Origin of the sequence: Pseudomonas putida (assembly GCF_028682395.1) — a bacterium.
In the GTDB taxonomy this organism is placed as follows: domain Bacteria; phylum Pseudomonadota; class Gammaproteobacteria; order Pseudomonadales; family Pseudomonadaceae; genus Aquipseudomonas; species Aquipseudomonas putida_AB.
The window spans coordinates 223,599-276,082 of the sequence record NZ_JANHLC010000008.1 but is presented as its reverse complement, the minus strand read 5'-3'; the positions used below and the strand labels follow the sequence as shown (position 1 = coordinate 276,082).

At 61.7% G+C, this 52,484-nt stretch carries 45 protein-coding genes, 2 tRNA genes and 1 pseudogene (1 of these 48 only partly in view); 26 read left to right on the top strand and 22 right to left on the bottom strand.

Going from position 1 to position 52,484, the window contains the following annotated elements; genetic code table 11:
• The first annotated feature begins 113 nt into the window (after positions 1-113).
• Genes NPS46_RS19500 through NPS46_RS19490 form a run of 3 tightly spaced genes read left to right on the top strand, consistent with a single transcriptional unit; the run spans position 114 to position 3,679 of the window.
• Entirely contained in the window at positions 114-773 is a 660-nt protein-coding gene (locus tag NPS46_RS19500; RefSeq protein WP_274110020.1) for a paraquat-inducible protein A, read from the top strand.
• Positions 760-1,383 (top strand): paraquat-inducible protein A, encoded by a 624-nt coding sequence (locus NPS46_RS19495; protein ID WP_274110018.1) that lies wholly within the window; start codon positions 760-762, stop codon positions 1,381-1,383. Before NPS46_RS19500 ends, NPS46_RS19495 begins: the two co-directional genes overlap by 14 nt.
• A complete protein-coding gene (locus NPS46_RS19490; RefSeq protein ID WP_274110017.1) occupies positions 1,376-3,679 on the top strand; it encodes a PqiB family protein in 2,304 nt (767 codons plus the stop codon). The genes NPS46_RS19495 and NPS46_RS19490 overlap by 8 nt, the downstream gene beginning before the upstream one ends.
• Positions 3,680-3,749: 70 nt before the next feature.
• Here NPS46_RS19490 and mksF read toward each other — a convergent pair whose 3' ends face one another.
• The 3 genes from mksF to mksB are packed head-to-tail and all read right to left on the bottom strand — an operon-like array spanning position 3,750 to position 8,567.
• The gene (gene mksF / locus NPS46_RS19485; protein WP_274110015.1) at positions 3,750-6,590 is read right to left on the bottom strand and encodes an Mks condensin complex protein MksF; all 2,841 of its coding nucleotides are present in this window, start codon (positions 6,588-6,590) and stop codon (positions 3,750-3,752) included.
• Positions 6,587-7,300 (bottom strand): Mks condensin complex protein MksE, encoded by a 714-nt coding sequence (gene mksE, locus NPS46_RS19480; RefSeq protein WP_274110013.1) that lies wholly within the window; start codon positions 7,298-7,300, stop codon positions 6,587-6,589. The genes mksF and mksE overlap by 4 nt, the downstream gene beginning before the upstream one ends.
• Positions 7,290-8,567 carry an Mks condensin complex protein MksB gene (mksB, locus tag NPS46_RS19475; RefSeq protein WP_274110011.1) on the bottom strand — a complete coding sequence of 426 codons (1,278 nt, stop codon included), beginning with the start codon at positions 8,565-8,567 and terminating at the stop codon, positions 7,290-7,292. The genes mksE and mksB overlap by 11 nt, the downstream gene beginning before the upstream one ends.
• A 166-nt stretch (positions 8,568-8,733) precedes the next feature.
• Between mksB and NPS46_RS19470 the strand changes: the two genes are divergently transcribed.
• Positions 8,734-9,519 carry an energy transducer TonB gene (locus tag NPS46_RS19470; protein ID WP_274110010.1) on the top strand — a complete coding sequence of 262 codons (786 nt, stop codon included), beginning with the start codon at positions 8,734-8,736 and terminating at the stop codon, positions 9,517-9,519.
• The gene (rimI, locus tag NPS46_RS19465) at positions 9,512-9,961 is read left to right on the top strand and encodes a ribosomal protein S18-alanine N-acetyltransferase (protein ID WP_274110009.1); all 450 of its coding nucleotides are present in this window, start codon (positions 9,512-9,514) and stop codon (positions 9,959-9,961) included. The genes NPS46_RS19470 and rimI overlap by 8 nt, the downstream gene beginning before the upstream one ends.
• A 35-nt stretch (positions 9,962-9,996) precedes the next feature.
• Here the strand turns inward: rimI and NPS46_RS19460 are convergent, their stop codons facing one another.
• Positions 9,997-10,356: a serine kinase/phosphatase gene (locus tag NPS46_RS19460; RefSeq protein WP_274110008.1), complete on the bottom strand. Its 360-nt coding sequence runs from the start codon at positions 10,354-10,356 to the stop codon at positions 9,997-9,999.
• Between the two features lie 135 nt (positions 10,357-10,491).
• Between NPS46_RS19460 and can the strand changes: the two genes are divergently transcribed.
• On the top strand, positions 10,492-11,136 hold the full coding sequence (can, locus tag NPS46_RS19455; RefSeq protein ID WP_274110006.1) for a carbonate dehydratase: 645 nt from the start codon (positions 10,492-10,494) through the stop codon (positions 11,134-11,136).
• A 78-nt stretch (positions 11,137-11,214) separates the two neighbouring features.
• On the opposite strand, the gene NPS46_RS19450 is transcribed toward can, so the two are convergent.
• Positions 11,215-12,387: a hypothetical protein gene (locus NPS46_RS19450; protein ID WP_274110004.1), complete on the bottom strand. Its 1,173-nt coding sequence runs from the start codon at positions 12,385-12,387 to the stop codon at positions 11,215-11,217.
• 146 nt (positions 12,388-12,533) lie between these two features.
• Here NPS46_RS19450 and NPS46_RS19445 point away from each other — a divergent pair, with 146 nt between their 5' ends.
• Together NPS46_RS19445 and NPS46_RS19440 are read left to right on the top strand one after the other, a co-directional pair.
• Positions 12,534-12,767, top strand: a complete 234-nt coding sequence (locus NPS46_RS19445) for a helix-hairpin-helix domain-containing protein (RefSeq protein WP_274110002.1) — start codon at positions 12,534-12,536, stop codon at positions 12,765-12,767.
• 13 nt (positions 12,768-12,780) lie between these two features.
• A complete protein-coding gene (locus NPS46_RS19440) occupies positions 12,781-14,175 on the top strand; it encodes a PLP-dependent aminotransferase family protein (protein WP_274110000.1) in 1,395 nt (464 codons plus the stop codon).
• Here NPS46_RS19440 and panB read toward each other — a convergent pair.
• Positions 14,160-14,978 carry a 3-methyl-2-oxobutanoate hydroxymethyltransferase gene (gene panB / locus NPS46_RS19435; RefSeq protein ID WP_274109998.1) on the bottom strand — a complete coding sequence of 273 codons (819 nt, stop codon included), beginning with the start codon at positions 14,976-14,978 and terminating at the stop codon, positions 14,160-14,162. The genes NPS46_RS19440 and panB overlap by 16 nt on opposite strands.
• 247 nt (positions 14,979-15,225) lie before the next feature.
• On the opposite strand from panB, the pseudogene NPS46_RS25445 reads away from it, so the two are divergent.
• The 5 genes and pseudogenes from NPS46_RS25445 to NPS46_RS19415 all read left to right on the top strand — a co-directional run.
• Positions 15,226-15,948: pseudogene (locus tag NPS46_RS25445) on the top strand (PAS domain-containing protein); the annotation flags it as partial.
• A gap of 60 nt (positions 15,949-16,008) precedes the next feature.
• A complete protein-coding gene (locus tag NPS46_RS25440; RefSeq protein WP_425312765.1) occupies positions 16,009-16,542 on the top strand; it encodes a methyl-accepting chemotaxis protein in 534 nt (177 codons plus the stop codon).
• A 119-nt stretch (positions 16,543-16,661) separates the two neighbouring features.
• A complete protein-coding gene (locus tag NPS46_RS19425; protein ID WP_274109994.1) occupies positions 16,662-17,546 on the top strand; it encodes a Dyp-type peroxidase in 885 nt (294 codons plus the stop codon).
• Positions 17,547-17,639: 93 nt separating this feature from the next.
• Positions 17,640-18,152, top strand: coding sequence for a GNAT family N-acetyltransferase (locus NPS46_RS19420; protein WP_274109992.1), 513 nt, complete (start codon positions 17,640-17,642; stop codon positions 18,150-18,152).
• A 390-nt stretch (positions 18,153-18,542) separates the two neighbouring features.
• Positions 18,543-19,160, top strand: a complete 618-nt coding sequence (locus tag NPS46_RS19415) for a cell wall hydrolase (protein ID WP_274109990.1) — start codon at positions 18,543-18,545, stop codon at positions 19,158-19,160.
• A gap of 140 nt (positions 19,161-19,300) precedes the next feature.
• Here the strand turns inward: NPS46_RS19415 and NPS46_RS19410 are convergent, their stop codons facing one another.
• Positions 19,301-20,797, bottom strand: a complete 1,497-nt coding sequence (locus NPS46_RS19410; RefSeq protein ID WP_274109988.1) for a methyl-accepting chemotaxis protein — start codon at positions 20,795-20,797, stop codon at positions 19,301-19,303.
• Positions 20,798-21,320: 523 nt separating this feature from the next.
• Between NPS46_RS19410 and NPS46_RS19405 the strand changes: the two genes are divergently transcribed.
• Positions 21,321-22,577, top strand: coding sequence for an OprD family porin (locus NPS46_RS19405; RefSeq protein WP_274109986.1), 1,257 nt, complete (start codon positions 21,321-21,323; stop codon positions 22,575-22,577).
• A 3-nt stretch (positions 22,578-22,580) separates the two neighbouring features.
• On the opposite strand, the gene NPS46_RS19400 is transcribed toward NPS46_RS19405, so the two are convergent.
• Entirely contained in the window at positions 22,581-23,609 is a 1,029-nt protein-coding gene (locus tag NPS46_RS19400; protein ID WP_274109984.1) for a helix-turn-helix transcriptional regulator, read from the bottom strand.
• Positions 23,610-23,680: 71 nt separating this feature from the next.
• Positions 23,681-25,987: a tetratricopeptide repeat protein gene (locus tag NPS46_RS19395; RefSeq protein WP_274109982.1), complete on the bottom strand. Its 2,307-nt coding sequence runs from the start codon at positions 25,985-25,987 to the stop codon at positions 23,681-23,683.
• Positions 25,988-26,191: 204 nt separating this feature from the next.
• On the opposite strand from NPS46_RS19395, the gene NPS46_RS19390 reads away from it, so the two are divergent.
• Both NPS46_RS19390 and NPS46_RS19385 read left to right on the top strand, forming a co-directional pair.
• The gene (locus NPS46_RS19390; RefSeq protein ID WP_274109980.1) at positions 26,192-27,871 is read left to right on the top strand and encodes an arylsulfatase; all 1,680 of its coding nucleotides are present in this window, start codon (positions 26,192-26,194) and stop codon (positions 27,869-27,871) included.
• A gap of 195 nt (positions 27,872-28,066) precedes the next feature.
• The gene (locus NPS46_RS19385) at positions 28,067-28,585 is read left to right on the top strand and encodes a hypothetical protein (protein ID WP_274109978.1); all 519 of its coding nucleotides are present in this window, start codon (positions 28,067-28,069) and stop codon (positions 28,583-28,585) included.
• 79 nt (positions 28,586-28,664) lie between these two features.
• On the opposite strand, the gene NPS46_RS19380 is transcribed toward NPS46_RS19385, so the two are convergent.
• From NPS46_RS19380 to NPS46_RS19370, 3 genes are all read right to left on the bottom strand, one after another.
• Positions 28,665-31,115, bottom strand: coding sequence for a TonB-dependent siderophore receptor (locus tag NPS46_RS19380; RefSeq protein WP_274109976.1), 2,451 nt, complete (start codon positions 31,113-31,115; stop codon positions 28,665-28,667).
• Between the two features lie 107 nt (positions 31,116-31,222).
• Entirely contained in the window at positions 31,223-32,188 is a 966-nt protein-coding gene (locus NPS46_RS19375; protein WP_274109974.1) for a FecR family protein, read from the bottom strand.
• A complete protein-coding gene (locus NPS46_RS19370) occupies positions 32,185-32,703 on the bottom strand; it encodes an RNA polymerase sigma factor (protein WP_274109972.1) in 519 nt (172 codons plus the stop codon). Before NPS46_RS19370 ends, NPS46_RS19375 begins: the two co-directional genes overlap by 4 nt.
• A 247-nt stretch (positions 32,704-32,950) precedes the next feature.
• Between NPS46_RS19370 and NPS46_RS19365 the strand changes: the two genes are divergently transcribed.
• Positions 32,951-33,538 (top strand): TetR/AcrR family transcriptional regulator, encoded by a 588-nt coding sequence (locus NPS46_RS19365; RefSeq protein ID WP_274109970.1) that lies wholly within the window; start codon positions 32,951-32,953, stop codon positions 33,536-33,538.
• Positions 33,539-33,604: 66 nt separating this feature from the next.
• On the opposite strand, the gene NPS46_RS19360 is transcribed toward NPS46_RS19365, so the two are convergent.
• Entirely contained in the window at positions 33,605-34,618 is a 1,014-nt protein-coding gene (locus NPS46_RS19360) for an AraC family transcriptional regulator (protein WP_274109968.1), read from the bottom strand.
• Positions 34,619-34,936: 318 nt separating this feature from the next.
• On the opposite strand from NPS46_RS19360, the gene NPS46_RS19355 reads away from it, so the two are divergent.
• From NPS46_RS19355 to NPS46_RS19335, 5 genes are all read left to right on the top strand, one after another.
• Positions 34,937-36,184, top strand: coding sequence for a dienelactone hydrolase family protein (locus NPS46_RS19355; RefSeq protein ID WP_274109966.1), 1,248 nt, complete (start codon positions 34,937-34,939; stop codon positions 36,182-36,184).
• Between the two features lie 11 nt (positions 36,185-36,195).
• Positions 36,196-36,999 carry an SDR family oxidoreductase gene (locus tag NPS46_RS19350; RefSeq protein ID WP_274109964.1) on the top strand — a complete coding sequence of 268 codons (804 nt, stop codon included), beginning with the start codon at positions 36,196-36,198 and terminating at the stop codon, positions 36,997-36,999.
• Between the two features lie 85 nt (positions 37,000-37,084).
• Positions 37,085-38,350, top strand: coding sequence for a styrene monooxygenase/indole monooxygenase family protein (locus NPS46_RS19345; RefSeq protein ID WP_274109962.1), 1,266 nt, complete (start codon positions 37,085-37,087; stop codon positions 38,348-38,350).
• A gap of 13 nt (positions 38,351-38,363) precedes the next feature.
• Positions 38,364-38,900 (top strand): flavin reductase family protein, encoded by a 537-nt coding sequence (locus tag NPS46_RS19340; RefSeq protein WP_274109960.1) that lies wholly within the window; start codon positions 38,364-38,366, stop codon positions 38,898-38,900.
• Between the two features lie 38 nt (positions 38,901-38,938).
• Positions 38,939-39,874: a SphA family protein gene (locus NPS46_RS19335; RefSeq protein ID WP_274109958.1), complete on the top strand. Its 936-nt coding sequence runs from the start codon at positions 38,939-38,941 to the stop codon at positions 39,872-39,874.
• Positions 39,875-40,018: 144 nt separating this feature from the next.
• Here the strand turns inward: NPS46_RS19335 and NPS46_RS19330 are convergent, their stop codons facing one another.
• Together NPS46_RS19330 and NPS46_RS19325 are read right to left on the bottom strand one after the other, a co-directional pair.
• On the bottom strand, positions 40,019-41,173 hold the full coding sequence (locus NPS46_RS19330; RefSeq protein WP_274109956.1) for a Fic family protein: 1,155 nt from the start codon (positions 41,171-41,173) through the stop codon (positions 40,019-40,021).
• 615 nt (positions 41,174-41,788) lie between these two features.
• Positions 41,789-41,865: transfer RNA gene (locus NPS46_RS19325), tRNA-Met, on the bottom strand.
• Positions 41,866-42,115: 250 nt separating this feature from the next.
• Here NPS46_RS19325 and NPS46_RS19320 point away from each other — a divergent pair.
• The 4 genes from NPS46_RS19320 to NPS46_RS19305 all read left to right on the top strand — a co-directional run bounded on the left by NPS46_RS19320 (position 42,116) and on the right by NPS46_RS19305 (position 47,458).
• Positions 42,116-43,336: an MFS transporter gene (locus NPS46_RS19320; protein WP_274109954.1), complete on the top strand. Its 1,221-nt coding sequence runs from the start codon at positions 42,116-42,118 to the stop codon at positions 43,334-43,336.
• A 120-nt stretch (positions 43,337-43,456) separates the two neighbouring features.
• Positions 43,457-43,963, top strand: coding sequence for an RNA polymerase sigma factor (locus NPS46_RS19315; RefSeq protein WP_274109952.1), 507 nt, complete (start codon positions 43,457-43,459; stop codon positions 43,961-43,963).
• Positions 43,964-43,968: 5 nt separating this feature from the next.
• Positions 43,969-44,901 carry a FecR family protein gene (locus tag NPS46_RS19310; RefSeq protein ID WP_274109950.1) on the top strand — a complete coding sequence of 311 codons (933 nt, stop codon included), beginning with the start codon at positions 43,969-43,971 and terminating at the stop codon, positions 44,899-44,901.
• 106 nt (positions 44,902-45,007) lie between these two features.
• Positions 45,008-47,458 carry a TonB-dependent siderophore receptor gene (locus NPS46_RS19305; RefSeq protein WP_425312762.1) on the top strand — a complete coding sequence of 817 codons (2,451 nt, stop codon included), beginning with the start codon at positions 45,008-45,010 and terminating at the stop codon, positions 47,456-47,458.
• 277 nt (positions 47,459-47,735) lie between these two features.
• On the opposite strand, the gene ychF is transcribed toward NPS46_RS19305, so the two are convergent.
• From ychF to lolB, 7 genes are all read right to left on the bottom strand, one after another.
• The gene (ychF, locus tag NPS46_RS19300; protein WP_274109948.1) at positions 47,736-48,836 is read right to left on the bottom strand and encodes a redox-regulated ATPase YchF; all 1,101 of its coding nucleotides are present in this window, start codon (positions 48,834-48,836) and stop codon (positions 47,736-47,738) included.
• Between the two features lie 22 nt (positions 48,837-48,858).
• Complete coding sequence (gene pth, locus NPS46_RS19295) at positions 48,859-49,443, bottom strand: aminoacyl-tRNA hydrolase (protein WP_274109946.1); 585 nt, start codon at positions 49,441-49,443, stop codon at positions 48,859-48,861.
• Between the two features lie 173 nt (positions 49,444-49,616).
• The gene (locus tag NPS46_RS19290) at positions 49,617-50,216 is read right to left on the bottom strand and encodes a 50S ribosomal protein L25/general stress protein Ctc (RefSeq protein ID WP_274110033.1); all 600 of its coding nucleotides are present in this window, start codon (positions 50,214-50,216) and stop codon (positions 49,617-49,619) included.
• Between the two features lie 139 nt (positions 50,217-50,355).
• On the bottom strand, positions 50,356-51,297 hold the full coding sequence (locus NPS46_RS19285) for a ribose-phosphate pyrophosphokinase (protein ID WP_003171603.1): 942 nt from the start codon (positions 51,295-51,297) through the stop codon (positions 50,356-50,358).
• Between the two features lie 47 nt (positions 51,298-51,344).
• Positions 51,345-51,419, bottom strand: a tRNA-Gln gene (locus NPS46_RS19280).
• A gap of 37 nt (positions 51,420-51,456) precedes the next feature.
• A complete protein-coding gene (gene ispE / locus NPS46_RS19275; RefSeq protein ID WP_274109944.1) occupies positions 51,457-52,308 on the bottom strand; it encodes a 4-(cytidine 5'-diphospho)-2-C-methyl-D-erythritol kinase in 852 nt (283 codons plus the stop codon).
• Position 52,309: 1 nt separating this feature from the next.
• On the bottom strand, positions 52,310-52,484 hold the 3' end of the coding sequence (lolB, locus tag NPS46_RS19270) for a lipoprotein insertase outer membrane protein LolB (protein ID WP_274109942.1). Its footprint extends 443 nt past the window's final position; only the last 175 of its 618 coding nucleotides appear in the window; its start codon lies off the right edge, out of view; it ends in the stop codon at positions 52,310-52,312.

Sequence of the window (52,484 nt, the reverse complement as noted above, 5' to 3'; positions counted from 1 at the left end):
TATCCGGAAAAATAACCAGGCATAAACGCCAGCGACGAGACAATTTTGCACAGTTATTTTTGAGCCAGAACACTAGAATGGCCCCTGTCCTTTTTGAGTCAGAGCTTCCATTTATGCCGGATTCGGTTAATACCTCCGTGCTGTCGGAGTTACCGCTGGAGGAGTTGGTGGCCTGCCATGAGTGCGATCTGTTGATGCGCAAGCCACAGCTCAGCGTCGGTGAGAAAGCTCAGTGCCCGCGTTGTGGTTACGAGCTCTACGCCCACCGGCATAATGTCGTCGAGCGCAGCCTGGCGTTGGTAGTCGCCGCGCTCCTGCTGTATGTCCCTGCGAACTTTCTCCCCATCATGCAGCTCAATCTATTGGGCCGTACTTCTGACGACACCGTTTGGAGTGGCGTGCTGGGGTTGTTCAATACCGGCATGCCGTGGATCGCAGTGGTGGTCTTCCTGTGCAGCATGGGTATTCCCTTGCTCAAGTTGCTTTGCCAGCTCGCGGTCCTGCTGAGCATTCGTTGGAATATCGGGCGAAGTTACGGCCTGCTGCTCTATCGCATTTATCACCACATGCGCGACTGGGGCATGCTTGAGGTCTATCTGATGGGGGTGCTGGTGGCGATTGTTAAGTTGGCAGACTTGGCCGAGCTCAGCCTTGGTCTCGGATTGGCCTGTTTTGTCAGCCTGCTGCTGGTCCAGATATGGCTGGAGGTGGTCATGTCACCGCACCAGATCTGGCAGGCGCTGTCAGGGGAGGATTGTCATGCGGGCGATTGATGCCGGGATCCTGATCTGTACGGAATGCCATGAGCTGAACCGACAGGAGGCCGATAGCGATGAGCAGGTATGCACCCGTTGCGGAGCGTTGGTGCATGCGCGGCGTCCCAACAGCCTTATGCGCACCTGGGCTCTGCTGGTCACTGCGGCGATTCTCTATATCCCGGCGAATATGCTGCCCATCATGACGGTCAGTTCGTTGGGGCAGGGTGAGCCTGACACCATCATGTCTGGTGTGATCACGCTGATGCAGCACGGGATGTACCCGATTGCCGCCGTGGTGTTTATCGCCAGTATCCTGGTTCCGACTTTCAAGTTGGTAGGCATTGGCCTGCTGTTGTTTTCGGTGCAGCGCCATCAACCGCTTTCTGCTCGTCAGCGGATTGTCATGTACCGCTTTATCGAATTTATCGGCCGCTGGTCGATGCTGGATATTTTCGTAATCGCCATCCTGGTGGCGATTGTCAATTTCGGCAGGATCGCCAGCGTCGAGGCCAACTTAGGCGCCGTCGCTTTTGCCAGTGTGGTGATTCTGACGATGCTTGCTGCAATCACTTTCGATCCCCGACTGATTTGGGATAACACGGAGTCGGACGACGACCATGACTGATTTGCCAACTGCTAGAACCCGCCCGGCCTCCAATTGGTCGGCTATATGGGTATTGCCGCTGATTGCCCTGATTATCGGTGGCTGGCTGGGGTGGCGTGCCTACAACCAGGCCGGCATCGAAGTGCAGATTCGTTTCGAAAGCGGCGAAGGCATCCAGGCCAACAAGACCGAGGTGTTCTACAAGGGCATGCCGATCGGCAAGGTCAAGACACTGACGTTGGATGATAAAGGTGATAACATGGGCGTCATCGCTAGCGTTGAGATCAACAAGGATGTCGAGTCCACGTTGCGCACCAATACTCGCTTCTGGCTGGTCAAGCCGAGCATCTCGCTCGTGGGGATTACCGGTCTGGAGACCCTGGTATCCGGCAACTACATTGCGGTCAGTCCTGGTGATGGCGAACCGACTCGCAAGTTCAAGGCCTTGTCCGAAGAGCCCCCGCTGTCCGACAGCAAGCCGGGGCTGCACCTGACGGTCAAGGCTGACCGTCTCGGTTCGCTGAACCGTGGTAGCCCGGTGTTCTACAAGCAGATCCAGGTGGGGGAGGTCAAAAGCTACCTGCTGTCCGAAGATCAGAACACCGTTGAGATCAAAGTCTTTATCGAGCCGGCCTATGCCAAGCTGGTGCGCAAGTACACCCGTTTCTGGAACGCCAGCGGTATCAGCATCGATGCGAACCTGTCGGGCGTGAAGGTGCGCAGCGAATCGCTGGCCAGCATCGTCGCCGGTGGTATCGCGTTCGCGACGCCGGAGAACCGCAAGGACAGCCCGCCCACCGACCCAAGCCTGCCTTTTCGCCTGTACGAAGACTTCGATGCCGCCCAGGCCGGGATTCGCATCAAGGTCAAACTCAGTGATTTCGAAGGCCTGCAGGCTGGCCGTACACCCGTCATGTACAAGGGCATTCAGGTCGGTAGCCTCAAGGCCCTCAAGGTTGACTCCGATCTTTCCAGTGCCAGCGCCGAGCTGACCCTCGATCCCCTGGCCGAAGACTATCTGGTCGAAGGCACCCAGTTCTGGGTGGTCAAGCCGTCGATTTCCCTGGCAGGCATCACCGGCCTGGAAGCTCTGGTCAAGGGTAACTACATCGCGATTCGCCCAGGCGACAAGGGCGCAGCGCCCAAGCGCGAGTTCGAGGCACGGGCCAAGGCGCCGCCGTTGGACCTGCGCGCCCCCGGCCTGCACCTGGTGCTGTTCACCGATAACCTGGGCTCCCTGGAAGTCGGTAGTCCAATCCTCTACAAGCAGGTCAAGGTGGGGTCGGTGCAGAGCTACCAGTTCTCGCGCACGCGCAAGCAACTGGTGATCGGTGTCCATATCGAGAAAGAGTACGAGGGCCTCGTCAATGGCTCGAGCCGTTTCTGGAACGCCAGCGGGATTACCCTGACGGGTGGCCTGACCGGTGGCATCCAGGTCAAGAGTGAGTCCCTGCAGAGCCTGATGGCTGGGGGGATTGCCTTCGAAACGCCGGAAGAAAAGGCCCCGCTGAAAAAACGCATCCCACGTTTCCGCTTGTACGCCAATCATGATGAAGCCAATCAACAGGGCGTACCGATCACCATCAAGGTCGATCGCGCCGATGGCTTGCGCAGCGGCACGCCGATCCGCTTCAAGGGCCTGGATGTCGGCAAGGTGGAAAGCGTCGACCTGAGCGATGACCTGCAATCGGTATTGCTCAGCGCGCGTATTACTGAAGTGCCGGAACGAATCGCCCGGGTAGGCAGCCAGTTCTGGGTGGTCAAGCCTGAACTGGGCTTGATGAAGACCTCGAACCTGGAAACCCTGGTGACCGGCCAGTACCTGGAGGTCCAGCCAGCCCTGAAGAACCAGGGCCCGCAGAAAAGCTTCGTGGCCCTCAAAGAGGCGCCGGATGCGGCGATCCCCGAAAGCGGCCTGAGCCTGACCCTCAGCGCTGCCCGTCGCGGTTCCTTGAAGGAGGGCGTGCCGGTCACCTACCGTGAAGTGACGGTCGGCAAGGTGACGGGCTACGAGCTGGGCGCCACGGCGGATCGGGTACTGATTCATATCCTGATCGAACCCCGTTATGCCCCGCTTGTGCGCACTGGCAGTCGGTTCTGGAACACCAGCGGTTTCGGGTTCGACTTTGGCTTGTTCAAGGGCGCGACGGTACGCACCGAATCGCTTGAAACCCTGGTCCAGGGCGGAATCGCCTTTGCCACGCCGGAGGGTGAGCGGATGGGCAACCAGGCCCGTGCGCAGCAGACCTTTGCGCTGTTCGACAAGTTTGAAGACGAGTGGCTGACCTGGGCGCCGAAGATCCCGCTCGGTAAATAGCGCCACTGCTGCAGAAAACCAAAAGGCCGCGATCGTGAGATCGCGGCCTTTTGGTTTTAGCCGGTGGGCATCAGACTTCGTCCAGCTCCGGCTCGTTTGCTTCGTGCAACAAGGGCTTCTTCAGCTCATCGTGTCGGCGGATGTATTTCCAGTCCGCTTCGTCGATATAGATGCCGTTCGGCCCGCTGCCGCCTTCCAGGTCGATGGCCACATGGGCCGAGACCTGGGGCTTGACGCTGGCCAGGATCGGCACAAAGCCCAGTTGCAGGCTGGTTTCCAGCAGGGCCGCCTGGTTCTTCTCATCGATATCGGCGGCTTCGTCGAGGTAGTAAGGCAACCGCACGCGTCCGGCCTGGTCGCGGTCCATCAGGTGCAGCAACAGGTACATGTTGGTCAGTGCCTTGATGGTCATGGTCGTGCCATTGGACGCCGCGCCATCGATATCCGTATGGATCACCGGTTGGCCGTTGACCTTGGTGATCTCGAATGCCAACTCGAACAGATCCTTGAGGCCCAACTGGTTGTGATTCGCCGCTACGAGGCGGGCCAGGTACTCCTTGGCTTCCTCGTTGCGGTTGTCCTGCTCGGCACTCTGGCTCAGATCGAACACCGACAGGGTCTCGCCTTCTTCGTATTGCCCGGCGCTGTGGATAATCTGGTCGATGTGCTTGAGGGCCTCCTTGTTCGGCGCCAGCACAATGCGAAAGCTTTGCAGGTTGGAGACCTGGCGCTTGTTGATTTCGCGGTTGAACAGGGCCAACTGGTGCTCAAGGCTGTCGTAGTCGCTGCGGATATTGCGCAGGGTCCGCGCGATGTCGGTGACCGCCGCACGACGTGCCTTGCCCAGCGTCAGGGCTTCATCGGTACGGTGTGCATAAGCGTTGATCAGCAGTTGCAGGCGTCGCTCGACATCGTCTTCGCTGTCGAACTTGGCCACGCCCTTGAGGCGGACCTGGGCATACAGCGCTTCGATCTGGCCGTCGTTGCGTTGCAGTGCCTGCCAGCTGTCCTGGTAGTCGTTGAGCAGCGGCAGCAGGTTATCCATGGAGTCGTCGACCGACTCCATAAAGGGCGTGCCGAATGGCAGGTCGGCCGGCAGCAGTTGGCGGCGGCGCAGGGCGTCGTCGAGGGTACGCTGCTTGGCTTCCATATCGCCCAGCTGGCGCGCGACCAGTTGCAGCTTCGCCGACAGTTGCTGGACGCGTTCGGTAAAGGCATCGCTGGAGCGCTTGAGTTCGTCCTGGGCCGCTTCCATCTGGGCGAGCTGTTCGAGCTTGTCGCCTTCCTCGGCCGCCAGGGTCTGGCTGCGACGGAAATCTTCCAGGGCCTTCTGGGCATCCAGCACCTGCTGGTAAAGCGCCTCGGTCTGGGTTTTGCTCGCCGCCCGGTCCGCCGCCACGGCTTGCTGGGTCTTGAGCTGCTTGAGTTCCTTTTCCAGGCGTTCCTTCTGGTCGCGCAGGGCGGCACGGTCGGCCAGGGCCTGCAACGCCGGTGGCTCGATATGTGACAGGTCGATGGACAGCCCGGGCACTTCAAAGCGCTCGCCCTTGAAGCCGTCGAGGATCAGTTCCATGGATTTTACCCACTCGCCTTCCTCGTCCAGGGCAATCCCGTGCTCGCCCAACGGCAGGCTGAACAGGGCGCTGTTGAACAGGCGCATCAGGCGTTCGACATCCTGCTGGGAAAACTCTTCGCGCAGGCGTGCATAGCTATTGTTGTCGGCGTGATCGAGCTGCTGTTTCACCGACTTCAGGCGCTTCTCCAGATCGCGCAGGCGCTCTTCCAGGTCTTCAGCGCTGAACTGGCGGGATTGGGCCAGGGCACCGGCCAGTTCGTCATGCGCGTCCTTGGCGGCCAGCAGTTGCTGCTCCAGGACCTTGACGTCCTCGACCAGGGCAAAGCGATGCTTGAGCACCGACAGCTCGCCGAGCCAACGCTGCAGCCCGCTGATTTCGCGCTCCAGGCGCATCAGCTCCTGGGTGCCGCCGCGCTGGTCGTTCTGCAGAGCATCCTGTTCATTGCGGTAGTGCTCGGACTGGATCAGCAACTCCTCTTTGCGGGCACCGGCGTAGTCCGACCAGGTGCCGAGCAGGGAATCCAGCAGGGGCGAAATACGGTGCAGCTTGCCACGCAGGATGTCGCGTTGCTGTACACCCGAGGCCAGGGCCTCGACCAGTGGGCCGGCGGCGACCAGCGAGTTGTAGTCTTGCTCCATGCGTCGTACATCGCGGAAGGCTTCTTCGCAGGCGGCGATATAGTCGACGCTGCCCGAGCGCAGGCTGTGTTCGAAAGCATCGAGGAACAGCTGCTTGAGTTTGGCTGCGGTGATCTCGCGCATGTGCAGCAGGTTGATAAACAGCGCGCGGAAGGTCTTCAGGCTTTGCTCGCTGGTGGAGCGCAGCGGGATCAGCGTCAGGTCCAGGGGGATCGAGGTGTGGCCGCCGACCAGCAAGCGTCGCAGCTCGTCAGGTTTGAGCTCGTAGGCCTTCAACCCTTGGCGCTCGAGGTTATTGAACAGCTCTTTTTGACGCAGGCAGGTGTCATCTTTCTGGTAGTGCGCCAGGTCGAGCTCGCCGGCATAGGCGAAGAACTGGTGGCCGAAACCGCCGCCCGGGCCGCGTCCGACCACGCCAATCACATGGGGGCCGTGGGGCAGGGCGACTTCGACGAGGATGTAGCTGGTGTCACTGGCGAAGTAGAAACGCCGCGACTGCTCGAGGCTGTACTTGCCGAAGCTCATGTCTGACATACGTGCCAGAATCGGGAATTGCAGCGCGTTGATCGAGGCCGATTTACCGAGGTTGTTCGCCCCGTACACCGACAGTGGATGCTCCAGCGGAAACAGGCCCAGGCTGTAGCCGGCCGTGTTCAGTAGGGCGAAGCGGCGAATACCGTAGCGTTCCTGGCTCATGCGTCGATCTCCTGTTGCTCGGCGGCAATCGCCCGGGCCAGGGCGTCTTCTTCACTTTCTTCGCTGGCGGATTCGAACTCGCTCAGGTCCAGCGGATCGTCGGTTTGCAGCAGTTTCTCGTCGCTGTCGTCGTCGATCAGCACGGGTGTCGGCAACGGCAGCACGCTGTGCAGGCTGGCGGCCAGATCGCGGTCCTGTTGGACCGACAGGCAGACATCGAGGAAGCGGTGCATCGGCGGCAGGAAGCGGTACACGCCATTGTCTTCGCCGGCGAACCCGAGCTGGGTCATGCGGCGCATGATTTTTTCTTCCAGTTCGTCCTGGGTGGTGACTTCGGCCTGGACGAACAGGTCGCGGTACTTGTCCAGCAGGGAGGGCAACTCATCGCGGCCCAGGCTGCCGCCGTCGAGTACGGCAATCGGGTCGCGGCCCTGGTCGGCCAGGTGCTCGACCAGGATAAAGGTGAACAGGGCCAGGCGCTGGGCGGTCTTGTTCACCTGGGCGGCGGCGTTGTCCGGGACAAAGTAGTAAAAGCCGCGGGTATCGCAGACCAGTTCAAACCCCAGGGCCTTGAACAGCGTGCGGTACTGGTCCTGGAAGTTCGACAGCTGGGCATAGAGCTCGGGATCGCGACGGCTGACGTGGTAACCCTTGAACAGCTCGCGAAAGATCGGCGCCAGCTGGGTCAGTTCGGAAAGATCAAGATGCATGGGCAGTGCTCGCGGAATTCTCGGGCGCAGGTTCTGTGCGCGAGAGCAGGGCGAAGGAGCACAGGCTGACCTGGTGCTCATGGGTGTGATAGTCGCGGCGTTCGAGACGCTCGCGCTGGAAACGTTTTTCCCGCGACAGGCGCGAGAACCAGTAGAGCAATTCGTCGGTGGCGCCATCCGGCTCCTGTTCCAGCAGCCAGCTCATCAGGTCCGGCATCGGCAGGGCGTCGGTGCAGCGTTCGAGCATTTCCTTGACCGTGCGCGGCGCCCGTGGGGTTTCGCCCCTGTGGGTCTTGTGCGCTTTGGGGAAGCGCGACGGCTTGGCCTCGAACCGCGCCAAGGCATAGACATAAGCCTCGACCTGGCCGGAGCTGCCGAGAAAGGTGCTTTGCGGGCGGGTGAACATCGGCATCGCCGCCTGTGGCACGGCATCGATGCCCTTGCGGCGGATCACCGACAGGGCCAGCGCGGCGCCGCGGGTCACGGCATTGTGCCGGCGGGCTTCTTCGCGCAGGGGCAGCAGCAATTCGCGGGCATGGCGCAGGGTCAATTGGGCGCTGGTCTGCATTTCGAGGATGCGCGCGTGGGTGCGCAGCAGCATGTCATCGTCCACCAGATGGCCCAGGCGCTGCTGCTCGCTGAGCATGCGCAGCAGGACATTCTCGACCTTGCGCACGCCCTGTTCGAAGGCGCCGTCGGCGTTGACCAGTTGGATCATCGGCTCGACGTATTCGTCCCAAGTCGCCAGGACCTCGGCGTAGCGCTGGCGCAGTGGAATCTGCCGGTCGCTGGTCTTGGCCCGTTCGGCCACGGCGACCAGGGCCTGCTCGTCGTTGGCGAGCTTTTTCAGCACATCGCGCACGCGCATATCGAGCAGGCGCAACTGGCGGGCCAGATCATTGCCATCACGAATGTCGAAGGCGTCCTGGATATACCCGGCCAGGCGTTCGAGGTGGCGCAGGTAGGCTTCGATTTCCAGGCAGAGGCCGAGGCGGTGCTCGCGACGCAGGTAGGCCAGGAAGTCGTGGATCTGTGCATTGAGCTCGAAGCGATTCGGGCTTTTCGCCACCGGTACGAGAATATCCAGGCGGATCCACACGTCGAGCAGGCTGGTGATGTCCTGGGGCGTGCTGTCCAGTTGCTGGGCCGCCAGCTGTTGGCGCAGCTCGCTGAGGCTCAGGGTGCCCTGGTCGAAGTGTTCGCACAGTGGTTCGAGTAATGCCCAGTGTTCGGCGAGGGCGCGCAAGACGCGCTTGGGTTCGATCATGGAGAAGGCCGGCTGGTTGGCGATTAAAAGCAGCGATTGTACTGCATGAAACGTAGGATTGAGCGGCATGGGTCAGTGCGAAAGGTTTCAGCCGATCAACTGCGGGCGCGAATCGGCGAAGGACGGTAGAATCGCTACCTTCAACTTATCCACAGATGGCCGCCCCTTGCTGATCGAGTCCCGCCGCCGTGCTTATCTGACCGCCATGCAGGTGGTTACCTGGCTTCCGCGTACCGAGTTGCCGTTCGCCGCGCCTTCGCGTCCGGAGTTGCTGGCCGCGCCCGAGCCATGGGTCGAGGTCCCGGTGGAGGCCACGCCGGCCCCTGCGTCGCCGCAAGCCCAGCCCGTGACCAAGCCGGTCGAGCGGGCGAAGATCGAGATCCCGCGGCCGTCAGTTCAACCCAAGGCGGCCGTAAAATCGGCGCCGCAGACTCCGGCCGAACCTGCGCCGGCCAAGGTGGTGCAGGCGCCACCGCCGCGTTTCGCTCTGCAACTGCTGCGGGCCGGGCGCTGCCTGGTGCTGGTGGAGTTACCCACAGGCGAAGGCTTTCAGACCCGCGACCCGGCCTATCTGTTGCTCAAGGACATGCTGCGCGCCGCCGGCCTGCCCGACAGCCCGCAGCTGGTCGGCGAGCCCGTGCGTTGGCCACTGCTGGTGCGCGGCACGCTTGACCAGGGCCCAGAGGCGGCCCGCGAGTTTGTCCAGGGCTTTGTCCAGGCGCGCCTGGAAGAAGGCGAGTGCGCCTGTCTGTGGTTGATCGGCCTACCGGCGGTGCGTTTTGCCGGCGAGGCCAATGCCGAATCCTACAACCGAGAGCTGCAGGTCGAAGGCCTGGGCTCGGCCTGGGCATTGCCGGGCCTGGAACTATTAATGGAAGAGCCACAGCGTAAGGCTGATGTCTGGCAAGCCATGCGTCGGCTGATGGCGCGCTGGAAAAGTATTGATGAGTGATGCAATAACCTTTCGCCTGATGACCGAGGCGGACCTGGATGCGGTACTGAAAATCGAATACGCAGCCTTCAGCCATCCCTGGACCCGGGGCATCTTTCTCGATGCCTTGAAGTCCTACAAGGTCTGGCTGATGTTCGACGGTGGCCAGCAGGTCGGCCACGGCGTGATCCAGGTGATCCTCGATGAGGCGCATCTGCTCAATATCACCGTCAAGCCGGAGAACCAGGGGCGTGGCCTGGGCATGCGGTTGCTGGAAGAGTTAATGGCGCGGGCCTATGAAATGGGCGGGCGCGAATGTTTTCTCGAAGTGCGGGCGAGCAATCCGGCGTATCGCCTGTATGAGCGCTACGGCTTCAATGAAGTGGGCCGCCGCCGCGACTATTACCCGGCAGTCGGCGGGCGCGAAGATGCGCTGGTCATGGCCTGTACCCTGGTCGACTAGTTTTCCGCGGCGGGCGCCTGTTCTGGCAACAGCCTCTAGCGTTTGCCATCGAGAGGATCGCGACGGGCCAGTTCGGCCTCATCCAGACCGTCGCCACCGCCAATGGCGTCAGCCTCGACTATGCTCAGGTCCCAGTCGGCCGGTTCGTTTTCTCCCGCTTCCCAGGCATCGCGCGCGCCGTCTTCGGGGATCAGCATTTCAGGATCGAGGTCGTCGCTGTTGGCTTCTTCCTCATCGCCGAGCGCACGTTTGTGTACCGGGGCCGCAGGTGGCTGCTGCCGGGCGCCGGGTTCCTGGGCATCGAAGTCCAGCTCGCGCAGGGAGCCCATGCGGTCTTCATTGTCATCGATCGGCTCGGGTTGGCGGGCCGAATAGGGGCGTCGTGATTCAGTCATGGCGATACCTCATCATCCAGGGAGGGGCTAATAGGGTGGACTGCGATCACCGCCGAAGATTCAGCGCATTTAAAGGCGTGACCCCGACCGGTGGTCGGTTGTCAAAGCTGCGCATCATTGACGAGGCTTCACAGCATGAGCGAACTACAAGAGCTGATTGATAACAACGAGCGTTGGGCTGATGCGATCAAGCAGGAAGATCCGGAGTTCTTTGCCAAGCTGGCGCGCCAGCAGACACCGGAATACCTGTGGATCGGTTGTTCCGATGCCCGGGTCCCGGCCAATGAGATCGTCGGCATGCTGCCGGGCGATCTGTTCGTCCACCGTAATGTGGCCAATGTGGTGCTGCACACCGACCTCAATTGCCTGTCGGTGATTCAGTACGCGGTCGATGTACTCAAGGTCAAACATATCCTGGTCACCGGCCACTATGGCTGTGGCGGCGTGCGTGCTTCGATGCAGGATCGCCAACTGGGGCTGATCGACGGCTGGCTGCGTTCGATCCGCGACCTTTACTACGAGCACCGCGAAGCACTGGGCCTGTTGCCTACCGAGGAGGAGCAGGTCGACCGGCTTTGCGAACTCAATGTGATCCAGCAGGTGGCCAACGTCGGCCATACCAGCATCGTGCAGAACGCCTGGCACCGTGGGCAGAGCCTGTCGATCCATGGCTGCATCTACGGGATCAAGGACGGTCGCTGGAAGAGCCTCAACGCGACCATCAGCGGTTTCGAGCAACTGCCGCCGCAGTATCGCTTGCGTCCTGCCGGCGCGCTTTGAGAGAAGTGATTCAATCGCGAGCCAGCTCGCTCCTATGGGTTGCTGACCCACTGTAGGAGCGCACTGGCTCGCGAGCCGTTACAGCCGCGGCAGCGCAGTTGTCGGTAGCGGTGCCGGCGCCTGCAATTGCTGGAGCCGCGCCTTGATCGGCGCCGTCGTGCACTGCTTGGCGGCCTCGTCCGGGGTCAACCCGCGAATCGAGACATAGAACAGCTCGCAGGTTTTCTCCTTGTGAGTGACCTGCCATTGCCCCATGCAGCTTTTCAGCCGCACACCCGGGTCCTGCTCAGGGCTCTGGCCCATCGCGGCCTGCCAGCAGGCGGCACTCAAATCCTCCCCCATCACTTTCAAGCCCGCGGCATCCGCCTTTTCCTCGCTGCCGTCGTAGTTGGCCGGGTCCGCCGCGTACCAGATATAGCTGGGATGGTTGGCGCCCAGCACCGCCACGCTTTGCCCTGCGCCCGGGTTGATCTGCGCCAGCCCGAGCACCGCGACCGTTGCCCCGTACTGCTGCTTGATCCAGCTGCGCACCGGTGCACCGAACGCGACCATTGGCAGGGCGGTACCCCGACTGGTGGTACTGACCTGCTCGACCATATGCCGCTGGTATTCAGTGAAGTAGCCGTAGACGCCCTCCAGCGCCTGGCCCGCATTGGACGGTGCAGCAATGGGCGCGATATCGATAATGGTCTGGTAGGCCGGGGTTTGCTCCAGGGCGATCCCGTTATCGTTGAGCAATTGCGCCCAGCGGTCGGTGGTGTTGGACTTCAGGTAGTCCTGGGCCTGGGTCAACGAATAGTCCGGGGGGAAGTGCAGCAGTTCGACGCTCTTGCGATTCTCCAGGGCCATGCCCAGTGGCAGGAACAGGTACCAGTTAAAGGCCCATTTCCCATCGGCGTTGAGCTGATGCGCCCCGGTATAGGCCAGATCACCGCTGTCGAGCAGTTGCAGCAGCGGTTTGCCGTAGCCAGCGGGCACACCGCTGATATGGGCGGCGACCTTGTTCTCCTTGATGCGCACGCTGACCTTGGCATCCGCATAGCCATCGCGCTGCACGCTTTGTTGCAGGTAGTGTTCGACCGTCCGTTCGAGCGTCCAGTCGCGGTAGCAGATGACGTTGCAGTTGTTGGGGTAGGCGAAGAGCCGCGTGACCCGTTCGCGATCGCCCAGTTGCAGTTGGCTATCGGCATGGGCAACGGCGCTGAAGGTGAGGGCGGCGAGGGCAACGGTGATGGTCAGTCGTATCGACATGCTGGGTTCCTTGTCAGCAGCTAAGGGGGAGTTGCAACCTTAGCGCTTGTCAGGCAAATGGCCAGTCAGGTTGGCGTTGGCGAGGCTCGGGACGTTGAAAACATGCAACAATGCCCGCCCTTTCAATGGTGACAAAGGATTGCCCCATGCCGTTTCCTCCCGATGAACGCCAGGCCCTGCTGGCCGTAAAAGGTGTCGGCCCTACCGTGGTGGGCCGGCTTGAGCAGATGGGGTTCGACTCGCTGGCTCAGTTGAGCGAGGCCGATGCCCTGGATATCGTGACTCAGGCCTCGGCGCTGGTGGGTTCCAGTTGCTGGAAAAATAGCCCCCAGGCCCGTGCCGCGATTCAGGCGGCCATTGCCCTGGCCAAATCCCGTTGAGCGATCGTGTCCGGTGAGTGGCCCGCCGAACTATGCCTACCAGGCGGCCTACCGCTATCTGCGTGGGCTGGTCGATTCGGCGCCCGCTGGGCATAAATTGCCGTCCTTGCGCCAGCTGGCGCGGCGCCTGGACGTCTCGGTGTCGACCACCAAGTACGCCTATGCCCTGCTTGAAGACGAGGGCCGGGTCGTGGCCAGGGCGAAATTCGGTTATTTCACCCGGGGGGCGGTCAGCGTGCCGCTTGAGCCAGGTTCAGGCGCATTGCTCGACCGGGTGTTCAGCAGCGCCCGCCAGCCGGGCATGCTCGCCTTGAGCAGCGATGCCCCCGCGCTGTTGTTATCCCTGGATAAACCCCTGCTGGCGCTGGAGCGGGAACTGCTGCGCCAGTATCCGCACGCCGCCATGCCGCTCTACCAGCCCTTGGGCGAGCCACCGCTGCGTGCGGCATTGGCCGAGCGCTATACCCGCTCCCTGGCCAATGCCTGGCAGGCTGAAGACGTGTATGTCGGCGCCGATCTGCGCACTGTTCTGGGGTTGGCACTCAAGGCCCTGGCGTTGGGCGATAGCGTGGCCGTAGTGGAGTCGCCCTGTTCCTGGGCGGTGTTGCGACAGTTGCAGGCCGCGCAGATCCGGGTGGTCGAGATCCCCCTGCACGCCTGCGGCCGTGTCGACCTGGCGCGCTTGCAACGCATCCTGCAGGATGAACCGGTGCGTCTCGCAGTGTTTTCCTCAACCTGGAGCAGTCCCCATGGCAGCGCGATGCCGGACGCCGACAAGCGTCAGATTGCGGCCTGGCTGACGCAGCGCGCGATCTGGCTGTTTGAAAATGACAGCTATGGCGAATTGGGTTTTAGCGCCGCCGGGCTGCGCTTCAGGGACTGTGTCGAACCCGCACGTGTGCTGGTGTTCGGCGCCTTCGACAAGCTGATCGGCGCCGAGGCGCCTTATGGCTATGTGCTGTGCCGAGGCCAGAATGTCGCGTTGCAGCGGGTGTTTCTCGAACAGGCGGCGCGCCTGTCGCCCAGCCGCCAGCGGGCCATTGCCCGGTTGTTCGGCTCGCTCCGATTCGAGGCCCATCTCAAGCAATTGCGCAGTCTGTTGCAGGCCCGTATGCAGCGCATGGGCGAGCTGCTAGCGCAACACTGTGCGCGGCAATTGCGGGTGGTTGCGCCGGTGGGCGGGGCTACTTTCTGGGCCGAGGCCATTGCGCCCGTGGAGATGCGCCAGGTATGCGAGCGGCTGCTGGCCCAGGGCATCGTGATTGCCCCGGGCGAATTGTTCAGTGCCCAGGGGCAGTGGCCCCGGCATCTGCGCCTGAGCTACACCCTCGACTGGCAGCAGGACATTGGCCAGGCCCTGGAATGCCTGGCGCGAGCCATCGATGCCGAGGCTCAACTCACCCCGTAGCAATGCTCCGATTGCGGAAAGTGGCCGTCGCGCACCTCGCGGGCAAAGGCGGCGCAGGCCTGGCTGATCAGGGCGCCGGCATCGGCGTATTGTTTGACGAAGCGAGGGACACACGCGCCGCCCAGGCCCAGGGCATCTTCGGTCACCAGGACCTGGCCGTCGCAGGCGGGCGAAGCGCCGATGCCGATGGTTGGCATGGGCGACAGCTCGGTGATCCGTCGGCCTAGCGCTTCGGCGACGCCTTCGAGCAGCAGGCTGAAGGCGCCCGCTTCCAGGTGCGCGCGGGCGTCCGCGACAATCCGGTCGGCCGTCGCGGGGTTCAAGCCCTGGGCCTTGAAGCCGCCCATCACATTCACGTACTGCGGCATCAGGCCAATATGGGCCATGACCGGAATGCCCCGGGCCACCAGAAACTCCACCGTGGGCGCCAGGGCCTGGCCACCTTCGAGCTTGATGGCGTCACAGCCGGTGCGGGCAAGCACTTGGGCACAGTGCCGGTACGCCAGTTCGGGAGATTCCTGATAGGTGCCAAACGGCATGTCGGCGATCACGCAGGCCAGACGGCTGCTGGCAACGACCGCGCGGGTATGGGCGATGGTTTCGGCCAGGCTCATATCCAGGGTCGAGGCGCGGCCATAGCCGACCATGGCGGTGGAGTCGCCGACCAGAATAAAGTCGACATGGGGATCGATCAGCCGTGCCATAAAGCTGGAGTAGGCAGTCAGTGACACGATCTTGTGTTGGCCTTTCATGGCCACCAGTTGTGGGATCGTCAAGCGGCGAGTGCGGGTGTGCAGGCTCATGGTGGTCTTCCTGGAGTGGGACGACCGTCGATTATTGGCATCCCGGCCGCAGACTCAATGCACAGATGGCCCGTTAAAACCAACCCAGAGCCTGGGGGGGGAGCGCCAGGAGCACGGCCTGCCAGCCTGGGCGAAAATACCGCTGAAATAATTGTGACTGAACCTTTCTCCTGGACCTTCAGAAAAGGTCGGCGGTGCCGATCTCAATGGCTGATTGCCGCAATCCTCCCTGCCCCCCGGTGCCACCATGTTCAACAAACGCTTGAAGCAGGAGCTGTCGGCTCTGCGCGAAGAACTGTCCAGCCTTCAGCAAGTGAAAGAAAGCCTGGAAAGCGAAATGCTCTCGATCACCCTCGATACCGATGGGCGTATTGAGTCGGTGAACGCCAATTTCACCCGCGAGATGCAGTACCAGGGCAGCGAGTTGATGGGCCGGCATCTCGATGAGTTCGTCCCAAGCTACCTGCGTCATTCCGACTTCCATCAGCGTTTCAAGCATGCCCTGGCCCGTGGCGAGCATTTTAGCGGGGCGATCCGCCTGCTGCGCAAGAATGGCCACGAGGCCTGGCTGCGTTCGATCCTGCAACCGATCCGCAACTCGGCCGGGCAGATCCTCAACTATTCGATCTACGCCGACGATCTGACCCGAACCATCGAGACCTCTCGTGAACACGAGAACCTGATCGGCGCGCTGTTGCGTTCGACCGCGGTGATCGAGTTCAACCTCAAGGGCGAAGTGCTGACGGCCAACGACCGTTTTCTCAATGGCATGGGCTACAGCCTGGCGCAGATTCAGGGCAAGCATCACCGCATGTTCTGTGAGCCGGCCGAGTACAACAGCGAGGCTTATCAAAACTTCTGGCGTCGGCTCAATAATGGCGAGTTTGTGGCTGAGCGCTTCAAGCGGATCGACAGCCACGGTCGTGCGGTCTGGCTGGAGGCGTCTTACAACCCGGTGCTCGACGCCAACGAAAAACTCTACAAGATCGTCAAGTTCGCCACCGTGATTACCGAGCAGGTCAATCAGGAAATGGCCGTCGCCGAAGCCGCGAATATTGCCTATAGCACCTCGTTGCAGACTGACAGCACCGCCCAGCGCGGTACCAGTGTGGTGACCCAGGCGGTGAACGTGATGCGCGACCTGGCCACGCACATGCAGCATGCCGGCCAGGGCATCGAGGCCCTCAACGAGCAGTCCCAGGTGATCGGCACCATCGTCAAGACCATCAGCGGGATTGCCGAACAGACCAACCTGCTGGCGCTCAACGCCGCCATCGAAGCCGCTCGGGCCGGTGAGCAGGGCCGCGGTTTTGCCGTGGTCGCCGATGAAGTCCGCCAACTGGCCTCGCGTACCAGCAAGGCCACTGAGGAGATTGTCGGTGTGGTCCGCCAGAACCAGGACATGGCCCGCGATGCCGTGGCGCTGATGACCGATGGCCAGATCCAGGCCGAACAGGGGCTGGCGCTGGCCGCGGAAGCGGGCACGGTGATTGTCGAGATCCAGGACGGGGCGAAAAAAGTCGTCAGCGCGGTCGGGCAATTCGCCAACCAATTGTCGAGCTGAGTCAGACATGCCCGGGCGGCGCCTGGACGCCATGGCCGGGCCGTCTTCGCGAAAGCGCCATTACCCGCGCAGTGCGCCGACGCAGCGGGTAAACTCCACACTTTTCACGAGGTATTTTCATGAGCCACTACCAGCCCGGCATCCTTGCCGCTCCCGTACCTGTGCAGGCCCGTCATCTGTTTTTCGACCTGGTCAGCAGCGAAGCCCTGCCGGCGGCGCTCGATGCGCTGACGCAGTGGCTGGATGGACAGAATGCTGTGGTCGGGTTTGGCGAGTCGCTGGTCACTGCCCTGGGCGCTCGGATCGAAGGCCTGCGTGCCTTCCCGATCATTACCGGGCCGGGTGTGGATAACCCGTCGACCCAGCATGCGCTTTGGTGCTGGTTGCACGGTGATGACCGTGGCGAGTTGCTGCTGCGTAGCCGCGCGCTGGAACTGGCGCTGGCACCGGCTTTGCGCCTGGTCCAGATGACCGAGGCGTTCCGGCACAAGAGCGGTTTCGACCTGACCGGCTACGAAGACGGCACCGAGAATCCGCACGACGAAGCGGCCATCGAGGCGGCCATTGTCGCTCAGGCTTTGCCGGGCCTGCAGGGCGGCAGCTTTGCCGCCCTGCAGCAATGGAAGCACGATCTGGACGGCTTTGCCGACATGCCCCAGCACGAGCAGGACAACATCATGGGCCGGCGCAAAAGCGACAACGAAGAGCTGGATGATGCTCCCGAGTCTGCCCACGTCAAGCGTACTGCCCAGGAAAGCTTCGAGCCCGAAGCCTTTGTGGTGCGCCGCTCCATGCCTTGGTCGAACGAGCAGGGCGCCGGTCTGTTCTTCCTGGCCTTCGGTCATTCCCTCGATGCCTTCGAGATGCAGCTGCGGCGCATGAGCGGCCAGGAAGACGGTATTGTCGATGGCCTGTATCGCTTTAGCCGGCCGCTGACCGGTGGCTACTACTGGTGCCCACCATTGCTGGACGGTCGCCTCGACCTGCGGGCGCTGTCGCACTGATCGCCCGCGTCTTTGTGCAGGGACGAGTACGCTCGCTCCTGCACAAGGGCTATGCCAGAATCCAGGCGACCATCACTCGTCAGGAGGACGACCATGACCCTGAGTTCACGCCCCGTGGCGCAGCAGGATATTGCCCGTATCTGTGGCTTTGCCCGCCATGAAGATGAATTGTATTTCTTCTTTCCCAAGGCCTCCTGGCCGCTGACCCCCGAGCAGTTGCAAGACTCCATTGCCCAGCGCGCCAACTCGACGGTGGTCGAGCGTGAGGGCGAAGTGGTGGGTTTTGCCAATTTCTATCAATGGGAAGAGGGCGGTGTCTGTTCGATCGGCAACGTGATCGTCGCGCCCGAACAGCGTGGACAGGGCATTGCCCGGTACCTGGTGCGCCAGATGATCCGCCAGGCCGTTGAGCATTACCGCGCCCGCGAGGTGTGCTTGTCGTGTTTCAACGAGAACGTCGCCGGGCTGCTGCTGTATCCGCAGCTGGGTTTTGTGCCCTACGCCATTGAAGCTCGCGTCGGACCGCAGGGGCAGCGGGTCGCACTGATCCAGATGCGCCTGGATGACCCGGCTGCCGCGGTCAGCGTCTTGGCGGCAGCGTCTTGAGTTCAACTGAAAAACTGCCAGCCCGGCGCAATGCCGGCTGGCGATCTGGCCGGGGAATTCGCACCTGAAGTCGCCGTCAACGAGGTGAAGGCGTGGCGCGCCGCCCAGGGTAAACCAGGCTTGAAACGGGTTCTTCCCGCCATCCCGGGCAACCCAGAAACAACAACGCCGATTGGATTGATGATGTGCGTGCGAACGCCCGTTCGCCAACGAAGTGGCTGACGTTGCGCGAGATTGCCCGGGTGAGGAACGACGCGCTCGTCGCGGCGGGTGGAATGATTGGCGCGGCCGGTGGTCGATCCTTCAAGGCCCGTTCGCGAGCCGTCGGCCCCTGCGACCGCTTGTCGTGCTGAAAGGGGCATCCATAGGCTTCGTTCTCAGGGCTCGAACATGCGCCTTCTTACCGTTTTGAGTTTCACGCTGTTAATGGCCGGTCACGCTGCGGCTGCCGATCCGCAACCAGCGGTGCAGGAACAGGCCCAGGAAAAGGCCGAAGTCCTGGAGCAAAAGGCGGCGGACAAGGAAAGCCCTCGGGCTGCGCCCCAGGCCGCCCCGATCAGCAAGACCGAGGTGCAGGCCGTTGACCCGGCTGGCCAAGCGCCGGTGGATGATGCGATCACCTGCCTGTCACGCACGATCTATTGGGAGGCCAAGGGCGGTGAGACCCGGGATATGGAAGCGGTGGCCAATGTGGTGATCAACCGATTGGGCCATGAAGGCTTTCCGGGCACCGTCTGCGAAGTGGTCAAGCAGGGCGCGGAGAAAAGCCCCTGCCAGTTCTCCTGGTGGTGCGATGGGCGCCCCGATCAGGTCGAGGAGGCGGACCGCTACACCATTGCCAAGGAAGTGGCGCGCAAGGCGCTGAATCAACAGCTGCCGGATCGCACCGACGGGGCCCTGTATTTCCATGATCGCAGTGTGGCGCCGGCGTGGGCCCGGGCGTATATCAAGACCACCCAGATCGGTGATTTTCTCTTTTACAAACCCAGGGATGTCGCGGCCCGCTAAGGCGTGAGCGTGGCGTTCCTGGCCGGTCGCACGCCAATCGCATCCGGCGTTATCTGGCATCGCCAAGTGCGATACCAGGTAGCTGGATTTATCGTTTGAATTGTGAGCACCGTTGCGGCAGCGCTGTATCCAGGCGCGGACTAGCTCACCTGGATGCGTGTGGTCAGTGCCATCAGATCCCGAGCCGAGCCCAGCAGGGTTTCGCTGTGCTGTTCAAGTGCCTGGGCGTAGTGGTAGTTGCTCTGCGCGATGGACTGGACGCCCAACACATGGCCGCCAATTTCGCTGCTGACCGCGCTCTGTTCGTGGGTGGCGGTGGCGATCAACTGGTTCATCTGGGTAATGGTCTCGATGCCGGCCGCCATGCGTGCCAATAGCTGCGCGGTGCGCTGGTTGCTGGTGACGCACTGCTCGACGCTGCTGCGACTGCTGTGCATGGCGCTTGCGGCCTCGCGGCTACCTTGTTGCAGGCGGTCGATAATGGCGCGGATATCCTCGGTTGAAGCTGCGGTTTTCCTCGATAGGTTGCGTACCTCATCCGCGACCACGGCAAACCCGCGACCGGCTTCGCCGGCGCGTGCTGCTTCAATGGCGGCATTGAGCGCCAGCAGGTTGGTTTGCCCGGCAATGCCTTGGATCACATCCAGGACCTGTCCGATTTGTTCAGCCTGTTCAGCCAAGGCCTGGACTTGATGGTCGCTGCGGTCGATCTGCGCCGCCAGGCGTGCGGTTTCTTCCAGGCCACCCTGGACCGCGTGGCTGCCGTCGCGGGCCTCGTCATTGAGCTGGCGTGCGCTTTGGGCGGCTGCTTCGGCGTGTGTCGCGACGTCCTCGATGGCGCTGCCCATCTGCTGCATGGCGTCGGTCATATAGCGGGTTTCGTCCAACTGCTGGTGCGAGCCCGTGCGCAAATACTGGGTGGTCTGCGCCAGCTCCTGACCCAGCGTGTTCAAACCCTGGGTATCGCGCGACACCACGGCCACCAGGCTGTCGAGTTGCTCGACAAAACGGTTGAAGCGCCGGCTCACCGGGCCCAGGTCCTGGCTGCGCTGGCTGAGGTCGACACGCTCCTCGTCGGTCATCTGGTTCACGGCCAGGAGCAGACTCTGCGCCTCGCAGGCTTCACGGTGGGCCTGGATGGCGAGATAGATCAGGATGACGGTTTCCAATACCACGTAGAAGGCATGCAGGAAAATGATCGGCCAGTTGCCCTCCGCATGGGTGATATGCACCCCGAAGCCGGCTTGCTGAAGGGCAAAGAAGGTCAGGTGATGCACGGCGATAAAGGCGGCGGCGACCAGGATCGGCAGCCAGTCCCGGTAGTAGACCAACACGGCCAACAGTACAAAAATGCCGAAGTGCATTTCGGTAGTGCCACCGGCCTGATTGATATGCAAGGCCGAGAACATCATGAAGGCCATGCCGACACAGCAGCGCAGAAGCCGGCGACCGGGTATCAGCGCATTGAGCATGTGCAGAACCAGCAGGGTGCCGCCACCCACCAGGAGCGCCTGGCCCCATGTGCCATTCCAGGCAGCCAGACCCAGGGAGTAAATGAACATCAGCCAGAGCACACCCAGCATGATGCGGTCAGCCTTGCGATAGTGGCGGTCGAGGCTGAAGGTTGAAGACGACATGGAATGAAATCCTGCGGGTGTTTATGTTGCTGTAGATCGACCGAGGCGAAGGCTCCCAGGGCGCTGGGCGTCACCTGGGGACGGTCGGCGAGAAGGGCAAGGATAGGGGGGATGGACATAGATAGCCACTCACAAAAAGCCCGCGCGGGGCGGGCTTTTTAAGGTGATTCAAGACCTGCGATAACACTCTTCTTTGGATCGATAGGGGCAGCGATGGGCCGTTGCGAAGACGCTCCCCTTGTCCGGCGCCATGGCCTGGAAATCGAGGACTGCATATTGGGCACAACGATGCTGCACAGCGTGCTCTGGCTATTGAGTCCAAGGGCTATCAATGCAGTGCAAGGACCACAGTGCGCGGTGCTTGCTTGGCAGTAAACCCATTTTGGCTGACGGTAGCTGGCGGGCGCTGCATTTTTTAATTTGTGCGCCAGAGCGTTAACGGTTGCGCGCTGGTGATAACTGTCTCGCGGTGTTGGCAAGAATACTGGCCCTCTACAACAACTATAAAAAAGGTAGAGGCGCCATGACTTCACTTCCTTGCAGATACCTCAAAGCCGCCCCGCTGATTGGCCTGATATTGCCCTGGGCAGCGCAAGCCGAATGGCTTGACGACAGCCATCTGAACCTGGGGATGCGCAACTTTTTTGTCGACCGAGACTGGCAGGGCAACCATCCACGCGTCTCGCGCGACGGCAGTTGGAGCCAGGGTTTCGACCTGCGCTTCACCTCGGGCTACACCGAAGGGCCGCTGCAGTTTGGCCTCGATGCCGACCTGCAATATGCCGTGCGCCTGGATGGCGGTGGTGGTCGCGGGCCGGACAGTGTGCTGCCGTTCGACCGCTCCAGCGGCGAGCCGGTGCACGACTACGGACGTGCAGGCTTGACCGCAAAACTCAAGTACGCGAAAACCGAACTGAAAATCGGCGAGCTACGGCCCCTGTTGCCGGTGGTCTCGCTGGATGATTCACGGCAACTGGTGACCACCTTTCAAGGTGCGCTGGTGACCTCCAACGAGGTCGACAAACTGACCCTGACTGCCGGACGGCTGAGCGAGATCAGCACTCGCGAATCCTCCAATCGCGAAAAGCTCTATCTGTTCACCGGGCCCAACGGGCCGCGTCGTCCCAGCGATGGGATGAACCTGGGTGGGGCCACCTACGCCTTCACACCTGATATCTCGGCCAGCTACTTCCAGGCGCAACTCGAAGACATTTATCAGCAGCGCTACCTGGGGCTGGCGTTCAACACGGCGTTGGGCAATGGCTACAGCCTGCGCACCGATGTGCGCTATTTCGACAACCGCGAGGACGGTCGGGCGCTGTATGGCGACATCGACAACCGCGCCTATGGAGCATTGGCCACCCTGCGCAAGGGCCCTCATGCCGTTGCCGTGGGGTATCAGCGAATGCTGGGCGACAGTGCGTTTCCCACGCTGAACGGCTTTACGCCGCAGCCCTTTTTGTTGAGCTGGTCGGCGGTGGCGTTTATCAAGCCGGACGAACGTACCTGGCAGGCGCGCTACGACTATGACTTTGCGGCCATGGGCCTGCCGGGCCTGAGGCTCTTGACGCGCTATCAGCGCGGCACCGGCATCGACCGCGGTGGCGAACTGAGTGACAGCCACGAGAGCGAGCGCGACCTGTTTCTCTCCTATGTGGTGCAAAACGGTCCGCTCAAGGGCCTGGGCGTGGAGTGGCGCAATATCGAGGCCAAATTCCAGCATGCCAATGACTATACGGAGAATCGCTTGATCACCACCTACACCTGGATCATTTGGTAAGGCTCAGCGCGGCCGGGCCAGGGTTTGTGAGGGAAGTTCGTTGAAGGCCTGCTTGTAGGCCGAGGTGAAATGGCTGGGCTGGGCAAACCCCCATTGGAGCGCCAACTCGCTGATCTGCAACTCGGCGGGTTGGTGCTGCTGGAGGATTTCGCGGATGGCTTGCAGCCTGCAACCCTGGATATAGCGTTGCAGGCTGGTGCCCATATTCTTGCGAAAGGCTTGCTCCAGGCTGCGCCTGCTGGCACCGCTGACATTGACCAGCTCAGTGATCAGCAGCGGTGTGTGCAGGTGTGCCTGGATGTAATCCACAACCCGTTTGACGGTCCCGGGCAGCAGACAGCGTTGGGGCAGGCGGTCGAGCGTCGGCACCAGACTCAGCAGGTTCTCGCAGAACAGGTGCTGGATATGCGCCTGGCCGATGGGCGAAGCCAGCAGTCCGGACGGGTTGCTGCCCTCCATGTCGACCAGCCTCAGCAGATTGCCCAGGGTCAGCAGCGCTGGGTGACACTGTTCGATCAAGAGGGCCTGTGGCGGCAGACGAGGCACCTGGTTCTGGTGATGACGCTCCAGATGCTGGCGCAGCAGGGCGGTATCCAGGGCGACCACCACCGCCTGGGTGCTCTCGTGCCAGACCACATCCACCTCATGCCCCGGAGTGAAGACCAGGAGCTGGCCGGGCACGGCCTGCAGCCCTTGCCCAGGGCTGGAAATCGCCCCTTGCAGAGGCAGGATCGCGTGCCAGGAGTGGAGCGGGCTGGAACTCACCCGCACTTCACGGCCCCAACTGGCGCCGAACAGCTTCAATTGTGGCAGGGCCTGGAGGGTGAAATTGATCTCCAGGGGCGCCTGGCTCTTGAGGTGAATCCGTCGTTCTTCGATCTGTTGGTTCAGGTACGCCTGGGCCTGTTCGGCGCAGTGGGTTCGCAGTAACGGGCTGGCTGCAAAGGGCAATCCGGCGAGCGGTGGCCGTTCTTCGCCTCGATCCAGCGCAAGGGAGCGGGCGGGCCATTGGGACGTAGCAGTTGTGTTCATGACAGCGACCTTTCTTATTATTGAGCCGGCCTGGCCGGCATAGCCGTGTGTCGGTAGGTGGCGGATGACGATTAACCGTGTTTTTGCACGTAGGCCAGCAGGCGCTGTGCCTCGGCATGTTCGGGTTGTTGCGCGAGCACCTGTTCAAGGTAGCCCCGGGCCAGGTCCAGTTGGCCGGATCGAACACTCAGGTAGGCGGCCACATAGGACAGATCGATATCCCGTGGCGCCTGTTCAAGGCCCGACAGCACCACCCGCCGGGCCTGTTCGGGTTGCTTGAGCTGACTGTAGAGCAATGCCAGGTTGTAATACAGCCGGGGGTTGCGCGGTTGCCCGGCGCGGGCCTTCTCCAGCCAGTGCACGGCTTGTTGCGGCTGCTTGCGCTCGGCTTGCAGCAAGCCGAGCGCGTAGGCCAGGTCGCTGAAACCACCCGACTGCGCGCCACGACGGGCGCCGGTGTCCAGCACGTCCAGGGCGGCATCCGGTTGCCCGTGATTGAGCAGCAAGCGCGCTAGCGCGATCCGTGCAGGGGTGAAGTCGAGATCCTGGCGTAGCACTTGGCGGTACTGGGCAATGGCTTGCTCGTGTTGCCCCTGGCGTTCCAGCAGGCTGGCCAGGTTGAAGCGAATACCCGGCAGGTCGGCGTTGGCACGCAAGCGTGCGCGGTGATCGTCAAGCAGGGCTTGCAGGCGTTGACGCTGTTCGACGGGCAGCTGCGCCTGTACATCTGCCAGGCCACGGGCGACCTGGTCACGCACGGCCAGGACCGGGTCCGTGAGCAGTGCAGGTAGCCGTTGCAAACGTTGCTCGGCCGACCAGCCGGCCATGGCCCGCACGGCGCTGCTGCGTATCAGGGCCTGGGGATCGGCCAGGGCCTGGCTCAAGCCCTCAATGGCGGGCGCGCCATATTCGGCCAATGCCTCGATGGCTGTGGCGCGGATGATGGCCGGGCGGGTGGTATCGGTAATCAGTTGTGTGGTCAGGGCCAGCGCTTCGGGATCGTGCGCGCGGGCCTGCTGTAGGATTGGACCGTAGTGCGCCGGCCGCTCGGGCCCGAAACGCTGGCTGATCTGCTCGCTGGCCCACTGCGCGGTGCGGTCGGTATGACAACCGGTGCAGGCATCCGGAGCACCGGTGCTGGCGGACAGATCGGGCCGTGGCAGACGGAAACTATGGTCCCGGCGCGCGTCGATCAGCATGTAGTTACGGCTCGGTGCGTGGCAGTTGGTGCACTGTGCGCCCGGGCTGCCTGCCGGGTGGAAATGGTGGGCCGGGCTGTCGTAGCGCTTTTTTTCCAGCGTGGCAAAGCGTGGGTTGCCCTGGGGGTTGTGGCAGGCGGTGCACAAGGTATTGCCTTGCGCATACAGTTTGCCGCTGTGCGGGTTGTGACAATCACTGCAGGTTACGCCAGCTGCGTACATCCGGCTTTGCACAAAGGAGCCGTACTCGAACACTTCGCCTTGCTGCTGGCCGTCGGCGAAATAGGCCCCCGCAGACAATAAGGTCGGGTGCGCACTATCGAGCAAGGGCATACCTGGCCGGGGGCCGCCGCCCAGGCTTTCCTGCTGGGCATGGCAACGGGCACATTGTTCGACCTCGTAGCCCTTGACCCGGGGGCTGAAACTCACCGCCAGGCCACGCTCGGCGGCGGTACGGGCGTGCGCTTGCCGTGCCTTGGGCTGTGTGGCCCATGCCAGGTGCGCGGCGCCGGGACCGTGGCAGGACTGGCAGCCGACGGCCAACTCGCTCCAGGTGGTGGCAAAGCTGTCCTGCTGCTCGTCGTAGGCCTTTTGCAAATCCGTGGAGTGGCACTGCGCGCACATACCATTCCAGTTCTGCGAACGGCCGGTCCAGTGCAGCGCGTCGTCCGGGGTGAAGCGCTGGCCGGGGTATAGGGAAAACCAGCGCTGGCCACCGTCTTCCCTGGCCCGGCTGTCCCAGGCCACGGTCAGCGATTGCAGGCGGCCACCCGGGCGCTCGATCAGGTATTGCTGGAGCGGGAATACGCCAAAGGTATAGGCCACTGGAAAGTCCCGACGCTGGCCCTGTTCGTCCTGGGCATTGATAAAGAAGCGCTCGCCACGGCGAGTGAACCTCACCTCGACGCCAGCGTCGTCGCTAAAGGTCTGGTTGGCGAAATTGCCGAGTACGTTCTGCGCCTCGGGTAGCCGCATCGACCAACTGTGATGGGACTGCGTCCACTGCTCGGCCTGGCGCCTGTGACAAGCCTGGCACTGGCCTGAATCGACATAGCCCTCGCTGGTTTTTTGCATCGGTGCCTGGGCGCTCGCGAACACGAGTCCGGGCAGCCACATGCCGAGCATGAGCAGCGCTCGCCAGAACGGGGACGGCCAGGACCACGGGCAGGACTGAGACATCGACGCGCACCTCGCCAAGGTTGTTGGCGGGTACCTGGGTACCCGGGGACCCCCATGATGACGGGGGTTCGAGCGCCTCCCCAGAGCTCGGGAAAAAGAATGGCGCGCATGGATAAGCACTTGCGCTCTCGCGTTATCGGCGTCGGCGGCAGGCTCCACATACTGGTACCTCGACCCATAAAAATAACGAAGAGGTGCCACACGATGACCTGGATAAAGAAGCTCTGGCTGAGCCTACTGCTCGGTTCTGTCTGCCATGGGGCCATGGCCGCGGACGAGCGTCCCAACTTTCTGATTATCGTTGCCGACGACCTGGGCTACAGCGACCTGGGCAGCTATGGCGGCGAGATCGATACGCCGAATATCGATTCCCTGGCCACTCAGGGCATGCAGTTGACTAACTTCCACACCGCGCCGGTGTGCTCGCCGACACGGGCGATGCTGCTCTCGGGGGCCGATAGCCATGTCGCGGGATTGGGCAATATGGGTGAGCTGCTGCAACCGTTCCAACAGGGCCAGCCAGGTTATGAAGGCTTTCTCAACGACCGCATGGTGACGGTGGCCCAGGTACTCAAGGAGGCGGGCTACCACACCTACACCACAGGCAAGTGGCACCTGGGCCGGACCGAGGAGACCAGCCCGAAGGCCCGGGGCTTCGAGCGTTCGTTTATTCTGGTCCAGGGTGGGGCCAGTCACTTCGATGACCAGCACGCTATTATCGCGGCTGACCCCAAGGCCATCTACCGTGAAGACGGCAAGCAGGTCGAGGTGCCCAAGGGGTTCTATTCGAGCGAGTTCTATACTGATCGCCTGATCAGTTACCTGGAAGCCGACAAGGGTAGCGATAAGCCCTTTATGGCCATGCTTTCCTATACCGCGCCCCACTGGCCGCTGCATGCGCCGGATGAGTGGCTGGACAAGTACAAGGGGCGCTACGACGGCGGCTACGAGCAGATCCGCGCGGCACGCCTGGAACGCCAGAAGGCGCTCGGCATCGTCAGTGCCGATACGCAAGCGAACACGCCCATGGCCAAAGGACTTCCGCGCTGGGAGCAGTTGAGCCCGCAACAGCGCGAGCGCGAAGCGCGCAATATGGAAATCTACGCGGCAATGGTGTCCAACATGGACTTCCATATCGGGCGCCTGCTCAAGTACCTGGAAGACCAGGGCAAGCTGGACAACACCTTTATCGTTTTCATCTCCGACAACGGTGCCGATGGCAACAGCCCGGTGGACTTGCCGGGCAACAAGGCATGGCTCGCCCGCGACTTTGACAACAGCCTGAAAAACCTCGGCCACAAAGGTTCGTATGCCGACTATGGCGCGCAATGGGCCCAGGTCAGCTCGACGCCCTATCCGCTGTTCAAGGGCTTTGTCACCGAAGGCGGGATCCGTGCGCCGGCCATCATCAGCGCCAGGATGCTCAAAGAGGCTCATCTGCAAGGCACCCGGCGCGACGATGTGGTCCATGTAATGGACCTGATGCCGACGCTGCTCGACCTGGCCGCTGTACCGCCCCTGGGCAAGACTTTCCAGGGCCGGCCGGTTCAGACCATCGCGGGCAAAAGCATGCTGCCCCTGCTGGAAGGGCAGGCCATGGGGGAGCGCCAGATCGGCTGGGAGCTGTTCGGGCGCAAGGCGTTGCGCAAGGGCGACTGGAAAATCAGTTGGGTGAATCAACCCTACGGTGATTCCGCCTGGCGTCTGTTCAACCTCAAGGACGACCCGACTGAAAGCCGCAACCTGGCCCACCGCGAGCCGGCCAAGCTCCAGGAAATGCAGGTGGCGTGGGAGCAGTACGTCAAGGAGAACAACGTGCTGGAAGGCGAGTTCGAATTGAAGTACGGCTTCCAGACGTGCCTCTACGAGTACTGCTTCAAGTAGGCCGCTGAGCAGGCTGGCTGGCACCTTCGAAAGCCCCGGTTTGCCTGAGCCGGGGCTTTTTGTTTTGGCCCGGCCGTCGAATCGGCACGGGCGCGCTCCCTCTCCCCGGTCCTGCGTGCAAGGACCCCGGGAACAAAGTGTCTAAAGCCAAGTCATAGCGATGTGCCATCCTGGCGCGCACAAGGAATTCAAGTGATGTCCAGCCGTAACCGCTCCCGTGTCGTTTCCATGCCTTGCCTGCCTGCGTTGATGCTGGGCACGATGTTGGTCTGTGGATCGGCGCTGGCCGATATTGAGGTCAGCAACATGAGCGCCAGCTCCTATGACAATGTGGCGGTGACCCACCTCGAACCCGGTGGCCGATATACGCTGCGCAGCAGTGGTTTCGACGTGGATGACCTGAAGAAAATGCAGGCAACGCTCGATGGCCTGCAACGCAGCAAGGATGAGCAGGCACGCCAGCTCGCGGACCTCAAACGCAACACCAGTTCGAGTGTGAGCAGCGGCGAGCTGTCCGACCTCAAGCGCACGGTCAAGGACCAGCAGGGCGAGATTGGCAACCTGCGCAAACAGGTTGAGGAGCTCAAGCGCAGCAGCGGTTCCAGTTCAAGTTCCAGCGAGCTGTCGAGCCTCAAGCGTACGGTCAGCGATCAGGACCGCGAACTGCAGAACCTCAAGCGCAGCCTGGATGACCTGAGCCGCAAGGTTAAGTAGGCCGACACCGCAGCGCTCCCTGTGAAAGCCGGGCTTTCCCGGGGAGCGTGCGACCATCGGCGGGGCAGGGGGGCGTGTCTCAGAAGTCCCAGCGCGTGGTCACCATCAAGTGTCTTGGGGTGCCGTAGATCGCGGAATTGTAGAACCCGACATTGGTGTAGTAGGACTTGTCGAAGATGTTGTTGACGTTCAGCGTGGTCGACAGGTTTTCGGTGAACTGGTAGCGGGTCATCAAGTCCACCACCCAGTAGGACTCCTGTGAAAAGTCTTCGTAGGCGTCCTTGCGGCTGTTGTAGATGTTCTGCCAGACCGTGTTCTGCCAGCGTACACCGCCGCCGATGGAGACCTTGTCCAGGTCGCCCTTGAGTTTGTAGATGGTAAACACGCTGACCTGATCCTCGGGCTCGAAGGTCGAGATCTTTTTGCCGGTGTCGTCGCGCACCACTTTGTGGGTATAGCCGCCCTGCAACTGCCAGCCAGGGCTCAGCTCGCCGGACACCTCGAATTCATAGCCCTTGGTTCTCGCGTTGGTGCCCTTGAAGGCGAAGTTGTCAGGTCGGGGTGTCTGGTTGTTGTAGGCGTCGTCGGGGAGGGAGCGGTTGCTTTCCTTGACCTCAAAGTACGCCAGGCTGGCATTCAGGCGGCCGTCGAAATACTCGCCCTTGAGGCCCACCTCATAGTTTTCGCCTTCGTCGGGGTCGATCAGCTTACTGTCGCGATCCAGGTTGTAGCTTTCCTGGGGCATGAACACGTCGGTGTAGCTGACATAGGCCGTCAGGTTCTCGGTCAGGTCATAGAGGGCGCCGGCGTAGGGAATAAAACGTCCGGTTTCGCGGTAGGTATCGGTGGTGCCGGTCAGCGTGTAGTCCACCACGCGACCGCCCAGAATGATGTTCAGATCATCGGTGATGTTCAGGCGGGTGGTCAGGTACATGCCGGTCTGGCGGATGGTGTCGTCGGTGACTTGCGAGGCCATGCCCCAGTCCGGCTTGGGCAGGTTGCCGTGCCAGTTGAAGTAGTCGACAAGGTTGGGCACCGGGAAGGTTTCGTCCCAGTAGCCCTTGCCCTTCCAGTGTGCGGTGCTGATCGAACCGCCGACCACCAACTCATGCTCGCGGCCCAGGAAGTCGAATGGCCCGCTGATATAGAGGTCGGCCGAGTCGCTGGTGGTTTCGCCCTTGTAGCGCTGGGCGTTGATTTCGGCGCTGCCATCCTGAGCCGGCCAATAGAACTGGATAGCCCCCATCTGGGCATCGTAGCCATTGAGCTTGTGGTCGAGTTGCAGCTTGGTCACCCAGCCATCGCCGAGCTCCTGCTCCAGGGTGGCGAACAGGGTCCGGGTGTACTGCTGCCAACTGCTCCAGTCGGTGGCGTTGCTGAATGAGCGCTTGGCGCTGTTGAGTTCGCCCGCCGAGTTGAACAACGGGAAACTGCCGGACCAGGTGGAGCCCTTGGGCTTGTTGTCCTGATAGTCGGCGCCCACGGTCAGCAAGGTATCGGGCGACAGGTCGAATTCGAGGATGCCGTAGAACACCGAGCTTTTGTTGGAGTAGCGGTCGATGTACGAGCGGCTGTCCTGATAGGCCGTCACCGCCCGCCCGCGCACATTGCCGGTTTCGGTCAGCGGCCCGCTGAGGTCGACCTCCGTGCGGTAGTTGTCCCAGGTGCCTGCGGCGGCAGTGATATGGCCGAGCGCTTCGGCGGTGGGTTTCTTGCGGACCAGGTTGATGGTGCCTCCCAACGAACCTGCGCCGCTGAGCAGGCCGGAAGCGCCCTTGAGCACCTCGACACGGTCATAGATGGCCATGTCGCTCAAGGTGTTGCCCGCCGAATAGGCCACGTTGCGGACGGCGGAGGGGATGCCGTCGTACTGGAAGTTGTTGATCGAGAAGCCCCGGGAGTAGTAGTTCGTCCGGTCGGTGTCGTAGGCCGATACGGTAATCCCCGGGGTGTGGCGCATCACGTCGTCGACGTTATCGAGCGCGAAATCATCCATGTGCTGACGGGTGACGACGCTGATCGATTGCGGCGTTTCCCGGGGCTTGAGCACCAGGCGCGTGGCCGTGGCCAGGGTGCCCGGCGAGTAGGAGCCGGTGCCCTCGGTCACGGTCCCCAACTGGTTGCTGATGACAGTGGTGGCACCCAGCTCCAGGGTGTCTGCGGAACCTGTCTCCTCGGGCTTGAGCGTGAGCATGACGGCGTTGGGGCCGTTGCGCTCGAAGCTCAGCGCGGTGCCCCGCAGCAGTTGGGTCAATGCCTGTTCGGTGCTCATCTGGCCGCTGACGCCCGGGGATTCAAGGCCTTGGGCCATATTGGATGAATAGGCGATCTGCAGCCCGCTCTGCACACTCAATTGATCGAGGGCATCGCCCAGGGGCTGGCGGGCAATGGCGAATGTCCGGACGGGCGCCGTCTCACTGCTGGCCAGGGTGCCCGTGCGCTCGACGGCAACGGCACTGCCACAGGCCAGGCAAATGGCGAGCGCCAGAATGCTGTGGGCATAAGGCGAATTGAGTGCTGAAAAGTGCATGCTAACCCCGCAACGAATAAGAATTATTTGCAAAAGCAAAATCCTTGACGGGTTGAGCGCTGTAAAGCCGTAAAACATTTTTCCACGGCTTGAGCGGGCGCTGGCGTCTAGCGGATCACCAGGGTTCCGCCGGGCAGGCGATTCAGGCGGGTGGCCGTCACTTTGCTCAAGGCCTGCACGATGGCCTGCGGGTTATCCACCTGGTAGTTGCCGCTGACGCGTTGCGTGGCGGCGCTCTCGTTGAGCAGCAGGATGGGCGCCGGGTAGTAGCGGCGCACGGCGTCCAGCACTTGCGCCAGCGGCGCATCCTGGAAAGACAGGCGGCCATTGAGCCAGGCCATCTGCCGTTCGCTGCCCTCCTGCGACAAGGCTTGCAGGTGCCCGTCCCTGAGCTGCTGCCAGTTGCCAGCCTGCAACAGACTCTCTTCACCCGTGCGGTTGGCAAACCGCACCACCCCTTCGCGCACGGCGACGAGCACGTCGCTGTCCTGTTGGCTGACACTGAATCGGGTGCCGACCACGGTGACGGTAGCCTCGTCGGTCTCGATGCTCAGCGGGCGGCTTGGGTCATGGGCGGCCTGGACATACAACTCGCCACGCAGCAGCCGGATACGTCGATGGGTGCCGTCGAAGGCGGTGCTGATTGCGCTGTGGCTGCCCAGCACAATGTGCGAGCCGTCCTCCAGGTCAAAGGGCGCGACCTGGGCGATATCGGTCATGTGATCGGCTTGTAGGCGCAGCGGCACGTCGGCCATCCAGCCAACGCCCAGTGCGACCAGTAGCGCGGCTGCATAGGCGAGACGTCGGGTCGGCGGTCGCGAAACCTTGACGGGCACGGGCGGCAACGGCAGGTCGATGGCCAGGTTTTGCAGGGCTTGCTCGAACGCGCGAGTGTTCCACATCGCCTCCAACTGCGCATAGGCGGTGGCGTGCTGCGGGTCGGCATCGCGCCATTGGGCGAAGCGGTGGGCGGTCAGGAGGTTGCCGGCAACTTCCTCGCGCCGGGCGAACCAGTCGGCCGCCTGCGCTTTGGCAGTGTCGCTCGGGATAAGGCTAGGGCTCGGTTCGGTCATGGATAGTCGATAACGTTGGCACAGGCATTGAGGGCCGTTCGCAGGTCTTTTTCCACCGTACTCAGGGACACTTGCAGGCGCTGGGCAATATCGCCCTGGGACATGCCCTGCAGTTTATGCAGTACCAGGATTTGTTGCTGGCGTATCGGCAAGGTCGCCAGGACCCGTTGAAACTGCTGCAGTTGCTGCTGGTTCTCGGCCTGAATTTCGGGACCGGGGGCCGACGTCGGCACTTCGACGACCAGGGTTTCGTCCAGCTGGCACTCGAAGCGTTTTTTGCTGCGCACACTGCGCAGGTGATCAAAGGCCAGGTACTGCGCGGTCTGGTAGAGAAACGGATGCAGGTGCTCGATCGGTCGGCTACCCAGCGCCTTCGCCACTTTCAGGTAGCTCTCCTGGGCCAGGTCTTCGGCCTGGCTGGCACAGCCGACCACGCGCGATAGCATACGGATCAGCGCGCTGCGCTGCCCGATAAAGAGTGTGCTGAGTTTCTGTAGATCGCTTTGCGTCTCCATGGCCCCTGCTACCTGTGCTGAGCGACTGCGCGAATAGCCGGCATACTAATGAGATTTCATCTCATTTGTAAGGGCGCGTCAGCGCTTTATCCGGCGGGGGCACCCGCCACTGATTTTTCGCCCAGACGGATAGCCAGTGCCGCCATCGCGCCATGGCTTGCCACAGGGGCATGGCCCGGGAACAATACATACGCAGCGTATGAATGGGCCTGTATAGTCGTCCGAATGAAATGTTAGGGAGAAGATAATGGTTCGCCGCACCCGCAGCGAGATGGAAGAAACCCGCGCCACCCTGCTGGTCACGGCCCGTCGGGTCTTCAGCGAACTGGGCTATGCCGACACTTCGATGGACGACCTCACCGCCCAGGCGGGCCTGACCCGTGGCGCGCTCTATCATCATTTTGGCGACAAGAAAGGCCTGCTGGCGGCGGTGGTCGAGCAGCTCGACGCCGAGATGGATCAGCGCCTGCAAGCGATCAGTGACACTGCCACGAACGAGTGGGAAGGCTTTTGTGCTCGCTGCCGGGCTTATCTGCAGATGGCCCAGGAGCCGCAGATCCAGCGCATCGTATTACGCGATGCCAGGGCGGTGCTGGGCGGTGCTTCGCCGGACTCACAGCGTGATTGCGTGGCGTCGATGCAGCGTCTGCTGGAGCGCCTGATGGACAGTGGTGTCGTCGCCCGGACCGATCCCCAGGCCCTGGCTTCGCTGATCTACGGCAGCCTGGCCGAAGCCGCGTTCTGGATCGCCGAAGGGGAGGATGGCAATACCCGGCTGGCCCAGGCCGTAGGGGCGCTGGAGCTGTTGCTGCGTGGGTTGTTGGCCAAGCGCTGAGCGCCCGGGCGAGCAAGGCGCTGTACGCTTACTCGAGCCGCCGCGGTGAGCCCATGAGGCTGCGGCTCACCGCCGAAAGCGCAGGGTGGCCGACGGCAACTCCCCATATCGCTTGCGGTACTCCTGGGAAAACCGCCCGAGGTGGGCAAAGCCCCACTTCAGCGCAATATCCGTGACCGAGTCATTCCCCGGCTGGCGTAACTCCAGGTGTACCTGCTCCAGGCGTACGTCCCGCAAAAACGCCATCGGGCTGGTGTCGCGAAATTCGCGGAACCCCGAGAACAGCGTACGCACACTTACACCGGCATGCTCGGCCAGTTGCTCGATGGACAGCGGATCATGGACGTGGGCGAGGATGAACTCCTCGGTGCGCCTGACAAAGTAAGGGGAAATCCTGCGCGAGGCCTGCACGCTGTGCAAAGGCGATTGCAGGTTGTTCGGCTGGCCATAGATCAGTGCATTGATCAGCGTGGCCTCGAACTGCTTGAGCACCAAGGGGTTGTGGATCGGGTGGGCGTCGAAGGCGAGGGCGTCCATCAAGGTCGCGAGCAGTTGCAGGAAATACGCCGCGCCCGGTGTGTCCAGGGCAAAGGTCGGCGTGAAGCGCAGCGGTGTGTCGAGCCGATGGCCCAGGTGGTGAGCACAGTGTTTTTCCACCTCCTCGCGGTCCAGGCGCAAGGCCAGTTGCGGTGCATCGGCCTCCCAGCACATGGACACCGGTGTGTCGGGAGAAATGATCGACGCGCACAGGGTCGACGAGGTGAACCTGACTCCGTCGCAGTTAATCTGCGCGCAGCCGTGGGTCGGGATCTGGATCAGGAAAAAGTTTTCCAGGCGCCCCGGGTCGATGGTGACCGGCGCCCCGTATTCCAGCCGGCTCAATGACAGCCGGCCATGGCGCACATGGTGCATCGAGGCGCTGACTTCACGGGCCGCTGCCGACACCTTTAAATCATGGGGCTTGAACACATCACCGACCTGATCTCGGATGCGTTCTCGGTCATGCAGCAGGAACAGGCGGTTCTGCGGCGTGAACAATGGCGTATCCGCAAAGCGCGCTCCACCGATCTCGGCGTTCATATCGACCTCACTCGTGCACGGTTTCAAGGCAAGGTGTGCCATAACGTTACGTGGCGTTTTCGCTCTGTGGATAACGTTTGCAGTATCTGGATACTGCGGCACCTAGGCTGTTTCTTTTTGGCCACTTTGGTCTGGCCTGATCCACTGCATAGCAATCGCCGCGCCAGTTCCGCGCCCGTGTTTTGGGGGCGGTGCGCTGGAAAAACCGCTTTTTCAACTTTATGCAGCACCCGGACAGCCGCTGCGCTAGCCGGATAGTGAGTCCAGGCCGCGGCTCGCAAGATGGCTCCAACTTCACACGACGTTGGAGATCCACACATGAACGGTCGCTATGTCAGCGTCACAGCGCACGATTCACGGCAGTTCCAGGCCTACCTCGCCCCGGCCATTGGCGGCAGCGGTCCGGGGGTGGTGCTGTGCCAGGAAATATTCGGGGTCAACCAGGCGATGCGCGACATCGCCGACCTGCTGGCCGAGGAGGGCTACAGTGTCCTGGTGCCCGACCTTTACTGGCGCCAGGCACCGGACATCGAGCTGGGTTACAGCGAAGCCGACTTTACCCAGGCCTATGGCCTTTACCAGGCTTTCGACGAGGCGGCGGGCGTCGACGATATCCGCGCCAGCCTGGCAGCCCTGCGCCAGTTGCCGGAGTGCACGGGCTCGGCCCAAGGTGTGGTGGGTTACTGCCTGGGTGGCAAGCTGGCGTACCTGGCGGGCTGCCGTTTGCCAGAAGTGGCCTGCGCGGTGGGTTATTACGGAGTCGGCATCGAGAAGGCCCTGGGCGAACTGGAAGGCTTGCAGGGGCGGCGGCTGGTGCTTCACGCCGCCGAGCTGGATCAGTTCTGCCCCGCCCAGGCCCGTGCCGAGATCTTCGCGGCGGCCCAGGCCACCCGCGGCGTCGAAGCCTATCTGTACCCCGGTGTCGAGCACGCGTTTGCCCGTCCCAACGGCTATCACTTCAACAAGCCCGCTGCGCTGATGGCCCATGAGCGTACGGTCGCCGCGTTGCGTCGTACCCTGGGCCCCGAGTACGACCTGTCGGCGTTGTGGGAGGAGCATATTCGTCACGAGTTCGACACCCGCGACGTGCCCGCGACCATGGCAACCATGGTCGCCGAACCCTACGTCAACCATATCCCGACCATGACCGGCGGGGTTGGCTACGTGCAGTTGAGCCGCTTCTATCAGCATCATTTCGTCCACGGCAATCCGCAGGACATGGGGCTGACGCCGATCTCGCGCACGGTCGGTGCGACCCAGATCGTCGACGAATTCATCATGAGCTTCACCCACGACTGTGAGATCGACTGGCTGCTGCCGGGCGTTGCGCCCACCGGGCGGGCGGTGCAGATCCCGATGCTTGGCGTGGTCAAGTTCCGTGGCCCCAAGCTGTGCCACGAACATATCTATTGGGACCAGGCCAGCGTGCTGGTGCAGGTCGGGCTGCTCAGCCCGCAAGGCCTGCCCATCGCGGGGGTGGAAACCGCCCGCAAGTTGCTCGACGAAAGCCTGCCCTCCAACACCCTGATGCCCAACTGGGCGACCAGCGCCGACAAGAGCGCCTGAGGAGAATTGCCATGACCCCCTTTTTGAATCCGGATGCGTTGAACGGCAAAGTTGCGCTGATCAGCGGCGGTGCGACGCTGATCGGCCTGGCGGTGGCCCAAGGCCTGATCGATGCTGGCGCGCGCGTGGCGCTGCTGGACATCGACGCGGCGGCCGGGCAACAGGCTGTCGAATGCCTGGGGGCGTCGGCCCGGTTTTTCCAGGCCGATATCACCCAGGACGGGCAAATCAATGAAGCCGTGATGGGCGTGCGCCAGGCCCTGGGCCCGGTGGACCTGCTGATTAACCTGGCATGCAGTTACCAGGACGACGGTTTTGCTTCAAACCGTGCGCACTGGCTGCAGGCGCTGGACGTCAACCTGGTCTCGGCCATCGCCCTGACGCAGGCGGTGCACAGCGACCTGAAGGCCCGTGGCGGCGCCATCGTCAATTTCTCCTCGATCTCCGCCGATGTCGCGCAGACCGGACGCTGGCTGTACCCGGTGTCGAAAGCGGCGATCAAGCAACTGACCCGCAGCATGGCCATGGACCTGGCACCGGATGGCATTCGCGTCAATTCGGTATCGCCGGGCTGGACCTGGTCACGGGTTATCGCCGAAGTCAGTGGCGGCAACCGTGCCAGGGCCGATCAGGTGGCGGCGTCCTATCACCTGCTGGGGCGGCTGGGCGAGCCCCGGGAAGTGGCCAATGTGGTGACCTTTCTTTGCTCGTCTGCCGCGAGCTTTGTCACCGGCGCCGACTACGCAGTCGACGGCGGCTACTCGACCATGGGCCCGGAACAGAACCAGCCGGCCATCCCGCGGCTGGCCCAATAGGGCACGCGCCGTGAGCACGCTGCTGTCGCGACAGATGAAGCGGGGCGCTTCGCCCCTAACCGCCACCCGTAACAGGAAAACCACCATGCCTCGTATCGCTATCGTCGGGGCCGGCCAGGCCGGTCTGCAACTCGCCCTCGGGCTGCTCGCCCAGGGTTACCCCGTGACCCTGACCACCAACCGCACCGGCGAGCAGATTCGCAGCGGCAAGGTCATGTCCAGTCAGTGCATGTTCAACACGTCGCTGCAAACCGAGCGTGACCTGGGGCTCAATTTCTGGGAGCAACAATGCCCGGCAGTCGAGGGCATTGGCCTGACCGTGCCCCATCCAGAGCTGCCGGGTGAGCAACTGTTCAGTTGGAGCGCACGCCTGGATCGCTATGCGCAGTCGGTGGACCAGCGCCTGAAAATGCCGGTCTGGATGGACGAGTTCGTCAAGCGCGGTGGCGAGCTGGTGATTGCCGACGTGGGCATCGCCGAGCTGGAGAGCCTGACCCAGAGCCATGATCTGGTGCTGTTGGCGGCGGGCAAGGGCGAGGTGGTCAATCAGTTCGCCAAGGACACCGAGCGCAGCCAGTTCAGCCAACCCCAGCGCGCCTTGGCCCTGACCTACGTCCAGGGTATGCGCCCGATGTCGCCGTTCTCGCGGGTCGCGTTCAACCTGATTCCGGGTGTGGGCGAGTACTTCGTGTTCCCCGCACTGACCACCAATGGGCCCTGCGAAATCATGGTATTTGAAGGCGTGCCCAGCGGTCCGATGGACTGCTGGCAGGACATCAAAACCCCCGAGGCCCACCTGGCCAAGAGCCTGGAACTGGTGCGCCAGTACCTGCCATGGGAGGCCGAGCGTTGTCAGCACCTCACGCTGACCGATGACCAGGGTTTTCTCTCCGGGCGATTTACGCCGATGGTCCGCCAGCCGGTGCTGACCCTGCCGTCCGGTCGCCAGGTCCTGGGCATGGCTGATGCGCTGGTGGTCAACGACCCGATCACCGGCCAGGGCTCGAACAACGCCGCCAAGTGCAGCAAGGTTTACCTGCAAGCCATCCTCGAGCATGGCGACCAGGCCTTTGGCCAGGACTGGATGGAACAGACCTTCGAGCAGTACTGGGACTACGCCCGCCATGTGGTGGCCTGGACCAACAGCATGCTGCTGCCCCCGCCGCAACACCTGCTGGAACTGCTCGGCGCGGCCAGCCAGTCGCTGCCCCTGGCCTCGGCGATCAGCAATGGCTTCGACGACCCACGCCAGTTCTCGCCGTGGTGGTTCGACGCCCAGCAGTGCCAGGCCTTTATCCAGGAAAAACGCCACGCCCGCGGTCTGAGCGCGCAACCCGACCACGCTGCCTGAGAGAGCCTCGGCCATGAACACTGAACTCGACACCACCCAGACGCTGCGCGATGCCAAAGGCTGCGATCCGCGTGACCTGCGCGGCGTGCTGGGGCAGTTCGCTACCGGCGTAACGGTGATCACCACCTGCACCGCCGACGGGCGCAACGTCGGCATGACCGCCAACTCGTTTTCCTCGCTCTCGTTGGAACCGGCGCTGGTGCTCTGGAGCCTGGCGCGCACGGCGCCGAGCCTCGATGACTTCTGCCGCGCCAGCCACTTCGCGATCAATGTGCTGGGGGCGGATCAGCACGGCCTGTCGCGGCACTTCTCGCGTCCCGCCAGCGACAAGTTTGCCGGCGTGGCCCATGCCGCCGGCACCGCTGGCGTGCCGTTGCTCGATGACGTGGTCGCCACCCTGGTGTGCCGCAACGTCAAGCAGTACGAGGGCGGCGATCACCTGATCTTCATTGGCGAAATCGAGCACTACCGGTACAGCGGCGCAGAACCGCTGGTCTTTCACGCAGGCCAGTACCGGATCGCCGCAGAGCATCCAGGGCTGGCCGGGTAATCCTGCCGTACACCTGACAACAACGGGGAGAGACACGCATGAGAAAGCAGTGGATGTACGTGTGCGGGGCCGGCTTGATGATTGCCCAGGGGGCGAATGCCTATGACCTGCCGGTGGTCAACCTGGGGCTGACCAGCTTTCTGGACGGCGGCTTGCCCGCCGGCCCAGGCTGGTATTTGCAGGAATATTTCCAGAACTACAGCGCAGATAAACTGCGCGACAAGGACGGCAAGGCTCTCGGGTTGCCCAAGCAGGATCTGGACTATCAAGTCGCAGTCACCCAGCTCAGCTACCTGTCGAATCTGCGCCTGGGGAATGCCAGCCTGGGGCTCAATATGGTGCTGCCGGTGGTGACCCGGATGAAGGTCGACGACGGGCTAAACAATGCCGCGCTCAGGGGCCAGACCGGTATGGGCGACCTGCTGATCGGGCCGTTTATTCAGTTCGACCCGATCATGGGCCCCGATGGGCCGCGCTTTGTGCACCGCATCGAGCTGCAGGTCAATCTGCCGACGGGCGAGTACGACGACAAACACGCGATCAACCCCGGCAACAATGCCTGGTCATTCAACCCTTACTGGGCGGGCACGTACTGGTTCACCCCGAAGTGGACCGCCTCGTTCCGTGCCCACTACCTGTACAACGGCAAAAACAACGACCCGGCGCAGTCCTTCGGTGACGTTGGCGATATCCAGGCCGGGCAGGCACTGCACAGCAACTTCGCCAGCGAATATGCGGTCACGGATCAGTTGCGCCTCGGGATCAACGGCTACTGGCTCAAGCAGATCAGCGACACCCGGATCGACGGCCATGAGGCGTCCGGGCGCCGGGAAAAGGTCTGGGCCATCGGCCCGGGCGGCATGTACAGCTTCTCGCCCAACGACCATGTGTTCGTGAATGCCTACTTCGAACAGGACGTGGAAAATCGCCCCGACGGCAGCTGGGTGCAAGTGCGCTACGTCCACCATTTCTAGACCGACGCCTGGGGTGCGCCAAAGAACAGTTGCAGTCTTTACCTGCCTTATGGGCAGGTTTTTTTTGTTGCGCGCGGCAGATCGCGAACGCCGATTTGCCGGAGCCAATGCCGTAGGAGCCGGGTGAATGCTGGAAAGGGATGTTTATGGTTGTTCCAGCGGCTCAGGTATGAACCCTTGCTCCCTGAGTGACTTGATCACACCTCGAATTAGATAATTGTTAGAAAATCCGATGGTGTACTGCCTCGCGCCTGCGCTCAGCGGTAAAAGCATCCCTTGGTTTACCAGTTTCTTGATCAGGTAAGTCCGTTGATTGCTCGACTGTTGAGGGAGCACGGCTGCTACATCAGCAGATTTTACGACCTTCAATTTTATTGCGGCCGACAGCACTGCCTCTTCCGTTTCAGTGATCCATTCTCGTTCCCGTGCGAAGGCCACAGCTGGGACGAGTATGCATTTGGTCAGGTATGCGTAGTCCGTAAGGCGATCGACTTTCTCCAGCTCAGTACGAATGCCTTCCAGCACATATGTACACCACTCCTCTAGTCCTTCCTTCGTTCCTTTGTCGGCGGTGGCCAGCATTGCGTAATAGCGCTCACGATCATTACAGAATACGGCCGTAGGATTTAGGACGCGGCCTCCTGTGCTGACGTTGAAACCATATTTCATCAGGAGTGCGTAGGTCAGCAGCCTGACCACGCGTCCATTGCCATTGCTGAATGGATGTATCCATCCAAATCTATGGTGAGCAAGGGCGACTTTCATGAGGTCATATTTCGGGGAGTCTTCGTGATTCACGAATTCGACAAGCTCCTGCATATACGCCTGAACTTGGATGAAATCGGGTGGCAGGTGATCAGACTGGGATATTCTGACACCCCCGCTGCGATAGGCTCCTGGCGTCTTGTCGCCTTCACGAACCAGATCGTCTACGGTCATCGCGTGTAGCTCTCGAATCGTCTGCTCGGTAAGCGCAGCGCCCGGCGTCATGATCTGCTCAATGTAATCCATTGCCTTTTCAATATTGGCAACCTCGCGCAACTGATCAGTGTCCTGGGCCTTACCTTCTACCTTGCTATCTATGTAGTCCGCCAACGTCGTGTGGTTGCCTTCTATCCGCGCAGAGCCGAGGCTTTCCAGCGTATGGAAAAGCGACTTGAGTTGGTAGAACACCTGCGGCGGCGTATCGCCTTCAAGCCTTAGACGACGCAGATGCTCCAGCTCGCTCAGTACATCGACTAGGTCCGAGTCGAAGGAGGGATTGAGAAGCTCAAGATCGTGGTGGGTAAAGGTAGGCATATAGAAAAATATCTCAAGCCGGCCGACAAATTATCTTGAAAAAAGCCAGGGAGGGCCCCGTAATTAAGGGTGTGCGCTTAGCATACGCTAAACACTATCTGGAATTCAGCCTTAAGCTAACTCAAAAATGAGTAATGATTATGTGAGAAACCTCGGTCGTTAGCGGGGCTTCTGCGGCTAGGACGCGCTTTCAGCACGTCGGGATGATGACGCCTCTGATCGGCGTCAGCCTTCAAGGCAGACAGTAATGGCTGAGCTCCCATTTCGGTAGGGCAGGTATTTGAAGTTCCCTCGGAAACATCACCTTGTCGGCTGGTAGGTAATCACAGTCCATGCAGAAATAAAGGCCGCTCCTGCCCAGCCCGCGATACCCGTTGGCCTCAGGCTCCAGGCCCGCCAATGCGGTATCAGAAAGAGGGCGGCGTTTTATCTCGGGTCGTTTCAATTTGGCTTGCATCCCCTCGGTTCAATTGTTTTTCGAGGATGCGCAGGGGGATATACGGAGGGAAGGTATAGGCGGATACAAGGAGAGACAGCCAGAAACAAGAAAGCCCGCACTAGGCGGGCTTCTTGAGGTTGTTTAGAGACTCATGGAGACATCTGTAAACAGGTACTTGGTGGCTACACAGGGACTTGAACCCCGGACCCCAGCATTATGAATGCTATGCTCTAACCAACTGAGCTATGTAGCCAAGTGGCGCGCATTATTCGCTTGGGACGGTAATGTGTCAAGCAATTATCTGAAAATTTTCTCTACGCTATCAACCGCTTAACAGCCCGCCCCGGAAAAACGGGAGTCGGGCTGTTTTCATTTGTGCCTCCGCAGGGCCGATAGGCGACTTTAAAGGATCGTTAGCTCAACAAGTATCTGGCTTCGGGGTCGTAAAAAATGGCACATTGGCGACCCCCGCCTGTGTGCACCCACTGTCGTTTGGAATTTCCATGGCTTCCAGCAACTCCGTAACGTCTGCGCCCGCCGCTCCGGCTGCGGCGCAAAGCAGCCCCCTGGTCATGCGTGTGATTGGCGCGGTCGCGCTGGCGCATTTGATCAATGACCTGATCCAGTCGGTGTTGCCGTCGATCTACCCCCTGCTCAAGGCCAACTACGGCCTGACCTTTACCCAGGTCGGGCTGATTACCCTGACTTTCCAGATCACGGCATCGCTGCTGCAACCCTGGGTCGGTTTCTATACCGATCGCCATCCCAAGCCGTTGTTGTTGCCAGCGGGGATGATCTGCACCTTGATCGGCATCCTGATGCTGTCCCAGGTCGGCAGCTTCGCCATGATCCTGCTGGCCTCGGCGTTGATCGGTGTCGGCTCATCGACCTTCCACCCGGAAGCTTCGCGTGTCGCGCGGCTGGCCTCGGGCGGGCGTTTCGGCCTGGCGCAGTCGACCTTCCAGGTGGGCGGCAATGCCGGCTCGGCCCTGGGGCCGTTGCTGGCGGCGGCGATCATCATTCCATTCGGCCAGGCCCATGTGGCCTGGTTCGGGCTGTTCGCGGTCTTTGCCTTGGGTGTGCTCTATGGCATCAGCCGCTGGTATCGCAATCACCTGGCCCTGTTCAAGCTCAAGCAGGGGCAACAGGCGACCCACGGGCTGTCGAAAAACCGGGTGATAGGTGCGCTGGTGGTGCTGGGGCTGTTGGTGTTTTCCAAGTACTTCTACATGGCCAGCTTCACCAGTTACTTCACGTTCTATCTGATCGAGCGGTTCCAGCTGTCGGTGGCCAGCTCCCAATTGCACCTGTTTCTGTTTCTCGGCGCGGTGGCGGCAGGGACCTTTGCCGGCGGGCCGATTGGTGACCGGATCGGCCGCAAGGCGGTGATCTGGTTTTCGATCCTGGGCGTGGCGCCGTTTACCTTGCTGCTGCCTTATGTGGACCTGTTCTGGACTACGGTGCTCAGCGTGGTGATCGGCTTTATCCTGGCCTCGGCGTTCTCGGCGATTGTGGTGTATGCCCAGGAGCTGGTGCCAGGTAACGTCGGGATGATTGCCGGGGTGTTCTTTGGCCTGATGTTTGGTTTTGGCGGGATTGGCGCGGCGTTGCTGGGGCACCTCGCCGATATCCATGGCATCGAGTATGTGTATCTGCTGTGCTCGTATCTGCCATTGTTTGGGGTGCTGGCAGTGTTGTTGCCGCGTACGCGCAAGGCCCGCTAGGCTGCGGTCGCCCGCTTGTAGAGGGGGCTGCCGGCGGCGCGGCGCCAGGCAACGACACTTGTAAATAGGAAGTGTTCTCTTTATTGTCTGGCGCCTGCCCCTGGAACCTGGCTGTCGCGCATGTCGAGCATGACCACTGAAGAGTTGGAGTTGGCCTTCAAGGCCCACGGGCGCGAGTTGCGCACGTTTCTCTATCGCCAGCTCAAGAGCAGCGAGACGGCCGCCGACCTGGCTCAGGAAACCTATTTGCGGATGCTGCGCCAGCCGCCGCGCAAACCAGTGTTGAACCTGCGCGGGTTTATCTTTCGGATCGCCCGCAACCTGGCCATCGACCATGCACGTAGCCGCGGCACCCGGGACCAGCATGACCAAGGCATGGCCTACCTCTACGAGGTGACCGGGGAAAGCCCGGAGCTGTTCGACGTGGTGGCCGCTCGGGAAGAACTGGCCCTGCTGGCCGGGGTGCTCGAACGGTTGCCGGCCCAGGCCCAACGCATTTTCCTGCTCTGCCGCCTGGAAGGGCAGCCTCACAAGGCCGTCGCGGCCGAACTGGGGATTTCCGTCAGCAGTGTGGAAAAGCAGTTGGCCATGGCCCTCGACTTTCTTCGCCAATGCCTGCAACGTTGAACGTTATGCACACCCCTGATTTGCCTCAAGGCCAACCTGATCCGGACCTCCAGCACACTGCCCACGCCTGGGTGGTGCGCCTGACGTCGGGCGCGGCGGTGCCCGAGGATGTGGCAGCGGCCAAGGCCTGGTGTGACGAAGCTCCGGCCCATCGCCAGGCCTTTGTCGAGGCCCGCCGGCTCTGGCAGCTCAGCGGGCACCTGGCCGTGGCCCCGGTGCGCCGGACCTACAAACAGTACTGGCCGTTGGCGAGTGCCGCGGTGCTGGTGTTGGCGGTCGCTGTGCTGCTGGTCCGCCAGAATGCCTGGGACGCCGATTACGTCACCGCCCGGGGTGAGCAACAGCGCATCGAGCTGGCCGACGGCTCGCGCATCCTGCTCGATTCCGGCTCGGCGCTGGATGTGCAGTTGACTGCCAACGGACGGCGGATCGAACTGCGCAAGGGCGAGGCCTTGTTCGAGGTCGCTCATGATCCGCAGCGACCGTTCACCGTCCAGTCCGGCGATTTGAGTGCCACCGCTTTGGGCACCGTGTATTCGGTACGGCGCGAAGCGCACGGCAGCGCGGTGATTGTCGCCCGGGGCCGGGTGGCCGTGCGCGATCCGTCGGGTGATGCCGTGCTGGAAGCGGGCGAGGGGGTCAGCCAGGAACGTGGCGTGATCAGCGCCAAATACCCGCTCAACACCGACAAGGCCCTGGCCTGGCAGCATGGGCGCCTGGTCTTCGAGATGGCGCCGCTGGCCGAGGTGCTCGCGGCGGTGGAGCGCTATCGTCCGGGGTTGATCCTGATCGGCGATGAAAGCCTGCGCTCGCTCACGGTCAGCGGCACCTTTCAACTGGATCGCCTCGATGAAGGCCTGGTGACGCTGGAACAGGTTTTCCCCCTCAGAATCCAGCGTTATAGCCCTTATCTGCTGATTTTTGAGCCGCGTACCTGAAGGTCTTTAAGACGCCGCCGCCAACTATTTTTACGGGTCTTGGGCGTTCGCCCGTCTTTCTCTTCTAAAACGATAATGCTTCGCATTCGACAGGGGAAAGACACTGATGCATCGCCCAGCTTCCAAAACCTTTATGCCCAAGCCGCTGCCCGTGGCCCTGCGCCGCGTCACCGGCGTGCTGGCCTTGATGCCGGCCCTGGTCCTGGCCCAGCCGCTGGCATTCGATATCGGCGCGCAGCCGTTGGGTAGCGCGCTCAATCGCCTGGCCGAACAGAGTGGGTTGCAGGTGATTTACGACGGCGAAATGGTGCTGGGCAAGTCGAGCCAGGGTGTGCGCGGTTTGCAGGAACCCGAAGCGGCCTTGCAGCAATTGTTGCAAGGCAGTGGCCTGACCTGGCGTCCGACCGGCAGCGGCAGCGTGATGCTCGAGAAACTGCCGGAGCAGGGCAGTGCGTTGCAACTGGGCGCGACCACCATCAGCGGCCAGCAGATGGGCCAGACCACCGAAGGCACCGGCTCCTACACCACTGGGGCGATGCAGACCGCGACCAAACTGGCGCTGTCGGCCCGTGAGACACCGCAATCGGTCAGCATCATTACGCGCCAGCGCATGGACGACCAGAATATGCGCACCCTGGAGGATGTGCTCAAGAGCACGCCTGGCGTCTCGATGACCAAGGACGGCCCCCAGCGCCCAATCTTCTACTCCCGCGGCTTTGCCATCGAAAACCTGATGACCGATGGCTTGCCCAATGACATGTCCCACTACCTGAGCCGGGACATGAACTCGGCGCCGGATATGGCGATCTACGACCGCGTCGAAGTGGTCCGTGGCGCGGCCGGGCTGATGCAGGGCACCGGCAGCCCTTCAGCGGCGATCAACCTGGTGCGCAAGCGTCCGACCAGCGACCCGCGCCTGAGCATGACCGCGAGTGCCGGCAGTTGGGACAACCACCGCACCGAGGTGGATGCCAGCGGCCCGCTCAACGACAGTGGCAGCTTGCGCGGGCGGGTGGTCAGCGCCTACCAGACCAAGGACAGTTTCCAGGATGTCGCCGACAGTGACCGCAGCGTGTTCTATGCCATTGGCGAGGCAGATCTGAACGAGGACAGCACGCTCACCTTCGGTCTGTCGAACCAGAAGGCCCATAACACCACGACCTGGGGCGGCCTGCCGGTGGCCATCAATGGCAGCGACCTGCACCTCTCGCGCTCCAGCTACCTGGGCAGCGACTGGGAATACTGGGATCAGGACAACACCACGGCGTTCAGCCGCCTCGACTATCGATTTGCCAATGCCTGGAAACTGCAACTGGCGGCGAGCCGTTCCTGGTCCGAGGTGAAGATGCTTGGCAGCATGACCGAGCGCTTCGGCCCCGATGATGCGGAGTTTGGCCAGTACGTCGGGCAGTACCAGTACAAGGACCGGCAGAGCAGCTACGACGCCAATGCCAGCGGGCCTTTCGAACTGTTCGGTCGTACCCACGAGCTGGTGCTCGGGGCCAGCCGTCGGGAGTTGACGTTCGATGGCAAAGGGCACTATCGCGACGATCCAACCAACACCAATATCTACAACCCGGACCCGCACAGCGTGCCCAAGCCCTATCTGAACCTGGATCGCTGGACTCAGGACCGCAGTTCCGAGCTGGACAGCACCTATGTCACCTCGCGTTTCAACGTTACCGATAGCTTGAAGCTGATTCTCGGCAGCCGGCTGGACTGGTACGACTACGACGTGGACACCCGCAATGATGGCAAGCGTTCAGCGTCCAGTGGCAGCTATAAAGTCACGCGCAATGTCACCCGCTATGCCGGCGCGATCTACGACCTGGACGCCCATCACTCCGTCTATGTCAGCTATACTGATATCTTTGCCCCGCAAGGCGCGCTGGATGCGGGCGGCAATGCGATCAAGCCGGTCGTGGGCAAGAACTACGAGTTGGGCATCAAGGGCGAGTACTTCGATGGCGGCCTGAATGCCAGCGCGGCGATTTTCCGGGTCGACCAGGAAAACAAGGCCAAGGAGCTGAGCCCCAATGCGTGCCCGGGAACGACCTGCTACGAAGCGGCAGGCAAGGTGCGCAGCGAAGGTCTGGACCTGGAAATCAACGGCACATTGGCCACCGGCTGGGAGCTGGGGGCGGGCTATACCTTTGCCCAGGTGAAGTACGTCAAGGACGCCAACCCGGAAAATGTCGGCCGCCTGTTCGACACCGATATCCCCCGGCATGTCTTCAAGGCCTTCACCACCTATCAGCTCCCGGGCGATCTGCATCGCTGGACCATCGGTGGCGGGTTGTACCGCCAGAACACCATCTATAACCAGGACACCAACTTCTACGGCGATGAGTCGCCGTTTCGCACCGAGCAAAAGGCCTACACGCTGGTCGACCTGATGACCCGCTTCCAGGCCACGGACAATCTGGAAGTGCGGCTGAACCTGAACAATGTCTTCGACAAAAAGTACTACCAGGCCATCAGCACCAACACCTACTACGGCGGCAGCATCTACGGCGAACCGCGCAATGCGATGCTGACGGTACGTTGGTCGCTGTGATGGGGGGGCGGCTAGGTGCCCGCACCCGCCTGGATACACACTCCAAAGCCTCGTTCTCGGGGCCTTGGGGTATTGCGGGGACTGACCGGTCTGAGTGTTTCCCGTTATCTGAGTGATGAGCTGGCGTTGTACTGATCGCGCAGTTGGCGAACCAGGGCTCAGGGTAGTGGGTTCTGGCGGGGGGGATGTCGAGAGGAGAGGTGGCCTGGGGCCGCAACTCCCTACCTGCCCCCGCTCGGTGTCTGCAGCGGGTTCAGGTAGGTGAGCGTCGAGCGGCTTAGACGTTGAAGCGGAAGTGCATCACGTCGCCGTCCTTGACGATGTAGTCCTTGCCTTCCAGACGCCATTTACCGGCTTCCTTCGCGCCAGCTTCACCCTTGTACTGGATGAAGTCGTCGTAGGCGATCACTTCGGCGCGGATAAAGCCTTTCTCGAAGTCGGTGTGGATCACGGCCGCAGCCTGTGGCGCGGTGGCACCGACACGCACGGTCCAGGCCCGCACTTCCTTCACGCCAGCGGTGAAGTAGGTCTGCAGGTTGAGCATCTCGTAACCGGCGCGGATCACGCGGTTCAGGCCCGGCTCTTCTAGGCCCAGGGCTTCGAGGAACATGTCTTTCTCTTCACCGTCGTCGAGTTCGGCGATCTCGGCTTCGATCTTGTTGCAGACCGGTACCACGATTGCGCCTTCTTCGGCCGCAATAGCCTTGACCACGTCCAGCAGCGGGTTGTTCTCGAAGCCGTCTTCGGCGACGTTGGCGATGTACATCACCGGCTTCGTGGTCAGCAGGTGGAAGCCACGGATCACGGCCTTCTCGTCGTTACCCATGTCCTTCATCAGGCTGCGCGCCGGCTTGCCTTCGGTGAAGTGGGCGATCAGTTGTTCGAGCAGGCCCTTCTGGACCACGGCATCCTTGTCGCCACCCTTGGCGTTGCGCGCGACTTTCTGCAGTTGCTTCTCGCAGCTGTCGAGGTCGGCGAAGATCAGTTCCAGGTCGATGATCTCGATATCGCGTTTCGGGTCGACACTGTTGGAGACGTGGATCACGTTGTCGTCTTCAAAGCAGCGGACCACGTGGGCGATGGCATCGGTTTCGCGGATGTTGGCCAGGAACTTGTTGCCCAGGCCTTCACCTTTCGAGGCGCCCGCCACCAGGCCAGCGATGTCGACGAATTCCATGGTGGTCGGCAGCACGCGCTCGGGCACCACAATGGCGGCCAGTGCATCCAGGCGTGGATCGGGCATCGGCACGATGCCGCTGTTCGGCTCGATGGTGCAGAAGGGGAAGTTCTCGGCCGCGATCCCGGATTTGGTCAGGGCGTTGAACAGGGTGGATTTGCCGACGTTGGGCAGGCCGACGATGCCGCAATTGAATCCCATGGTGTTTCCCCTCGGATAAGAGTCAGGCCTTCTGGCTGTGCAGGTTTTTCATCGCGCGGTTCCATTCACCGGCGAAGATATCCGGCAGCACGCCGAGGGCAAAATCGATGCTGGCGTCGATCTTTTCCTGTTCGGCGCGTGGCGCGCGACCCAGGACAAAATTCGACACCATGCTGGCGACGCCCGGGTGGCCAATGCCGATCCGCAGACGGTGAAAGGTATTCTGATTGCCAAGCTGCGCGATGATGTCCCGCAGCCCGTTGTGACCGCCGTGCCCGCCGCCCTGCTTGAGCTTGGCGACGCCGGGTGGCAGATCGAGTTCGTCGTGGGCCACCAGTATTTCTTGCGGCTGGATACGGAAAAAGCCGGCAAGCGCCGCGACGGCCTGGCCGCTGCGGTTCATGTAAGTGGTGGGAATCAGCAGACGAATGTCCTGACCCTGGTGACTGAAGCGCCCGGTCAGGCCGAAATATTTGCGATCGGCGACAAGGTTGATCCCTTGTGCGTGCGCGATGCGCTCAACAAAAAGGGCCCCCGCGTTATGCCGAGTCTGTTCGTATTCGGTGCCTGGATTTCCCAGGCCAACGATCAGTTTGATGGCAGTCACGTCAGGGGCCCTTCCTTTGGAGTTGTGGATAACATCGCCGCCAGTCGTGGGTCAGCGGCGAAGACGAACGAAATTGGCTGATTTACCAGAATGTAAACTTCGCGATCTCGTCCGCTTAACTCGCTGTACGCCAGCTCGCGATGTTTCCACAGCTCCGGCTACAGAGTAATGAATTACTCGGCAGCGCCTTCAGCAGCTTCTGGAGCAACACGTGGAGCGTGAACGTTGGCTACTGCCAGGTCGTTACCGTGTGCCAGGGCTACGAACTCAACGCCTTTAGGGGCTTTGAGGTCGGACAGGTGAATGATCGAACCGACTTCGGCGTTGGCCAGGTCGACTTCGATGAACTCAGGCAGGTCCTTAGGCAGGCAGCTCACTTCGATTTCAGCCACAACGTGGGAGATCTCGCCGCCTTTTTTCACTGGCGCAGCTTCGTTGATGAAGTGCACAGGAACGTGAGCGGTCAGTTTCTGGCCAGCGACAACGCGAACGAAGTCAGCGTGCATCACGTGGCCTTTGGCCGGGTGACGCTGCAGGGCTTTGATGATCACGTTTTGCTTGGTGCCGCCAACGTTCAGTTCGATAACGTGGCTGAAAGCCGCTTCGTTTTCGAGCAGTTTGGCAACTTCTTTAGCCAGCATGCTGATGGATTCAGGGGCTTTGTCGCCACCGTAAACTACAGCTGGAACCAGGCTTGCGAGACGACGCAGGCGGCGGCTCGCACCTTTCCCCAGGTCGGAACGCACTTCAGCATTCAGGGTAAAATTGTTCATGTTGACTCTCCAAATTAACCACATTCGCCCGAGCGTTTGCGACCAGCGCTAGAGGCGGTATGGGCAAAAAAGCCCCGCCCCAACAGGTGTTGGGGCGGGGCGCTTTTCGTCGACGAGACATTCGCGTAGGGCGGGGCCCTTAGCGGAACATCGCGCTGATCGATTCTTCGTTGCTGATGCGGCGAACCGCTTCGGCAACTACCGGTGCGATATCCAGTTGACGGATACGTGCACAGGCTTGTGCGGCAGCGGACAGCGGGATGGTGTTGGTCACCACCAGCTCGTCCAGCACGGAATTTTCAATGTTCTCGATCGCGCGACCCGACAGCACAGGGTGTGTGCAGTAGGCAAAGACCTTGGCAGCGCCATGTTCTTTGAGGGCTTTCGCCGCGTGGCACAGGGTGCCGGCGGTGTCGACCATGTCATCGACCAGAATGCAGGTGCGGCCTTCGACATCACCGATGATGTGCATCACTTCGGAGTGGTTGGCCTTCTCACGACGTTTGTCGATGATGCCCAGATCCACGCCCAGGGACTTGGCTACGGCACGTGCACGCACGACGCCACCAATGTCCGGAGAGACGATCATCAGATTTTCGAAGCGTTGATCTTCGATGTCATCCACCAGAACGGGGGAGCCGTAGATGTTATCTACCGGAATATCGAAGAAACCCTGGATTTGGTCAGCGTGCAGATCAACCGTGAGTACACGATCGATGCCGACTACGGTAAGCATGTCAGCTACGACTTTCGCGCTGATAGCCACACGTGCGGAGCGCGGACGGCGATCCTGACGGGCATAACCAAAGTAGGGGATCACCGCAGTGATTCGAGTCGCTGAGGAACGGCGGAAGGCATCAGCCATCACGACGAGTTCCATCAGGTTATCGTTGGTCGGAGCGCAAGTCGGCTGAATAATGAAGACGTCTTTACCGCGAACGTTTTCATTGATCTCGGCAGTAATTTCGCCGTCGGAGAACTTACCGACAGAGATGTCACCGAGAGGGATATGCAGCTGACGTACGACACGCCGAGCCAGATCGGGGTTAGCGTTCCCCGTAAAGACCATCATCTTGGACACGCGCAGTACCTGAAGGCTGAGGGTATACCTGGATGAGTATAGGAAAATGGCAGGGGCGGCTGGATTCGAACCAACGCATGGCAGGATCAAAACCTGCTGCCTTACCGCTTGGCGACGCCCCTGTATCTGTTGCAACGAGTGCCCAGCACTCGGTTCCTTTTAGAGCAAGCTTTGTAGTTTGCGATGCAACATCGAGACGTTGCTACCTTTGGCTACAAACCCTGTAAGGGTCTCTGTAAGAAGGGCCGAGACTTTATCAGCTTCAGCTTTGTTTGGGAAGGCCCCAAACACACAACTTCCAGTTCCGGTTAATTTTGCTTCGGTAAATTTACCTAGCAAATTCAAAGCGTTACGAACATCTGGGTAGCGCCTTGAGACAACCGGTAAGCAGTCATTTCGACTGTTTCCCTTGGGAACGGGGCGCACTTTAATGGGCGATGAGTCACGTGTCAACAGCGGATCTGAAAAAATTTCTGCTGTACTTACAGAGACTTGCGGCACAAGCACGAGATACCAGGGTTCTTCCGGGTCAACCGGGGTAAGTTTTTCCCCCACGCCCTCGGCAAAGGCCGCGTGTCCGCGGACGAAAACCGGCACGTCCGCACCCAGTGTCAGGCCCAGTGCGGCGAGGCGATCTTCGTCCCAGCCCAGTTGCCAGAGATGGTTGAGACCGAGCAGGGTGGTTGCCGCATTGGAGCTGCCGCCGCCGATGCCGCCGCCCATGGGGAGTTTTTTCTCGATCCAGATATCCATGCCCTGCTTGCAGCCGGATTGCTCCTGGAGTTTTTTCGCCGCCCGCACGATCAGATTGCTGTCGTGGGGCACACCTGGCATTTCGGTGTGCAACTGGATCACGCCGTCATCGCGAACGGCAAAGCTCAGTTCGTCGGCGTAGTCGAGAAATTGAAACAGGGTCTGCAGCTCGTGATAACCATCCGGGCGGCGCCCAAGGATGTGGAGCATGAGATTGAGTTTGGCAGGCGCAGGCAGCACCAGGCGATTGGCACTCATCTCACTGCCCCAGCTGGCGCGGTTGCCAGTCCTTGATCACCAGGGTGACGTCGAGGTCGCGGCCATGCAGCTTGATACGTTCCGGTAGCCAGAACCCGTTCTGCTCGCTATAGCTCAGGTATTCGACCTGCCAACCGTCCTGGTCCAGGTTGGCCAGGCGACTGTCGCCGTCGAGT

Bases quoted from the DNA above. Each gene is read 5' to 3' on its own strand.
- NPS46_RS19500 (WP_274110020.1), top strand. From the start codon at position 114: ATGCCGGATTCGGTTAATACCTCCGTGCTGTCGGAGTTACCGCTGGAG.
- NPS46_RS19495 (WP_274110018.1), top strand. From the start codon at position 760: ATGCGGGCGATTGATGCCGGGATCCTGATCTGTACGGAATGCCATGAG.
- NPS46_RS19490 (WP_274110017.1), top strand. From the start codon at position 1,376: ATGACTGATTTGCCAACTGCTAGAACCCGCCCGGCCTCCAATTGGTCG.
- mksF (WP_274110015.1), bottom strand. From the start codon at position 6,590: ATGAGCCAGGAACGCTACGGTATTCGCCGCTTCGCCCTACTGAACACG.
- mksE (WP_274110013.1), bottom strand. From the start codon at position 7,300: ATGCATCTTGATCTTTCCGAACTGACCCAGCTGGCGCCGATCTTTCGC.
- mksB (WP_274110011.1), bottom strand. From the start codon at position 8,567: ATGATCGAACCCAAGCGCGTCTTGCGCGCCCTCGCCGAACACTGGGCA.
- rimI (WP_274110009.1), top strand. From the start codon at position 9,512: ATGAGTGATGCAATAACCTTTCGCCTGATGACCGAGGCGGACCTGGAT.
- NPS46_RS19460 (WP_274110008.1), bottom strand. From the start codon at position 10,356: ATGACTGAATCACGACGCCCCTATTCGGCCCGCCAACCCGAGCCGATC.
- can (WP_274110006.1), top strand. From the start codon at position 10,492: ATGAGCGAACTACAAGAGCTGATTGATAACAACGAGCGTTGGGCTGAT.
- NPS46_RS19450 (WP_274110004.1), bottom strand. From the start codon at position 12,387: ATGTCGATACGACTGACCATCACCGTTGCCCTCGCCGCCCTCACCTTC.
- NPS46_RS19445 (WP_274110002.1), top strand. From the start codon at position 12,534: ATGCCGTTTCCTCCCGATGAACGCCAGGCCCTGCTGGCCGTAAAAGGT.
- panB (WP_274109998.1), bottom strand. From the start codon at position 14,978: ATGAGCCTGCACACCCGCACTCGCCGCTTGACGATCCCACAACTGGTG.
- NPS46_RS25440 (WP_425312765.1), top strand. From the start codon at position 16,009: ATGGCCGTCGCCGAAGCCGCGAATATTGCCTATAGCACCTCGTTGCAG.
- NPS46_RS19425 (WP_274109994.1), top strand. From the start codon at position 16,662: ATGAGCCACTACCAGCCCGGCATCCTTGCCGCTCCCGTACCTGTGCAG.
- NPS46_RS19420 (WP_274109992.1), top strand. From the start codon at position 17,640: ATGACCCTGAGTTCACGCCCCGTGGCGCAGCAGGATATTGCCCGTATC.
- NPS46_RS19415 (WP_274109990.1), top strand. From the start codon at position 18,543: ATGCGCCTTCTTACCGTTTTGAGTTTCACGCTGTTAATGGCCGGTCAC.
- NPS46_RS19410 (WP_274109988.1), bottom strand. From the start codon at position 20,797: ATGTCGTCTTCAACCTTCAGCCTCGACCGCCACTATCGCAAGGCTGAC.
- NPS46_RS19405 (WP_274109986.1), top strand. From the start codon at position 21,321: ATGACTTCACTTCCTTGCAGATACCTCAAAGCCGCCCCGCTGATTGGC.
- NPS46_RS19400 (WP_274109984.1), bottom strand. From the start codon at position 23,609: ATGAACACAACTGCTACGTCCCAATGGCCCGCCCGCTCCCTTGCGCTG.
- NPS46_RS19395 (WP_274109982.1), bottom strand. From the start codon at position 25,987: ATGTCTCAGTCCTGCCCGTGGTCCTGGCCGTCCCCGTTCTGGCGAGCG.
- NPS46_RS19390 (WP_274109980.1), top strand. From the start codon at position 26,192: ATGACCTGGATAAAGAAGCTCTGGCTGAGCCTACTGCTCGGTTCTGTC.
- NPS46_RS19385 (WP_274109978.1), top strand. From the start codon at position 28,067: ATGTCCAGCCGTAACCGCTCCCGTGTCGTTTCCATGCCTTGCCTGCCT.
- NPS46_RS19380 (WP_274109976.1), bottom strand. From the start codon at position 31,115: ATGCACTTTTCAGCACTCAATTCGCCTTATGCCCACAGCATTCTGGCG.
- NPS46_RS19375 (WP_274109974.1), bottom strand. From the start codon at position 32,188: ATGACCGAACCGAGCCCTAGCCTTATCCCGAGCGACACTGCCAAAGCG.
- NPS46_RS19370 (WP_274109972.1), bottom strand. From the start codon at position 32,703: ATGGAGACGCAAAGCGATCTACAGAAACTCAGCACACTCTTTATCGGG.
- NPS46_RS19365 (WP_274109970.1), top strand. From the start codon at position 32,951: ATGGTTCGCCGCACCCGCAGCGAGATGGAAGAAACCCGCGCCACCCTG.
- NPS46_RS19360 (WP_274109968.1), bottom strand. From the start codon at position 34,618: ATGAACGCCGAGATCGGTGGAGCGCGCTTTGCGGATACGCCATTGTTC.
- NPS46_RS19355 (WP_274109966.1), top strand. From the start codon at position 34,937: ATGAACGGTCGCTATGTCAGCGTCACAGCGCACGATTCACGGCAGTTC.
- NPS46_RS19350 (WP_274109964.1), top strand. From the start codon at position 36,196: ATGACCCCCTTTTTGAATCCGGATGCGTTGAACGGCAAAGTTGCGCTG.
- NPS46_RS19345 (WP_274109962.1), top strand. From the start codon at position 37,085: ATGCCTCGTATCGCTATCGTCGGGGCCGGCCAGGCCGGTCTGCAACTC.
- NPS46_RS19340 (WP_274109960.1), top strand. From the start codon at position 38,364: ATGAACACTGAACTCGACACCACCCAGACGCTGCGCGATGCCAAAGGC.
- NPS46_RS19335 (WP_274109958.1), top strand. From the start codon at position 38,939: ATGAGAAAGCAGTGGATGTACGTGTGCGGGGCCGGCTTGATGATTGCC.
- NPS46_RS19330 (WP_274109956.1), bottom strand. From the start codon at position 41,173: ATGCCTACCTTTACCCACCACGATCTTGAGCTTCTCAATCCCTCCTTC.
- NPS46_RS19320 (WP_274109954.1), top strand. From the start codon at position 42,116: ATGGCTTCCAGCAACTCCGTAACGTCTGCGCCCGCCGCTCCGGCTGCG.
- NPS46_RS19315 (WP_274109952.1), top strand. From the start codon at position 43,457: ATGTCGAGCATGACCACTGAAGAGTTGGAGTTGGCCTTCAAGGCCCAC.
- NPS46_RS19310 (WP_274109950.1), top strand. From the start codon at position 43,969: ATGCACACCCCTGATTTGCCTCAAGGCCAACCTGATCCGGACCTCCAG.
- NPS46_RS19305 (WP_425312762.1), top strand. From the start codon at position 45,008: ATGCATCGCCCAGCTTCCAAAACCTTTATGCCCAAGCCGCTGCCCGTG.
- ychF (WP_274109948.1), bottom strand. From the start codon at position 48,836: ATGGGATTCAATTGCGGCATCGTCGGCCTGCCCAACGTCGGCAAATCC.
- NPS46_RS19290 (WP_274110033.1), bottom strand. From the start codon at position 50,216: ATGAACAATTTTACCCTGAATGCTGAAGTGCGTTCCGACCTGGGGAAA.
- ispE (WP_274109944.1), bottom strand. From the start codon at position 52,308: ATGAGTGCCAATCGCCTGGTGCTGCCTGCGCCTGCCAAACTCAATCTC.